Genomic DNA, 56,471 nt, shown 5'->3' on the forward strand with positions numbered 1-56,471 from the left:
CCAGCACCTGCTCCACGTCCAGGATAGACACCAACCGCCCGTCGGGAAGCCGAGTAAGAGCGGTGATAAAGTTTCCCTCCACCGCCACGATGTCCTCTGGCTGCTTCACCTGGTCCCAGTCCACCCGCACAATGCGATCGACCGCCTCCACCAGGAATCCTTGGGTATGGCGGCTGAACTCCGTTACCAGCATGGTCGCGCCCTTTGGTGCTCCTACTCTGGGCGCGACGAAGGCGGCTAGGTCGATCACCGGGATGACGTGGCCTCGCAGGGAGATGACTCCCTCTACGCCCCGCGGGGCGTAAGGAGTGGGGGTGATCTTCGGTGCTTTGCTGACTTCCCTCACCTTGAACACGTTGATGCCGAAGATCTCGCCGCTGCCCAGGGTGAAGAGCAATATCTCCATCCGGTTGTAGCCGGCCGATCGCGCACGGTTTATAACCGCGCCAGCGGACGCGGAATCCTGAGAGTGCTGCATCGAGTTCATCGCCACCCCCTCAAGCGTGTGCCTGGAGCGACCGCCGCTTCAGCAGCCGCACCAGTGCCTGCGCCAGCAGGCGCGGCTCAAACTTGAACACGTAGTCGTCAGCGCCCATCGAGCTACCCAATTGCCGATTAGAGCTACCCGATAGAGATGAATGCATGATCACCGGGATGCCGGCGAAACGTGGATCGCTTTTGATCTTTCGGGTGAGGATGAATCCGTCCATCTCCGGCATCTCGATATCGGTGACCACCGCGTGCAGTGTGTCGGCAAGCCTCTGCCCCGTCGCCTCGGCGGCTTCGGCGAGCCGGTTCAGCTCTTCCCATGCCTTGCGCCCGTTCACCGCGCCAAGTCCTCGCACGCCCATGGTATCCAGCGTGCGTTCGATCTGCCTGCGCGCAACCGAGGAATCGTCGGCGAAAAGCACGGTGCAACCGGACAAATCCACCGGCTCGATACCCTGATACAAGTGTCCCTCGTCGTAGCGGGTGGTTTCGGACAGAATGCGCTCCACGTCCAGCATCATTACCAGCCGTCCGCCGCCGAGCTCGATCACCGCGGTCACCAGCCCTCCGTGACGGGAAATAAGCATTTCCGGCGGCGCCTTCACGGCGCCCCAGTCCAGACGCAGAATGCGATCCACCCCCTCCACCAAGAATCCCTGCACGTGGGCGTTATACTCCGTCACCACCAGGATCCGAGGAGGCATCTCGTGGACGATGCCGGCGAAATGGGCGAGATCGATCACCGGAACGAGCTGTCCCCGCTGGCTCACCATGCCCTCAATCCCCTCGGGCATCTCGGGGGCGCGGGTGATCTGCGGTGCCCGCATCACCTCCCGCACTTTGAACACGTTGATGCCAAAGGTTTCCCGCCGGCCGGTGGCGACGTCCTGCCCCAGCGTGAACAGCAGAATCTCCAGCTGATTGGTACCCGCCAGGCGAGTGCGGGCATCAACGCTTCGCAGCAGCTCCGACACGGCTCCCTCCCCAACGCCTCAGGCCGCAGCGATGCGGAAACGGGAAACCAAGGACTTCAGCGTCGCTGCCAGATTCTCCAGGTGCTGGGCAGCCTCGGAGGTTTCGCGTACCGCGGCGCTGTTCTGCTCCGCCATCTGAGCGATGCTCTCCACGTTGCGCGCGATGTCGTTGCTTGCCGCGGTCTGTTCCTTGACCGAGGTAGTGATGTCGTTCACCCCCTGGCTCGCTCGCTCCACCGCCTGGTTGGCCTCAGCGAGCAACGCCACCACCCGCTCCACGTGTTCCTGGCTGGAGGCGAGAGAGGCCAAACCCTGGGCAATACTCTTCTCCACGTGCGCTGACTGCTCGCCCAAAATCTGGGTGACGCCATCGATCTCGTTTGCCGCCTGTCCGGATTTTTCCGCCAGCTTTCTCACTTCGTCGGCCACCACGGCAAAACCCCTTCCTTGCTCGCCTGCCCTGGCCGCCTCGATGGCAGCGTTGAGCGCCAGAAGATTAGTCTGTTCCGCGATATCTTTCACCTGCTTTGTCATGCCGGTGATGGCCTGGGTGCTGCGCACGAACTGTTCGACAGCCGCGGCAATGGCTTTGACCGCCGCTTCCACGCGACTAACTTCGCCCAGGAGCTGGCTCAGCCCTTCGTTGCTCTTGCGGGTTCGCTCCAGACCGTCACGGGACATCTGGTGCACTTCCTCGGCGCTTTGCGCCACTGCCGAGATGCTCACGGTGATCTGCTCGACCGCCGCGGCGGTGGCGGAAGCGGCCTCACTCTGGTTCTGCGAGCCGCTCGCTACCTGGGACGAGGAGACTGAGAGCTGGGTCGCGGCGCTGGAAACCTGCTCGGAGCTTGCGTGCACCTGTTGCACGATTTCGTGCAGGTTATCCATGAAGCGGTTGAAATCCTGAGCGAGCCGCCCGATCTCGTCCTTGCGCCCCGCAGGCATACGCCTGGTAAGGTCCCCGTGGCCATCGGCGAGCTCGGCCATCACCTGGCTGATGGCGCGCACCGGCCGCACGATACCCATGGGCAAGAAAACCGTCACCAGCACGCAGACCACCAGGCCTGCGATCGCTGTTGCGATGAGCGCATGGCGCGCGGAATGGTAAGCCTCCCGAGCTTGCTGGCGGTGGTTTGCCACTGTAGCTTCAAGCCGGCCTTCCTCGTCGTCCAGCACTTTGCGCATCTCATCGAATTCTGCGGTTCCCTTGTACACCGAAGTAGTCATCGCCGCGAAGCGGTTAGCATAATCAGCCTTGCGTACCATCTCCAGGGTGGCCATGGACGTCTTGTTCCACGCCTCCAGCAACGCTTCGAACTTTTGCTGTGCCTGGTTGGCCTTTTCGTCACCGATCAGTTTGGTGTATTGCTGCACCCGGTCCCGGGCTTGGGCTATGTTGTCGCGGTAATCTTTTTCGAACTTAGCGAAAAATTCGCTGTCGGTTTCCACCGACAGCAAGCTGCGCTCTGCCACCAACGCTTGCTGCAGATCCCGGTCCGCCTGCACTAGCTTATCCAGGGCGACGATATACACCTCGGACAGATCCTTGACCTTGCCGTTGAGCAGCGCAAGCCGTGTGACGCCCACGGCGCTCAAGGCCGCCAGCATAACAATGATCAGCGCTAGTGGTACGAACAATTTCATACGCAGCGGTGCATCGTTGATCCATTTCATCAGCTTCCCCCCTTCTGTCTTGACCGTGCTTGGCCTTCCAATTACATGATCTGTTTATCGGCCGCCGGAGTCGTTTCTTTAGGCCCAGCTTCCGCCCCTCCGCCCTTTTCCGGCAATAGCTGGGCTGCGGCCTCTCCCTGGCCCACTCCGATCGCAGCCCGCTCCTCGAGCAGCGAGATTTCGGTCTTTTTGTTCAGGACAACGATGCTGATGCGCCGATTGGCCGGATTCGACGGGTCAGACTTATCCAGGGGGATCGAATCGGCCACGCCCACCACTCGGAATACCTTGTCATCGCGCATGCCACCGGCGATGAGCTCGCGGCGCGAGGCGTTGGCCCGGTCGGCGGAAAGTTCCCAGTTGCTGTAGCCGCGCTCGCCTAGCGCGTAAGGCTTGTTGTCGGTATGCCCGGAGATACTCACCCGATTGTCTACTTCGTTTAAGACTCGACCGATTTCGTGCAGGATCTCACGGGTGTATGGTTTCAGCCGTGCGCTGCCGAGGTCGAACATGGGGCGGTTGTGCTCGTCCACGATATGTATACGCAGGCCTTCGTCCGTGAGATCGAGACGGATCTGGCTTCGGAATTGTTTGAGCAGCGAGCTCGCCTCGATAGCCCGCTCGATTTTTGCCTTAAGGGCCTTTAACCGCTCCAGCTCGGCGCGCGCCAGCTCGGCCTCGGCGGCCTGGAGGTTGATGATTCGCTTCTCGCTGGGGAGATCTCCTCGCTTGACCTGTCCCACAGAACGGGTGAGATCCTGGCCTCCTCCCTTGATCACGCTGGAGCTGTCGCCGCTGCCGGATCCTCCCATGAGCGCCACTTTTAGCGGCGTTCGGAAGTACTCAGCGATGCCCTCAAGATCGCCTTTGGTCGTGGAGCCGAGCAGCCACATTAGCAAAAAAAACGCCATCATGGCGGTGACGAAATCCGCATATGCGATCTTCCACTGACCGCCGTGATGGCCATGCACCACCCTCTTCGGGCGTTTGATGATGAAGGTCCGCTCCGCTTCTCCCGCCATGGGACCGCCTTTCTCAGCGCGTTTTGACCTGTTTGACGTGCTCTTCCAGCTCGTAGAACGACGGCCGCTCCGTCGAGTAGAGGACCTTGCGCCCGAACTCCACCGCCAGCGCCGGCGCGTACCCGTTCAGGCTGGCGAGCAACGTCACCTTGACGCACTGCAGGAGCTTGCTGGATTCCTGGGCCCGCTGCTCCAACACGCCGGCCAGAGGCCCGACGAAGCCATAAGCGAGCAAGACGCCGAGGAAGGTGCCGACCAGCGCCTTGGCGATCAGCACCCCGAGCTCCGAAGGCGGTAGCCCCACTGAACCCATGGTGTGCACCACGCCCATCACCGCCGCGACGATGCCGAATGCCGGCAAGCCGTCTGCGACCCTCTGCACGGCGCGCGGTGGGATCTCGCCCTCGTGGTGGTGGGTCTCGATCTCGCTGTCCATAAGGCTTTCCAGCTCCACGGCATTCAGATTGCCGCCCACCATCAGCCGCAGGTAGTCAGAGAGAAACTCCAGCACATGCTGATCGGCGAGGATCTTGGGATACTTGGCGAATAGCGCACTCTGCCTCGGGTTGTCGACGTCGTTCTCGATGGACATCAACCCTTCTTTGCGCACTTTGGCCAGCACTTCGTACAACAAGCCCATGAGCTCCATGTACACCGCCTTGTCGTACTTCGCCCCCTTGAGCGCCTCGGGCAGCGCCTTGAGCGTTGCTTTGATCACCTTGCCCGAGTTGCCCACGACAAAGGCACCCAGCGCCGCCCCACCGATGATGAGCAGCTCGATCGGCTGAAACATGGCGCCCAGGTGGCCGCCTGCCAGGGCGTAGCCTCCGAAGACCGATGCCATTACTACGATGTAGCCGAGGATCACCAGCATGGGTTTTTCCAATGGCGGCCGATCGGCCGCGCGCAGGGGTTTGGTTTTAGCGCAATCGCAGCGTAGCAAGAGAAGGCTGATGGCGATCAGGAAAATAGCGACCGGTTACCGGTCTTTTTTTTCCGCCAAACTTTGCTCCCCGCCGGGACAATCAGCCAGGAACGAGCAGGGTCAAAGGTGGTTTAAGGGATTCAGGCCGCCGCAGCCTCGGCTGCGCGACGGGTCTTGCCGGCTCTGGACGGAACAAAACACAGCCCGCACACATAGCGGTCATAGAGCTCGTGGGTATGGACCACGAAATGGCCGCCGCAGCGCTTGCACGGGGTGGTGGTGAGCAAATCCGCAAGCATGAAGCGCACCAGGGTCCAGGCCCGGGTGAGAGATAGCTCCCGGGTAAGCCCGTAGGCTTGTACGTGCTCCAGATACAGACGGTAGGCCGTCATGATGGCCCGAATGCCCTCGAGGTGGGCGTTGTGCACCAGATAACGGTAGATATTGGCGAACAGGGAAGCGTGGACGTTGGGTAGCCAGGCCATGAACCAATCGGTAGAATAGGGCAGCATACCCTTTGGCGGGGAAGTGCCCGTCACTTCCTTGTAAAGCTTGAGCAGCCGCTCGCGGCTTAAGCAGGTTTCCGCCTCCAGAAGCTGCATGCGCGCGCCGAGACGGATCAGCTCCACCGCCAGTTGCACCTCGGCCGCGTCGGATACGATGCTCTTGCCTTTCATCGCTTTTCACTCCAAGCTCAGGCAGTCACCGTCGGCGCCGGTTGGCCGGAAAGCAGGATTGCGGCATGGGAAGCCCCCAGCATGCGGTCCCTGGTGTAGCTGGAAAGCATATCGAGAATCAGGCTGTCGTCGAAGCGGAAACGGCACAGCAACAGGTTAGAGCCTGCCATCTTGCTGATTTGTCCAGGCGTTAGCGCGGCGAGGATATCGGCCATCTCCTCGCCGATGCCCAGACGCAACAAAGCCGCTGCCCGATCTTGCCGGACCATCTGCTGGGCAAGCAGCAAATAAGCAAGGTTGAGCTCGCGAATCTCCTCTATCCATCGATTCTGGTCCATGGTTTGCCTCCCTTCATGTGGTCATTTTCAGCCCGCACGGGCGGACCGACGGCCACACTTTGCGAAAAAACCCGCAATGGGCCAATCGGAAGGCGACGGTATCTCGCGTACGAATCGTGCCGGCACAACGGATAGGAATTTTTCTGACAAACGCAGGACGCGCGCGTCCCACGCTTCGCGCTGGCGGCGCAAGCAAGGCCATGATCACGCGTCGGATCCGACGATTTTCGGCGGCCGCGTCCACCGGGTTTACGGCGAAAGATCGATAATCTTTAGCGCAAGACCCAGGCTTCGCGGGTACAGGCCTGGCGGGCCGCAGCGATCTTGACCCATGCCTCAACTCGAGACCGCTGCCAACCGGCCGTAGCCCCTCTTCCTGGCATCAAGCTCGTCAAGGCCGGGAACGCAGACCCACGAAAGCTGCCCCCACGGTCAGGGGCGAGCCCAAGAAGCGTCGCTTTTCGCACCGTCCGGATCTCGACATTTCCTGTCTCCGTTTTCGTCAGCCACCGTGCCCCTGCATGCTCTCGTCTGTCGTTCCAAGCCCGAACGCAGTCTCCTTCACCCATCGGTTAGGTCGCCCCGTGTCGGCATTAGCAGGTTGTCTCGATCGAAGAGCGCATTCCGACCGAGCATCCGCTGCGGGCGATCAAGCGCCAAGCCGATGCAGCCCTCGCCTCGATGAGCGCGGCCTTTGACGCGATGTAGGCCGAGGGGGGAGGCCCTCGATCGCGCCCGAGCGGCTGCTTGCAGGCAAGCCTGCTGATTGCGCTCTCCTCGGTCCGATCCGAGCGGCTCTTCTGCGGGAGGCTCGACTACAATGGGCTGTTTCGCTGGTTTCCCGACATGGAGCTCGAGACACGAGCCTTCGACCCTTCGGCCTTCTCCTTAAACCGCGCGCGCTTATGAGCACTTCACCGTGGACGGCAAGATGATCGAGGCCTGGGACTCGTGCAAGAACTTCAAAAGAAAGGAGGGCACGCCGCCCCGGGACGGGGACGACGGCAGTGGCATGGTCGACTTCCGCGGCGAGCGACGCAGCAACTCGACCCACGAATCCACGACCGATCCCGAGGCCAAGCTCATGCGGAAGGGCAGCGGCCAGCCGGCGAAACTGGCCGACGGGGCGCACGCGCTCATGGAAAACCGCCACGGGCTGCTTGTGAACATCGCGATTACCGAGGCAACCCTCGCCGAACCCCAAGCGGGAACAGCGCTGGTGGACCGACGGCGCCAGGCCCGAAGCCGCCTGCGCACGCTCGGCGCCGACAAGGGCTATCACACCAAGGCGTTCGTGAAGCGGCTGCGCGGCCGAGGCATTGCCCCGCACGTCGCCCGCATCGTGGGCCGCGCCACCCCGGGCCTCGATGCTCGCACTACCCGGCACAGCGGTTACGCCATCGGTCAGCGCAAACGCATCGAGGAGATCTTCGGCTGGATAAAGCCCATCGGGGGATGGCGAAAGACCCGCTTCATCGGGCAGGCCAAGACCCGGATGGCCGCCTACCTGGTCGGGGCAGCCTACCACCTGCTGAGAATGGCGCGATTGCATACGGCCGCGACGGGATGAGTCCGCCCGAAAAGCCAAAAAGGTAACGGGATTACCATGAAGGAACAAAACAACGCCCCTGCCGGCACCGATCCGGCAGTCCGGGACGCGTCGAGAGACACGCGACTTGATGTTACGGGCATTTATCAACACCCTGTTAGGCTTTACCGATCGAGCAAAGAACGAGTGGCGCGATTTGTGCTTTCTCCGCGTAAGCGGTTTCCTCGAAGCATGTTCACCCGTCTGCCCAGAGGTTAAATCGCAGCGGTGGGCAAGACCCCAGACTTCAATAGGAGGCGGTATGGGTGGTGTCCGAAGGTGGATGACCTTGAGTGGCCTGTGCTTCGCTTTCCTTTTCCCTCATCTGTCCCTGGCTACGGGGCAACCTCCCGTATTCATCGGCCTGGACGCGGAATTCGGCCACAGGACCAGCACCTCCGCCCAGGCCATCCAGCAGGGCATCGAGATCGCCATCGAGGAGATCAACGCGGCGGGCGGCGTCCTCGGCGGCCGGCCATTGAAGCTGCTGGTACGGGACAACCGCTCCATCCCGGCCCGTGCCCGCGCCAATCTCCTGGACCTCCTGAAGGTGCCGGACCTGGTCGCCGTGTTCTGCGGCAAGTTCAGCCCGACGGTCCTGGAGGTGCTACCCTTGATCCACGAACACAAGCTCATCGTGCTAAATCCCTGGGCGGCCGCCGACAAAATCATCGACAACGGCTATGACCCCAACTACGTGTTCCGCCTCTCCCTTCGGGACCGCTGGGCGATCGCCAGCCTCCTCGGGCATGCCGAGAACCGCGGCTTCCGGCGCGTAGGTTTCCTCCTTCCCAACACGAGTTGGGGCAGGAGCAACCAGGGCGCCATCGAGACCTATCTTTCCGAAAGCGCTCGCATTCACAGCGTCGGCATCCATTGGTTCAACTGGGACGAAAAGCCCCTCGCGCCCAAGTACCGGAGTCTGGCACAGGCGGGCGCCGAGGCGATCGTGCTCGTTGCCAACGAAGGCGAAGGCGCCCAGTTGATCAAGGAAGTCGCCCAACTTCCCAAGACGGAGCAGCGCCCCATTCTGGCCCACTGGGGCGTGACCGGCGGCGATCTTGCCGCGCTGGCCGGGGAGGCCCTGCATCGGGTGGACTTTTCCGTCGTTCAGACCTTTTCCTTGGTCGGCAACCGCAGCCCCCGGGCGACGCGCGTCCTCGCTGCCCTGGAGAGCCGCTACGGGCTGCGCAGCCCCGAGAGCGTTCTGTCTCCCGTGGGGCTCGCCCATGCCTACGACCTTACCCACATCCTCGCCCGCGCCATCGATCTTGCCGGATCCACCGACCGCCCAAAGGTGCGGGCGGCGCTGGAGGCGGTGCGCGACTACGACGGCCTCATCAAGCGCTATGCCCAGCCCTTCTCCCCCGTCCGTCACGAAGCGCTCGAACCCAGGGACCTGTTCATCGCCCGGTACCGGGAAGACGGAGCGCTTGCGCCCCTTGAGCAGGACGCGAAATGAGCGTCTGGACATCGCGATCCTGGTTACCTCTTGCTTCCCCGTGGCGATGGCTAAAAAGCTGGCTTACCGCCAGCATCGCCAACCGCATCATGGCGGCAGCCGCGACGCTAGCGCTGGGCGTCATGGCCCTGACCGGCGCCATCTCCTACCTGGTCATCTCGAATCTCATGGCGCAGCGTTTCGAGATGCAGTTGGAAAGCCACGCCCGCATACGTGCTGCCCAGATCGCCTCCGTCCTGGATGCCATCGACCGGGATCTCGCCCGCCTCGCCTCCACCACCCTGGTCACCAACGCGTTGAGCGACTCGGTGGGCCGGGAGCAGTACCTGGCGCCTTTTCTTGCGGATTACCGCGCGCCTCCTGGCACCTCGGTGCGGATCCGCCTGCTGGACTTCCAGGGAGAACCCTTGGTTTTCCTGCCCGACGGCCTGGCGTTTTCCTATCGAGGTGCCCCATGGGTTCCTTCCGTCCTCGCCAAAGGCAAGCCCCACGTGGAGCTGGAGCCCCATGGCTCCAGCGGGCGAAGGCTGCTCATCATCCATCCGGTGATCTACCCGGCGACGGGAACCACGGAAGGTTTCCTGCTGGCCGAGGTGGAGCTCGACGGTATTTTCGTGGCCCACGACGTTCTGGAGCTATTCCCCGTTTCCCATCGGCTCGTGGCCGGCCGCGATCACCTGCTCGCCCAGGCCGGCTCCGTCCCCTCCGGCCAGACACGGACCGAAGCCGTCGCGGCGCTCGAGTTTCCGCCCCGTTACGCTGCTCTCCAACTCAAAGTGGTGGTGTCCGCGCCAGAGGCGGCGGCGGATCTGCCCCTCGATTCCCTGAGCGTAGCCTATCTGGGGGCGTGGCCTTTGATCCTGCTGTGGGTGGTCTGGGGTTCCATCCGCATCTCGCGCCGCCTCACCGCGCCTCTCCTTGCCCTCAGCAACGCCGCCGAACGGGCCACCCTGGAAAACCTCGACGGCTTCGCCGTGCCCGTCGCGGGCCACGACGAGGTGGGCCGGCTGGGTACGGCTCTCGCCCTGATGGTGAACCGGCTGCGGGTCGCCTACAGAAAGATGGAAAAACACCTCGCGGAGCTTCGCCTGGCCGCCAAGGTGTTCGACAGCGGCTCGGAGGGCATTTTCCTTTTGGACGAGGGCTTGCGGATAGTGCGGGCGAACGACGCGCTGGCCCGCATCACCGGCTACGGGACGGCGGAGTGCGTGGGCCGACCGCTGCAGCAGATCATGCACGTGATCAACGACGGGCAAGGGTATCCGCAGGCGGCGGAGGACCTCGGCCCGGCCGGTCGATGGGAAGGCGAGGTGTTCACCCTGCGCAAGGACGGCACGCCCTACATCGGCTGGCTGCGGCTCAGCCTGGTGAGCGGATCCAAGCCCGGCGCCTGCGTGTGCATCGGCGTGGTGACCGACATCACCGAGCGCAAGGAACAGCAAAAACATATCCAGTACCTCGCCACCCATGACCCGCTGACCGAGCTTCCCAACCGGATCCTGCTCCAAGACCGTCTACAGCAGGCGATGACCCGCGCCGCGCGTTTGGGGAATATGCTGGGGGTGGCGTTCCTTGACCTGGACCGCCTCAAGGTCGCCAACGACAACCACGGCCACTCCTTCGGCGACAGGATTCTCCGGGAGGTCGCGGCACGGCTGCGCCTCATCCTGCGCTCGAGCGACACCGTGGCGCGGCTCGGCGGCGACGAATTCGTGGTTCTGGCGCCGGACTTGAAGACCCGCCGGGATGCGGAGGTGGTTTTACAGAAAATTTTCGACGCCTTCGCCTCGCCTTTTTCCATCGCAGGCAAAGAAGTGCGCCTGACATGCAGCATCGGTTTCGCCTGCTACCCGATCCACGGAGAGGATGCCGACACCCTCCTCAGCCGGGCGGACCTGGCCATGTACCAGGCGAAGGAAGCGGGAGGCAATGGGGGCGCTTTCTATACCCCGGAGATGAGCGCGGCCGCGCTGGAGCGCGCCGCCCTGGAGGACGCCTTGCACCGGGCCCTCGACCGCAACGAGCTGGTCCTGCACTTCCAGCCCATCGTGGACCTGCGTTCCGGCCGGATGTCCGGTCTCGAGGCCCTCGTCCGCTGGAACCACCCCGAGCTCGGGCCGCTCTCGCCAGGGCGCTTCATTCCGGTAGCGGAGCAGAACGGTTTCATCGTGCCCCTCGGAGAATGGGTGCTGCGGGCGGCCTGCGCCCAGGCGATCGAGTGGGACCGGGAAGGCCTTCCGCCGGTCCACCTCGCGGTCAACGTCTCGGCGCGCCAGTTTCGGCAGAAAGACTTCGTACAGGCGGTTCACCGCATCCTGGACGAGACCGGGTTCGATCCGCGACGCTTGAAGCTCGAGATTACGGAAAGCCTCATCATGTGCGGCGCGGAGGATTTCATCTCGGTTCTCGGAGCGCTCAAGGATCTTGGCTTGAAGCTGGCCATCGACGATTTCGGCACGGGCTACTCCAGCTTGAGCTACCTCCACCGTTTTCCCATCGACGAGCTCAAGATCGACCGCTTCTTCCTCCAGGGCATCGGCTCCGAAGGCGGAGATACGACCGTCCCCCGGACGATCATTTCCCTGGCCCACAGCTTGGGCCTGGCGGTCACGGCGGAAGGCGTCGAGACGGAAGCCCAGGTGCGCTTCCTCATCGCCCACCGCTGCGACCAGGCCCAGGGCTATTACTTCGCGAAACCAGGCGAGCCTGAGGCGGTTCTTAGCCTGCTGCGGTCCGACTACCGGTGGCCCCTGCCGAACATTTCACGACGTGCGCCGCGCCGGATGGAAAAGGCGCTATACACACCGGCGCTGAAAGAATAGCCGTCCCCAAGAGCTCCAACGGCTCATACAGCTCGGGCAACCCTGTCCGGCGTCGTAGCAGGGCGGGGCGATCGGGCTTCAAGATCATCGCAGCCCGCCGGCCATGCGCCGGCTCTCGGCCGAGCGCCGCAGCCGCCACGTGAAATAAGTGGCCGCGAGTCCCGCCGCCCCCAGGCTGGAGAAGGCCAGCCCCCAGGCCAGCATGCGGGGCTCCCCCGGTTGTTCACCTGCCAGATCCAGGGTCAGCCCGAAGACCCAGGGACTGGCCGCTCCCATGCTGAAGCCGATCACCGAGCGCAGGGAATAGGCCGCGCCGATGGAGTGGTGGGGGACCAGCTCGGTGAGCCCGGTGGAGAACACCGACGAGTCGGCGATGGCTGCCAGGTTGTAGACGATCGCCACCACCGTCAGCAGCCACAGGGGCGCGGTGATGAGCCAGCCGTAGATCAGGGAGCAGGCGGCGCTGGTCCCGGCGAACAGCAAGATCACCGCGGTGCGCCCGTAGCGGTCGGACAGGGTCCCGCCGGACACGGAGCCCGCCACGCTAAGCAGGTGGCACACCCCGGCAATCAGCACGCCGGTGCCCACGTTTCCGGGGCTCACGCCCCCGTTGGCGGCCATCGCGGTCACCAGGAAGGTGGGCAGCCAGGCCCAAAGCCCCAGCAGTTCCCAGGCGTGGAACGAGTAGGCGAGGATGATCAGCCGCGCCGGACGGTTGCGCCACACCTCCATGAGGCCGTTGCCCTGGACCGGAGCCCGGTCGTGGCGGCTCACCCGGTTGGGGGTATCCCGGAGCACCCAGGCGCCGAGGGTGAGCCCGATCACGGTGCCCGCCGCGCTCGCCGCCAGCGCGGCGCGCCACCCGGCCGCCGGCGCTATGAAGCTGCCCAGAAACAGGGACAGGGCGTAGCCCAGCGACGCGGCGGCGAGATAAAACCCCATCGCCCGGCCGCGGCGGTGGGGCTCGAAGCGCTCGCTGATGAGGGTAAGGCCGGGCGTGTAGGAGCCCCCCGAGCACAGGCCGGCCAGCCCGTAGAGGATTAGCGCCGAGAGGAAACCGTCCGCCAGCAGGGCGAACAGCGCCGCGCTCGCCACCGCGCCATAGCTCATGTGGAGAAATGTCCAGCGAGCCCCCTTGCGGTCGCTGATCATCCCGGCGGCGAACAGGGACACCAGGAACCCGGCGTGCCAGGCACTCTGGATCAGGCCCGCCTGGGTCGCCGACATTCCCCACGCTTCCCGCACCAGGGGCAGGATCCCCGAGTAGACGGTGAAGATCAAGGAAAAGCTCATGCGGCTCAAGCACAGGAGCAGGAGCCAGCGGGCGTCGGTCAACCGGGAGTCGATCATCGGCAACAGGGAAGAGGGCGCTGGGACAGCGCCGAAAACGCGAATCTAACGCGAAGGGCTTCCCCGTTCAAACGAGCCTGAACGAGGTGCAGGATTTCGCGGCGCAGGGTGTTCACCACCGCGGCGGCGACAATTCTGCTTTACCCGATAGCCCGAAGCAGGGTTTCTCCGCGCGGGAGGCGCTACGGCCCGGCCGGGATCGTGTTTCAATCCGAACCATGCTCTCGGGCGGCGGCTGGGTCATGAATCAAAGATGGAATCCTCCACGGGCGCTCCTTCTCACCGGTGCTTCGCGTACTGAGTCGCAGCCGCCCGGACACGGCGCCGCAAAGCGGCCGGGGCGCCTTGCGGACCCCGCCCGGCGCTCGAAGGGCGCACGCCATGGAGCGAGGACGGGCGGCCGGCATAGGCAAGACCGCGGTGATTCGGCGCGTGGCCGAAGCCCTCCAGGGACTGAAGCTCGGCGGTTTTTACGCGGAAGAACTACGCGAGGCGGAAAAGCGGGGTTGCCGTTGACCGGTGAATCGCCCGTGCGTCTCAGGCCGCGGTGATGGCGAGCAGCGGCAAGGTGGTGCCGCCGGACTCCGTGGGCGCGCGCCGAACGCCCCCATGCCCGATCAGGCCAGGGGCAGCCCGACCCGGGCCAGAAGCTTCATGGGCCCTAAACGCTTCAAGGGTTCCAGGGCTTCGGGCCTACGCAGAAACAACGAGCCGGCGAAGCCCAGCGCGTTGACCGAAATTCCTTCCCAGCATTCCCGCGAGCGGGGGACGGTCAGCATCCAGTCCCGGGTGAGGAGGAGATTGTACGGCCCGGACTGGCGCGGGCCCTCCTTCCCCGGGACCTCGTGGATGCCCACCGCCGCCAGCAGGCGTCGATAGGCTTCGAGGAGCCGAACGGCCACCTCCGCCGCGTCCCACGCGGTCGGCTCGAGCCGAGCGAGGGCATGCCGAAAAGGAAAGTCCGGCACGGTGAGGATGGGGCCTTCGCCCCGCGCCCCGGCGATCAGGGGCGCCACGGGGACGGGCGGTCCCTCCTCGGCCAAGGGCAAGGGAACCATCTGCAGATGCTTGTGGGCTTCGCTCGCCCCCGCCGCCTCGCCTCCGTTATAGAACCCGAGACCGTCCAGCTCGCCCATGCACCGGGCGAGGGCGTCGAAGTCCGCCTGATCGAGCAGCCGCTCCTGGGGCTGAAAGTCCCGGGTGACGAGGAGCAAATGGTGCTCGATGACGTTGAACTTGTTTAGCACCGCCCGGTGGGTAGGGCTCACCTCTCCCACCAGAAGGTCCGGCTCGGGGGGAAGGAACGGGTTTGCCGGCTTCGCCCCGGCGGCACGCTGCTCTCGTTCCGCGTCCTTGCGCTGAAGCGCGGGAACCACGCGCACCAGGAAGCGCACCCCCGCGTCCTCGACGAAGCGCTTCTCCGTGACGATCGGCTGAAGCGCGCCGCTGCGAAGGGCGTGCTCCGTCTGCCGGACAATCGCCCGGCGCAAGCCTTCTGGAAAGAGGTTTCCCACGCTTGAGATCCTGGACTCCCGGACCGATCCTGCCGGCGAGCTGCCGCCCATCCGCGGGTTTAAGCAGCTCCCCGGCGTCAGGGTAAAGATCTATGCTTGGTCGTTGCGGCCTCGAGGGTCGGCGCCTGGCTTCCTGAAGCCGTTGGCGTCCTGGATTCCGGTACCTGATCCATCGAAGCCCCGGCGCTCAATGCACCGCCGTCGGGGTCTCGCCCGCCCGGAGAGCGCCTTTGTGGAAGACGATGTCCCCATAGTACGCGGTGACGGCGTCGCCGGTGTTGTCCCCGTCCGTCATCACTCCGATCCCCTCGATAGGAGGTGGCTCGGTGCCGAAGGCCCGGCGGTAGTCCTCCGCCACGTTGCGCCGCACCCGCACCCACTGACCGAGCCGGGCAGCGCCGGATTCCACGACGATCACCCAATTGCGCTCCGTATAGGCGCTGGGGAAACCGGTACCGGCGGGCAGCCGGGCGTCCCACACGTAATTCAAGCTCCGGTAAGGCGGGTATTGCCCGTAGGCAAGCTTTGCCGCTTCATAGGCGATGGCCTCTAGCGGTCCCGCTCTCTTCGGGTCGTAGGCGAAGGCGACGTAAAACCGCGCCGGAAAGTCGTCCCCTTCCTTGGTACGGGGATCCGCCCCGTGGATCAGGTTTTCCACCTTCCAGCGCCACTCGACGACGGGATATTCCCGCGGATCAATGCGGACGCGCCGGATCAGTCCAGAGGCCGAGCCCCGCGCGACGGCTTTCAGCACCGGTACTTCTCCGTCCATCACGATGGCGTAGCGGGTATGCCTGGGGATTTTTTCGAAGGTCAAGGGTTCCCATCCGGCCGGCATGGCCTGCCCCGGCTCGGCCCGGGAGAACGCGCCGACCGGCCATACATCGTGGGCCGCGCCCTGCGCCATGGCGCAGGCCCATCCACCCAGCATCGTCACGAACGCGAGTATCCTGGCCGTCACGAATGTCACCTTTGCTCGCCCACGGGAATCTCCTGCACTTGGTCGTCGCGCCGGCCGACACCCCACCCCCGCGCGCGGAAGCGCCGGCGCCGCACGGGTCCTGGCCGCTCCGGGCCGATGCGCCCCCGTGACCGGCCTGCGGGCGGCGCACAGGTTGACGACCCGGTCCGCCCAGCCCATGATCGAGCCCCAGGGCATTTCCGGAAGGCAGACCATGTCCCCGCTCACCGGAGTCTATCCGATCCTCGCCACCCCTTTCCACGACGACGAGCGCCTGGATCTTGATTCGCTCGAGCGCACGATCCGCTTCATGAAGTCAATCGGGGTCGACGGCATCACGGTTCTGGGCGTACTGGGCGAATCGAACCGCCTGACCGATCGGGAGCGAGAGCAGGTCGTCCGGGCGGCGGTGGCCGCGGCGGGGGGAATGCCGGTCATCGTAGGCGCCAGCCATCCCGGAACCCGGGCCACCATCGAGCTGGCGGGGATGGCCGCGAAATCGGGCGCCTCCGCCGTGATGGTGGCGCCCTCCCACGAGCCGGTGCCCAGCGACGAGCGGTTGCTGGAATACTACGAGCGCATCGGCAAAGCCCTCTCCCTTCCGCTGGTCGTGCAGGATCATCCGGCCTCCACCCAGGTACACATGCCCGTTTCCCTTTTGATCCGCATCGTGGAGAACGTTCCCGGCGTGGCCTGCATCAAGGAGGAAGGGCTTCCCACCCCGGCCCGGATCGCCGCCCTGGTGGCGGGCATGACGCGACGGCGAGTGCCCGTTCTCACCGGCCTGGGCGCCCTATACGGGCTCTTCGATCTGGAAGAAGGAGCGGACGGGTTCAACACCGGGTTCGCGTTCCCCGAGGTTCTCCTGGCCATGGTCCGCGCCAAGGGGGAGAACGACTGGGCACGGGTGCGCTCGCTCTACGCCCGGTTCCTGCCCCTCATCGTGTTCGAGCAACAGCCGGGGGTGGCGATCCGCAAGGAGATCCTGCGCCGTCGGGGTCTACTGGCGTCTAACCGGGTGCGCCATCCCGGCGTAGGGCTTACGCCTTCTGCCGAGCGCCAGTTGCAGCGACTGCTCGACTGGCTCCTTCCGGGAGTCGACCTCACCCAGCCCCTGGTGCTCTGACCCTGCACAGCGGCGGGCGCGGCAACAGGCCCCGTCAGCCCGGCTTCTCGTCCAGGCGCAGCCAGACACAGCGGCCGCCGCTCGCCCGGTCGATGGCGGCAAGCTGCGCCTCGTGGGCCGCCAGCTCTTCGGCGCTCGGGCGCAGCACCACCAGCTCGCCGCCCGACCCCTCGCCTCCCTCCTGGCCCGGAACCACCCTCTCCTCGGGAAGATCGATCATGAGACTGTCCTGGCCGCGGGTCATGGCCAAGTAGACTTCCGCCAGTAGCCGAGCGTCGAGCAGGGCCCCATGGAGGCTGCGTTGGGAATTGTCCACCTGGTAGCGCTCGCACAAGGCATCCAGGCTGTTGCGCTTGCCCGGGTGCAGGTCCTTCGCCATGCGCAGGGTGTCGGTGATCTTGGCGCAGAAGCGCTCCAGGGGCGGCCGCCCGATCAAGCCCAGCTCGTGGTTGAGAAACCCCACGTCGAAGGGGGCGTTGTGGATGATGAGCTCGGCGCCCGCGATGAAGTCCAGGAACTCCGGGGCAATGTCCGCGAAACGGGGCTTGTCCCGCAGGAACTCGTCGGTGATGCCGTGGACCGCCAGGGCACCGCTGTCGATCTCCCGCTCCGGATTGAGATAACAGTGGAAGTGGTGGCCGGTGATCCTGCGGTTGCTGATCTCCACCGCCGCCAGCTCGATCACCCGGTGGCCGAGGGCGACTTCCAGGCCGGTGGTTTCCGTATCCAGAACGATCTGGCGCACTGGGTTTCCCGATTCAACGGCAGGAGCGTGGAAGAAACGGAAAGAAAGGTTCTTTTCTCTGCGCCCCTGCGGTCATAGGTTCGTCATCGGACGGATGCAAGCACTGACTGCACGCCCCGATTGGCCAGGCGGTCGGCCGCCTCGTTGCCCGGATCGCCGGCGTGGCCCCGCACCCAGACCCAATCGATCTCGTGCCGCTCGGCGAGCTCCACCAGGCGCCGCCACAGGTCCTCGTTCTTGACCGGCTTCCTGTCGGCCGTCTTCCAGCCGCGCCGTTTCCAGTCGTGAATCCAGCGGGTGATGCCTTGCTGCACGTAAGCGGAGTCGGTATGCAGCCGCACCCGGGAGGGACGTTTCAGCGCCTCCAGCGCCCGGATCACGGCTATGAGCTCCATCCGGTTGTTGGTGGTCATGGGCTCCCCGCCGAAGAGCTCCCGCCGGTGGGTCCCCCAGGCGAGGAGCGCTCCCCAGCCGCCCACGCCTGGATTGCCTTTGCATGCCCCGTCGGTGTAGATCTCCACCACACCGGGTGGCGCGCTCAAGCCGCTTCCTCCCACTCCAGCGCCTCCCGGGCAGCGAGGCGACGGCCGCCGCTCTCCAGCTTATGGGTAAGGGAAGCGAGGCTCGGCTTGGTAGCGGGCCGCGCCGCCCATTCCGGCCGGATGACCCGCATGCCCGGAACCCGCTTGATGGCTTCCAGCAGGTACACGCCGCCCGAGATGGGCCACCACCGGTCCCCCGCCTTTTCCAGGAAACCGAAGCGGGCAAGCCATGGCTCGGTGGTGATGGGAGGCGCATAGCAGACGAAGCGCCCCGCCGAGACCTCGAAGCCCAGCAGCTGCAGCCAGTCCTTGAGCCGGGGCAGGGAAATGAACTCGCCGGTCCACGGAAAAGCCCGCGGCTCCCGGGCGAGCAGTCGGCGCAAGCCCCACAGGCTGCGGGGGTTGAAGCCGGAGACCAGGACGTGCCCTTCCGGCCGCAGGCACCGCTCCACTTCCCGCAGTATCTGATGGGAATTGGCGCTGAATTCCAGGACGTGGGGCATGACGATCAGATCGATGGTGTTACTTTCCAGGGGGATCTGGCACAGCTCGCCTCGCACGTCGGCGTCCGGACCGGGGCTCAGGGTGAAACGCAGGGGAATGCGGCACGCACGCAGGAAGTCGACGCCAGTCAGGCCGAGCTGGACCGCGTTGAAACCGAACACGTCCGCCACCACCTGATCGTAATAGGCCTGTTCCCGTTCCAGGAGGTAGGCGCCCAGGGGCGTTTGAAGCCAGTTTCTTAGATGATCGGTTGACACGGTTCTCGTCCTTCACCACCATTACACCCCTGAGGTAAATGGGTCGTCACCCATTTACCGCCGTGCCCTTCCCCTCTCCCGCTGGGAGAGGGGAAGGGGAGAGGGGCTGAGCGTCTCATTTTTATGACGCTCGAAAGCGGGCAGCCGCACGGCAAGGAGTTGTCGGCGTCCTCGGGCGCGCGCTTTTCCAGCCACACCCACAGTCACCATGGTCGAAGTCGTTCCCGTTCCCGCGTTCAAGGACAATTATATCTGGGTCCTCCACGACGGACAGCATGCGGTGGTGGTCGACCCCGGCGACGCGGCGCCGGTGCGCGATTTCCTCGCTCGCCACAAGCTGGACCTGGCGGCTGTCCTGGTCACCCATCACCACGGCGATCACGTGGGGGGCATCCCGGCGCTGCTGAGGGAGGAGCGGGTTCCAGTATACGGCCCTCGCAGCGAGTCCATCTCCACCGTCACCCGGCCCCTCGTCGAAGGCGACCGGGTCACCTTTCCCGAGCTGGGCCTCACGTTCCAGGTCCTGGAAGTGCCGGGGCACACGGCGGGACACATCGCCTACTACGGCCACGGGTGGCTCTTCTGCGGCGACACCCTGTTCGCCTGCGGCTGCGGGCGCCTCTTCGAAGGCACGCCGGCCCAGATGTACAGCTCCCTGGAGAAGCTGGCCGGCCTCCCGGGGGACACGCGGGTCTACTGCGCCCACGAGTACACCCTCTCCAACATCCGCTTCGCCAAGGCGGCGGAACCGGACAATGCGGCCCTCGTCGAGCGGGAACGGAGGGAAAAAGCCCTGCGGGAGCGGGACGCCCCCACCCTGCCCTCCACCATCGCCCTGGAGCGGGCCACCAATCCTTTCCTCCGCTGCGCTGAGCCGGCGATCCAGGCGGCCGCGGCCCGCCGGCAAGGCCGTCCCCTCCATGACCCGGTGGAAGTCTTCGCCGTGCTGCGGGCCTGGAAGGATCGGTTCTGAGGCCTGCGCCCGTCTGGCGGCTGCCGGGGAAAAGCCCGGCTATCCGCCGTACAGGTGACAGTGCACCGAACGGGTGGCGGAAAGGCGCGTCTCGGCGGGGTAGGCCTGGCGGCAGACGTCCATGGCCTTGGGGCAGCGGGGATGGAAATGGCAGCCCGCGGGAGGATGGACGGGGGAAGGTAGATCCCCCCGAAGCCGGACGACTTCCCGCCGGGAGGTGGGGTCGATGACGGGCACCGCGGAGAGCAGCGCCTGGGTGTACGGGTGCTGCGGCGCCTTGAGCACCTCGTCCACGCTGCCCTGCTCTACGATCCGGCCCAGGTAAACCACCGCCACCCGATGGGCCAGGTGGGCCACCACGCCCATGTTGTGGGTGATGAAGAGATAGGCGAGGCCTAGCCGCTCTTGCAGCTCCCGCAACAGGTTGAGGATCTGGGCCTGCACCGACAGGTCCAGGGCGCTGGTGGGCTCGTCGCACACGATGAGCTGGGGTTCCACGGCGAGGGCCCGGGCGATGGCGATGCGCTGCCGTTGGCCGCCGGAGAACTCGTGGGGATAGCGCAGCCGCGCTTCTGCCGGCAGGCCCACCTGGGCCAGGAGCTCCACGACCCGCTGCGCCCGCTCCGCGTCGGTTGCGCCCACTTTCAAGGCCCGCATGCCTTCCAGCAGGATGTCGGCGACCCGCATGCGCGGGTTGAGGGAGCCGTAGGGGTCCTGGAAAACGATCTGGAGAGCGCGCCGCAAGGGCCGCAGCCGACGCCGGGAAAGCCCCGTAAGGTCGGCGCCCCGGAACAACACCCGGCCGGCGCTGGGCCGGATCAACTGCAAGATTGCCTTGCCGATGGTGGTTTTCCCGGAGCCCGATTCCCCCACCACCGCCAGGGTCCTGCCCTGCTCCAGCTCGAAGGACACCCCGTCCACCGCCTTGACGTGGCCCACCACCCGTTTTAGCACCCCTTTGTGGATGGGGAAATGTACCTTGAGATCGGAGACCTGCAGGAGCGGATTCGCGGCCTGGGGTCCGGGATTCACCCCGGATCCCTCCCATGCTCCGGCGGACACGCTACTGGGTGGTACCCTTTCGCCCGTCTCCGATCCTTGATCCCTGACCCCTGATCCCTGATCCCTGATCCCTGATCCCTGATATAGATGGCAGCTCACCCCTGACCCGTCCCCCGTCTTGATCCAGGCGGGTGTCTCGCGCCGGCACCGGTCCCACGCGTCGTCGCAGCGGTCGGCGAAGCGACAGCCGACGAATTCCCGGTCGAGGGCGGGCACCGTCCCGCGAATAACCGCCAGGGGCTGGCGGCGGCTGCGCTCGCTCGGGATCGAGGCGAAAAGCTTCCTCGAGTACGGGTGCCTGGGATGGCGGAAGAACTCCCTCGCCCGGGCCGTTTCCACGATCTGCCCCGCGTACATGACGGCCACTGTGTGGGCCATCTGGGCGACCACGCCCAGGTCGTGGGTCACCAGCAGGATGGCCATACCAGTTTGCGCCTGCAGCCGCTGGAGCAGCTCCAGCACCTGGGCCTGGATAGTCACGTCCAGCGCCGTGGTGGGCTCGTCGGCGATGAGAAGATCCGGCTCCCCGGCGAGGGCCATGGCGATCATAACCCGCTGCTTCATGCCGCCGGAGAGTTGGAAGGGATACTCCCCCAGCCTACGCTCCGGGTCCGGCATGCCTACCTGGGCCAGCAGCTCGACGGCGCGGCGCCGGGCCGCCTCCCCCCTCAGGGACGTGTGGCGCCTCACCGCTTCGCCCACCTGGCTCCCCACGGTCAGCACCGGGTTCAAGCTCAGGGCGGGCTCCTGGAAGATCATAGCCAGGCGCCGGCCGCGCACGCCCCGCATCTCCATCTCGGGCAAGGCGAACAGATCCAGCCCGTTGAGGAGCACCGAGCCACTGACGATGCGGGCCGCCTCCGGCAGAAGCCGCATGATGCTGACGGCGGTCATGGACTTGCCGCAGCCGGATTCCCCCAGCAGGGCGAAGGTCTCGCCCCGGGCGATCTGGAAATCCACTCCGTCCACCGCCCGCACCGGGGCCCGGTCGGTGTCGATCCAGGTCCGTAGGTTTTCCACCCGCAGCAGCGGATCGCTCACGCCGCTCCCCCCGCCAGGGCGGCGCCTTCTGCGCCCCGCACCCGCAGCCGGGGATCGAACGCGTCGCGCACCGCGTCGGCAAAGAGGTTCGCCGCCAGCACCAGCAGAAACATGAAGACGAAGGCCGAGGCCAGGGACCACCACACCATGGGTTCCCGCGCCATCTCCAGCCGCGCGGCGTTGATCATGGTGCCGAAGCTGATCATGGTGGGATCGACCCCGACCCCGATATAGGACAGCACGGCCTCCGCCAGCACCAGCACGCTGAAATCCAGCACCATGGCGATCAGCACGATGTGCATCACGTTAGGCAGGATGTGCCGGGTGATGACCCGCAGATGGGGCACGCCGAAGGCGTGGGCCGCCTGGATGAATTCCAGCTCCCGCATCTTTAGCGCCTCCCCCCTGAGCAGCCGGCACAGACCGGTCCAGCTGGTGATGCCGAGGATGAGGCACAGGAAGAGAAGGCGCATGTCTTGGCGCTGGGTGATGGTGGGGAACAGCTCCGGGCGGGTTTCGATGTAGACGTGCACCATCAGCACCGCCGCCGCGATCAGCAGCACCCCGGGAATGGAGGACAGGGTGGTGTAGACGTACTGGATCACGTCGTCCACCCAGCCGCGGAAGTAGCCCGCCATGATCCCGAGCAGCAGGGCGAAGGGCAGCATCACCAAGGTGGTGAGGGTGCCGATCACCAGCCCCGTGCGGATGCTCTTCAAGGAGAGGTAGAACACATCCTGCCCCACCTTGTCGGTGCCCAGCACGTGGTAGTGGGTGCACAAGGCAGCGAGGGGGCCCGCCAGCGCCAGGATCACGGCTAGGGAAACGAGGACCGCGTTCCATTGCACCCCCGTCTCGCCCCGCCACAGGGCGCGCCAGCCCCCGGCGAGCCCGGCGCCGCGGCGGCGCGCCACCCGCACCGTGATCAGCCCCGCCGCCGCCAGCCACAGGGCGGCGGCGGCGAGCAAACCCTTCGCCGCCCGCGTCGCGATGTCCGCCGCCCGGTCCCGGGCGGGATCGGCCAGATGGGCACCGCCATACTTCAAGCGGGGAAAATCCCGCACCTGCCGCCCGTCGGGCAGTTCGATGGTTTCCTTGGCGTACAAGTGGGTGGCGAACGGGGCCGAATAGGTCTTTTCCTTGCGGGTGCGCAGGGGCTCGGCGATCCAGTCCAGAAGCGACAGCACCTCCACCGAATAGACCGGCGGCTTGCCCGGTTCTCCTGGAAGCTGGGGCCGGTAGTGCAGGGTGTCCAGCAGCCCCACGGCGGCGTAGAAGGCGAGCACCGTGGCCGCCGCCATGCCGCTGCGGCTCGCCGCCACCCGGCGCCAGGGCTGGCGCAGGTGCTCGTGGCGGCGGGCGAACCAGGCGAAGGCGAGCACCACCGCCAGGAGGGCGAACACCAGGGCGTCGGTGTAGAGAATCTCGGGCTTGAATCCCGTCAACGCCGCCTCCTCATTCGAACCTCACCCGCGGGTCCACCAGGGTGTAGGAGACGTCGGTGAGGATCAAGCCGGCGATGTAGAGCACCGAGCCCAGGAACACCATCGCCCGCACGACGGCGAAGTCCTGGGAATTGATAGCGTCGATGGTGTAGCTGCCGAGGCCCGGGATGCCGAAAAAGGACTCGAAGATGAGGCTTCCCAGAAAAAGCGCCGGGATCACCACCACCACGCCCGTCAGGATCGGGATCATGGCGTTCTTGAGCACGTGCTTGAACAGCACGGTCGTCTCGGAAAGCCCCTTGGCCCGGGCGGTGCGCACGTACTCCTTGCTCATCTCCTCCAGGAAGATGGTGCGGTACCAGCGGCTGCTCGCCCCGACGCCGGCGATGATGCCGATGGCGATGGGAAGGATCAGGAACTTGATGGCCGACAGCCCGCCCTCGTACCCGGAAATGGGAACCAGCTTCCACACCTTGCCCACCAGGTACTGGCCGCCGATGATGTAGAACAGGGTGGAGATGGACATCATCACCACGCACAGCACCACCCCCCAGAAGTCCAGGTAGGTGGCGCGGAAGAACGCCATCAGCAGGGCGAAGCTCACGTAGGTGACTAGCCCGATGGCGAACACCGGGAGCGCGATCGCCAGGCTGGGCCCCATACGGGTGCGGATGTCGTAGCCGATGTCGCGCCCGGCGTCGGAGCGGCCGAACTCGAAGCGGAACAGCTTTACCGACTTCTGGAAGAAGATCGTGTCGGTGAGCTTTGCCGGACCCTGGGCTTGCGCGTTGTAGAGGAGCGGCTTGTCGTAGCCCCGCTCTTCCTTCCACTTCTGGATCGCCTCGGGCGTCACCCGCTTCACCCCGAGGTGGAGGCGCGCCATGTCGTCCGGCGAGTTGACCACGAAGAACAGGGTGAAGGTGATCACGTTGACCCCGATCAGGATCGGGATCGCGTACAGGAGCCGCCGGATGATGTAGGCGATCACGCGCTCGCCCCCTTTTCCCCGGCCGCTGCCGGTTTCCCGGTACCCCGGGCCGTGCTGCGGTTGCGCCGCCGGTACACCGCCACCGCCGGCAGCACGCTCGCCGCCAGCAATCCCGCCATCAGGGCGAGGGGCCAGATCACCGGCTGGTTCCATTCCCGTCGCTTCACCTCCCGCAACAGGGGATCGATCCGCTGGTACTTGAGCCCGTTGTTGGCCATCTGGTTCGGCTTGCGGTTGTAGACCCAGCCGTGGTGCAGGGTGTAGTCCTTGGGATAGAAGAACCACATCCAGGGGGCGTCCCGGCGCACGATCGCCAGCATGCGGTCGATCAGGACCTGGCGCTCCGGCCCGTTGTCCATGTTCTTCATCCGGTCGAACAGGCGATTGAATTCCGGATTGTCGTAGTTGGAATAGTTGGGGCCGTTGCCGCCGGTCTTGACCGCGCCCTCGGCGCCGTTCAACAGGAAGAAAAAGTTCTCCGGATCCGGGTAGTCGGCGTTCCAGCCGTAGAAGAAGACCTGCACGGCGCCGTTTCGCACCTTGTCCTGGAAGCGGTTGTAGTCGGTGGCGCGGATCACGAGCTGGATGTCCAGCTTCTGGAACTGCTTGGCCAGCCAGTCCAGCCGGGGCTTGTCCCCGGGGCCCCGGGCGGTGGTGTCGAAGTGCAGGGTGAGGGGTTGCCCAGTGCGGGCGTCGCGGCCGTTCGGATAACCCGCCTCGGCGAGCAGCCGCTTCGCCTCCTCCAGGGGCTTGCGCCTCGGCCCGCCGTCCCCCCAGTCGTAGACGTAGGGGTTGATCGCCTCCGGCCCTTCCCGGTAGCCGAAGATCCCCGGCGGAATGGGTCCCTGGGCGGGAATGCCGCGGCCGTTAAGGAAGATGGAAATGAATTCCTCCACGTCGAAAGCGATGGAGATGGCCTGCCGGAGCTTGCGGGCGCGCTCGTCCAGCCCGCCCACCACCGAGTCCAGCATGTTGAAGCCCATGTAGAACACGCTGGTGGCGACCGATGTCTGGAGCTGGATGCCCCGGCGGCGCATCTCTTCGGTCAGGGTGATCTCTCCGCCGCTGGTGAATTGCACCGCCTGGTCGAAGATGTCGGAGGCGATGCCCGAGGCGTCGTAGTAGCCCTGCAGGAACTTGTTCCAGTAAGGAATGCTCTCTTTCTCCAGGCTGAAGACCACCTTGTCGATGAAGGGCAAGGGCTTGCCCGCGTCCGCCAGCAGCCCAGCCTCCCGGTCGCCCGGTTCCCCCTCCGAAGGGTAGACCTCGCCCTTGTAATGGGGGTTGCGCACCAGCACCATCTTCCGGTTGGGATCGTTCACCGTGAGCATGTACGGGCCCGTGCCCACCGGATACCAGTCCAGGGTGATGTTCTTCTCCGCCATCCCGGGCTGGGAGTAGAAGAAGTCCGCCTCCCAGGGCACCGGGGCGAAAAAGGGCATCGCCAGCCAATACACGAACTGGGGGTACTTGCCCCGGATGCGGATACGGTAGGTATAACGGTCCACCAGCTCGACGCCGGGAAGGGAATAGCGGCGCAGATCCAGGAAACCGTCCCGCTCCCGGAGCTGCCCGGCGGCCTGCTTGAGCGTCTGGGCGTACTCCCCCATGCCCACGATGTAGTTGCTCATGAGCCCCAGGATGGGGGAATGGAGCCGGGGATGAGCAAGCCGCTTGATCTGGTACACGTAGTCCTCGGCCGTCAGCTCCCGGGTGCCCGTATGCTCGAAGTCGCCCAGGGCGTCGATGCTCTTCAAGTCCGCCGGGGTGAGCCGGAAGTAAAGGGGCTCCCCCTGCCCGTTGCGGGCGAAGGCGGGATGGGGCTGGTACAGGATGCCGGAACGGATGCGGATCTCGTAGACGGTCTCCGCGACCCGGGCGGCGTCCGCGTCCTGGGGCAGCCGCCGGCCCTCGGCATCCAGGTATTGGGGCACGGGCACCGCCTCGGCGGCGAAGGGGATGAGCTCGTAGGGCCGCTTGAAGTAGTGATACTGGAGGGGGGGCTGGTAGATCTGGTTGACAAACACGTACTCGTTCTCCGAGTACGACTGGACCGGATCCAGGTGCTTGGGCCGCTCGGTAAAGGCCGAGTAGAGGATGTTCTTCCCCGATTCGGAGGCGGGGTATGGGTTGTTCCAGGGGGAATCGCCGCAGGCGGCGAGCGCGAACGCCGCCACTACCGCGAGCAGCCGGCCGGGAAATCTCATGGACGGAAGCAGTCTAGCGAAAATCCCCCTGCCCCGCTATGCGCGGGCAGGCGGGAAACCTTTAGCGGTTCCTTAAGTTATAATTTGAACCTGCCGCGTGGCTCCCGTTCCGCGGAAACGACCACGATTCCCGTAAAGGCCCTCCATGGGATTTCTAGCTGGACGACGTATCCTGATCTGCGGCCTGCTCAGCCAGCGCTCCATCGCCTACGGCATCGCCACCGCCATGAAGCGGGAGGGGGCGGAGCTCGCCTTCACTTATCAGAACGAAAAAGTGCGGGAGCGGGTGGAGCCACTCGCCCGGGAGCTGGGCAGCGACCTCCTCTTCCCCTGCGACGTGGCGAGGGACGAGGAGATCGACCGGCTATTCGAGGCCCTGGGCCGCCGCTGGGACGGACTGGACGGAATCGTCCATTCCATCGCCTACGCGCCCCGGGAGGCCCTTTCCGGCGATTACCTGGAAACCCTCACCCGGGAAGCCTTCCGCATCGCCCACGACGTTTCCAGCTATTCCTTCGCCGCCCTGGCCAAAGCAGGGCTGCCCTTGATGGAGGGCCGCCCCGCCGCCCTCCTCACCCTGTCCTACCTGGGGGCGGTGCGGGCCATGCCCAACTACAACGTGATGGGACCGGCCAAGGCGAGCCTGGAGGCCAACGTCCGCTTCATGGCCCTCTCCCTTGGCCCCAGGGGCATCCGCGTCAACGCCATCTCCTCCGGCCCCATCAAGACCCTGGCCGCCGCCGGCATTTCTGGCTTCGGCAAGCTCCTCAACGCCGCCGAGCAATGGGCGCCCCTCAGGCGCAACGTCACCATCGAAGAAGTGGGCAACGCCGCTGCCTTTCTGTGCAGCGACCTGGCGAGCGGCATCACCGGCGAGACCCTCTACGTAGACGCCGGATTCCACGTTACCGCTTTCGGCGAAGTCTAGCCGCTCGGGATCCCTAGCTTCCCGGCTGCCCCTCGCCCCGGACCAGGGCCCGGTTGACCTTGATCTCGGCCCGACTGCGCACGCTCTCCAGGAACGCCTTGTACTCCTCCTGGGCGAGCAACTGGCTGAGCTGCACCGCCCACGCCTGGCGCCGGGAGGCGTCGATCTCGGTCGCTTCGATCACCTTGCTCACCCGGTAGAGCACGAAACCGCCGTCGGGCGCTTCACCGCCCACGTAGGCGGGAAGCCGTTCCGGGGCCACGCGGAACACGTCCCGCAGGGCCGCCAGCGGCAGCCCGCGCGGTTCCTGTCGGCTCACGGTGACGGGCGGGCTCCAGGACAGCTCCACCGCCTCCCCTTTGGCGAGCCGCTCGAGCAGCGCCTGGCCCTGCCGCTTCGCCGCTTCCGCGGCGCGCTCGCGCCTGAGCCGTTCCATGATCTCGTCCTTCACATCGGCGAACGGGCGGTCCGCCGCGGGCTTGTGCTCCACCACCCGCACCGCCACCAGGGTGTTGGGGCGGACCTCGATCGCCTCGGTGTTCCTGCGCTCCTTGATCGCCTGCGCCGAGAACATGGCCTCCAGCAGCCGATCGTTCGCCGGGAAAGGGGCGCCCGTGCCGTCGCGCCCGATCCATCCGCTCACCTGCACCTCAAGCCCCAGGGCCTGCGCCGCAGGCTTCAAGCTTTCGCCCTGTTCGTAGACCAGGTTGCTGAACTGCTCCGCCACTTCGGCCAGGCGCCGGCCCGCCTTCTGGCGCTTGAGCTCCTGTTCGATGGCGCCTCGCACCTCGGCCAGAGGGCGCACCGTGCCCGCCTTGATTTCGTCCAGCTTGATCACGTGATAACCGAACTGGGTCTCCACCGGACCCCGGATCTCCCCGGGCTTCATGCCGAAGACCGCCTCGTCGAAGGATTTCACCATGGTGCCGCGCTGGAACAAGCCCAGCGCCCCGCCCTGGTCCCGGGAGCCCGGGTCGTCGGAATGTTTTTTCGCCAGCTCGGCAAAGCGTTCCGGCGCTTTCTGCGCCTGGGCCAGGAGGTCCTCCGCCTTGCGCCGCGCGGCCGCCCGCTCCTCGGCGCCCGCATCGGCGTCGAGCTTCACCAGGATGTGGCTGGCAGCCCGTTCCTCGGGGGTGCCGAACTCGGCTTTGTGCGCCTCGTAGTAGGCCCCGATCTCCTCCTCGCTCACCTGCACCCCGGCCCCCAGGGTGTCGGGGGACAGCACCACGTATTCCACCTTCACCTGCTCGGGCAGGCGAAACGCTTCCCCATGGGCCTCGTAGTAGCGCTTCGCCTCCGCCTCCTCCACCGACACCTTGGAGAGATACTGCTCGGGAGAGACGGCATACTGGCTCACTTCCCGCTTCTGCTCCGCCAGGCGGGCCAGTCGTTCCACCAAGGGCCGGGTCACGAAACCGGCGCCGGTGAAGGGCTCGGCCAGTTGCCGGAGCATGAGCTCCTGGCGCACCCGCTCCTCGAAGGCGATCGGCGTGAGCCCCCGCTGGCGCAACAGAAATTCGTAGCGTTCCCGGGAGAACCGCCCGTCCTGGTGGAAGGCTTCGATCTCCTGGATCACGCCCGCAAGCTGGGCGTCGGGAACGGCGATGCCCAGCCCGCGGGCGTGGGCGAGCAGCAGCCGCTGCTCCACGAGCTGGTCCAGCACCGCCTGCCGTACCTGGGGGCTCGCGAGCACCGATGCATCCACCTGCCCTCCCAGGGCCTCCCGCAGCCGCGCCTGCTGCTCCCGGAGCGTTTCCTCGAACTCCCGCCGGGTAATGGGATCGCCATCCACCTCCGCCACCGCCCCGGTCTCCCCCGACGTGCGGTAGGACTCCACGCCCCACAGGGCGAACGGGATGATGATGAGGGCCAGAATGATCTGGACGATGCGCTTGCGGTTGCGGACGAAATCGAACATGGGTCAACTCGGCAAACGGTGAACGCTCCACGGTGAGGCCCCACCGGGTCGGGCAGGGTCGGCGGCCTGGCGGCCCGCGACCGGGCGTTCTTCCCCCGTCGCGGAACAAAAAGGGGCAAACTTGCGTTCGCCCCTGAGCATAGGTTGGCGGAGTGGACGGGACTCGAACCCGCGACCCCCGGCGTGACAGGCCGGTATTCTAACCGACTGAACTACCACTCCTGAAAATCGAAACTCCCATCCTGGCTGGTGGGTGCTGAGAGGTTCGAACTCCCGACTTTCGCCTTGTAAGGGCGACGCTCTACCGACTGAGCTAAGCACCCGGTGCGCCTGTCGCAGGATGCCCGCTGGCGCTCTTCCAAATTTTTTAGTTTACCGCATCCTTCAAAGCCTTGCCAGCCCGGAACTTGGGCGAGCGGGTGGCGCGGATCTTGATCTCCGCGCCGGTGCGCGGATTGCGGCCCGTGCGGGCCGGCCGCTTGCTCACGTAGAACGTGCCGAAGCCGACCAGGGTCACCGTGCCGCCCTTCTTCAGGGCTCCGGTCACGGCATCGATCACCGCGTCCAGCGCCCGCCCGGCGGTCGCCTTGGACACGTCGGCGCGTGCCGCGATGGCATCGATGAGTTCCGCCTTGTTCATGTCTGCCCCTCCTTTCCGTCGCTTCGCGTGAGGGAAAACGAACGCCGGGTCGCCCCGGCTTTATAGCAAGCGCTTCCACCCCGGTCAACCGGGACGCAGGCGCCCGCGGGCGCAATGCCGGGAGAGATCGGCCAAAAAAAAACGGCGCGGCGTCATGCGCCGCGCCGTCGCCTTGTGCAACCCGATCAGTGCTTGGTGATGAGGGCGGCCGGCTTTTCTTCCACCTGCGCCGGAAGCTCCCTGACTTCTTCCTGCTCCGGCAGCGGCTCGGGCTTGCGCTCCAGGGCCATGTCCAGGACCTGCTCGATCCAGCGCACCGGATGAATCTCCAACCGGTTCTTGATGTTGTCCGGAATCTCGGCCAGGTCCTTCACGTTCTCCTGGGGAATGAGCACGATTTTGACGCCGGCGCGGTGGGCCGCCAGCAGCTTCTCCTTGAGCCCGCCGATGGGCAGCACCTCGCCCCGTAGGGTGATCTCGCCGGTCATCGCCACGTCCGCCCGCACCGGGATCGCGGTCAGCGCAGACACCATGGCGGTGCAGATGCCGATACCGGCGCTCGGGCCGTCCTTGGGCGTCGCCCCTTCCGGGAGGTGCACGTGCAGGTCGTATTTCTGGTGGAAGTCGTCGTGGATGCCGAGCCGGCGGGCCCGGTTGCGCACGACGGACAGGGCCGCCTGGATCGATTCCTGCATGACCTCGCCCAGCTTGCCGGTGGTGATGGTCTTGCCCTTGCCGGGCAGCATCACCGCCTCGATGGTGAGCAGCTCTCCGCCCACCTCGGTCCACGCCAGGCCGTTGACCTGGCCCACCTGGTTGGTCTTCTCGGCGATGCCGAAGGTGTAGCGCCGGACACCGAGGAACTTGTCCAGGTTGCGGGAGGTGACGGTCACCGCCTCGCTCTTCTTGTTGAGCAGCAGCGCCTTCACCACCTTGCGGCAGATCTTGGAGATCTCCCGCTCCAGGCTGCGCACCCCCGCTTCCCGGGTGTAGTAGCGGATGATGTCACGGATGGCGCTCTCGGAAACGCGCAACTCGTTCTCCTTCAGGCCGTGGCTCTTCATCTGCTTGGGCAACAGGTAGCGCATGGCGATGTTCACCTTCTCGTCCTCGGTGTAACCAGAGAGACGGATCACCTCCATCCGGTCGAGCAGGGCCGGCGGGATGTTGAAGGTGTTCGCCGTGCACACGAACATCACGTCGGAAAGGTCGTACTCCACCTCGACGTAGTGGTCCACGAAGGTGTGGTTCTGCTCAGGATCCAGCACTTCCAGCAGGGCGGAGGCTGGATCCCCGCGGAAATCCATCCCCATCTTGTCCACTTCGTCCAGCAGGAACAGGGGGTTTTTCACCCCCACCTTAGCCATGTTCTGCAGAATCTTGCCGGGCATGGAGCCGATGTAGGTCCGCCGGTGGCCGCGGATTTCCGCTTCGTCCCGCACGCCGCCCAGGGACATGCGCACGAACTTGCGGCCGGTCGCGCGAGCGATGGATTGGCCCAGGGAGGTCTTGCCCACGCCGGGCGGCCCCACCAGGCACAGGATGGGGGCCTTGAGCTTGTCCACCCGCTGCTGCACCGCCAGGTACTCGACGATGCGCTCCTTCACCTTCTCCAGGCCGTAGTGGTCCTTGTCCAGGATTTCCTGAGCGAGCCGCAGGTCGTTGGACACCTTGCTCTTCTTCTTCCAGGGAAGCGACACCAGGGTGTCGATGTAGTTGCGCACCACCGTCGCTTCCGCCGACATGGGCGACATGAGCTTGAGCTTCTTGAGCTCGGCCTCCGCCTTCTGGCGCGCCTCCTTGGGCATGTGGGCGGCCTTGATGCGCTTGGCTATCTCGTCCAGGTCGCCTTCGTCCTCTCCCAGCTCCTTCTGGATCGCCTTGACCTGCTCGTTCAGGTAGTACTCGCGCTGGCTCTTCTCCATCTGCCGCTTCACGCGGCCGCGGATGCGCTTTTCCACCTGCAGGATGTCCAGCTCGGTTTCCAGCAGCGCGAGCAGGTGCTCCAGGCGCTTGTTGAGATCGAAGATCTCCAGCACCTTCTGCTTCTGCTCCAGCTTCAGGGGCAAATGGGCCACGATGGTGTCGGCTAGGCGCCCAGGCTCGTCGATCCCGGCGAGGGAGGTGAGGATCTCGGGCGGGATCTTCTTGTTGAGCTTCACGTACTGGTCGAACTGGCTCATGATGGTGCGCCGCATGGCCTCGGTCTCGGTGTCCGGCCGGGATTCCGGCGCTACCACCTCGGCCCTGGCGCTAAAGTGGGTCTTGTAATCCAGGACCTCCAGCAGCCGCGCCCGGGCCGCCCCCTCCACCAGCACCTTCACCGTGCCGTCTGGAAGCTTGAGCATCTGCAGGATATTGGCCACCGAGCCGATGTGGTACAGATCGTCCGGACCGGGCTCGTCTTTGGCCGCCGATTTCTGCGCCACCAGCAGGATGCTCTTGCCGGCCTCCATCGCCGTATCGAGGGCCTTGATCGACTTCGGGCGCCCGACGAAGAGCGGAATCACCATATGGGGGAAGACCACCACGTCCCGCAACGGGAGGAGCGGCAGGAGGATTTCTTCGCCAGCGCGTTCTGGAGCGTTCAGCATGTCGGTCACCTAGAAGCTAACCAATCCCCTGATTGTGGGGACGCTTGGGAGCAAACTCAAGCACATCGGGCCGCTCGGACGGCCGCCCGGCGCTTTCCGACCCCCTTCTCTATTACAGACCTCGCCAGGGGTCGAGAGTTGCGGGCCCGGGCTATACCGATTTGGCCACCTTGGGCTGGTCCGAGTAGATCAGGATCGGCTGAGCGTCGCCGGTGGCGGCGTTCTCGTCGATCACCACCTTGGCGACGTTTTCCATGGAAGGCAGGTCGTACATGGTGTCGAGGAGGGCCTGCTCCAGGATGGAGCGCAGCCCCCGGGCCCCCGTCTTGCGCGCCAGCGCCTTACGGGCGATCGAGCGCAGGGCGGGCTCCCGCACCTCCAGCTCCACGCCCTCCATGGCGAACATCTTCTGGTACTGCTTCACCAGCGCGTTCTTGGGCTTGGTGAGGATCTCGATGAGCGCCGTCTCGTCCAGCTCCTCCAGGGTCGCCACCACCGGCAGGCGCCCGACGAACTCGGGAATTAGGCCGTACTTGATCAGGTCCTCCGGCTCCACCGTGCGCAGGATCTCGGTGATGTCCTTGCGGTTGTCCCGGCTGCGCACCTCGGCGCCGAAACCGATGCCGCTCTTCTCCGAGCGGTTGCGAATGATCTTATCCAGCCCGTCGAAGGCGCCGCCGCAGATGAACAGGATGTTGGTGGTGTCCACCTGGACGAACTCCTGGTTCGGATGCTTGCGCCCGCCCTGGGGCGGCACCGAGGCGATGGTGCCCTCGATGAGCTTCAACAGCGCCTGCTGCACCCCCTCGCCGGACACGTCGCGGGTGATGGACGGGTTCTCGCTCTTGCGCGAGATCTTGTCGATCTCGTCGATGTAGACGATGCCGCGCTGGGCCTTCTCCACGTCGTAGTCGCACTTCTGCAGCAGCTTCTGGATGATGTTTTCCACGTCCTCGCCCACGTAGCCCGCTTCCGTGAGGGTGGTGGCGTCGGCCATGACGAAGGGCACGTTGAGCAGTCGCGCCAGCGTCTGGGCGAGCAGGGTCTTGCCGGAGCCGGTGGGCCCGATCAGCAGGATGTTGGACTTGGCGAGCTCGATGTCGTCGGAGGGCTTGCCGATGTTCTTGAGGCGCTTGTAATGGTTGTAGACGGCGACCGACAAAATTTTCTTCGCCACGTCCTGGCCGATCACGTACTGGTCCAGAATGTCGCGGATCTCATGGGGCGTGGGCAGATCGGCGCGCGCGCCCTTGGCCTTCTGCTCGCCCTGGGTCTCCTCGCGGATGATGTCGTTGCACAGCTCGATGCATTCGTCGCAGATGAACACGGACGGTCCGGCGATGAGCTTGCGCACCTCGTGCTGGCTCTTTCCGCAGAAGGAGCAATAGAGGAGTTTTTCGCCGCCGATCTTATCCGACATACATCCTTTCCCTTGCCGTCCCGGGGAGTCGGCCCGTCAGGCCGCCTTTTCCTTCAGGATCGCCTCCCGGCTCTCCAGGACCCTGTCCACCAAACCATACTTTACCGCGTCTTCGGCACCCAGGAAATTGTCCCGGTCGGTGTCCCGGGCGACCTTGTCTACGGGTTGGCCGGTATGTCTGGCCAGGATCTCGTTCAGCCGCTGCTTGAGGTACAGGATCTCCCGCGCATGGATCTCCACGTCGGAGGCCTGTCCCTGGAACCCGCCCATCGGCTGATGGATCATGATCCGGGAATTGGGTAGGCAGTAGCGTTTGCCCTTGGCGCCCGCCGCCAGCAGCAGGGCCCCCATGCTGGCCGCCATGCCCACGCATAGGGTGGAGACGTCGGGCTTGATGAACTGCATGGTGTCGTAGATCGCTAGCCCCGCAGACACCGAGCCGCCCGGGGAGTTGATGTAGAAATGAATGTCCTTGTCCGGGTTCTCCGACTCGAGGAACAACAGTTGCGCCACCACCAGGTTGGCGGTCGCGTCGTTCACAGGGCCCACCAGAAACACCACCCGTTCCTTGAGTAGCCGGGAATAGATGTCATAGGCGCGCTCCCCCCGCCCGCTGGTCTCGATGACCATCGGGATGAGCCCGAGGGCTTGCGGTTCCATTACGCGTACGTCCGACATACAGTCACTTCCCCGTCAGTTCGTCGAAGCCGACCGGTTTGTCCACCACCTTCGCCTGGCCCAGCACCCAGCGGACCACATTTTCTTCGAGCGCCAAAGCCTCGGCATCGTTCAATCGCTCCGGTTTGGAATAGTACCACTTCACCACCTCCTCCGGACGCTCGTAGCTCTGGGCGAAATCCTCCACGATGGCCCGCACCTGTTCCGGCCGGGCGTGGAGGCTGTGGGCCTTGACCAGCTCAGCAAGAATCAAGCCCAGTTTCACCCGGCGCTCAGCCTGCTCGGCGAACATTTCCGGAGGCAGGGGCGCGCCCTGCACCCGCACGCCCCGGCCCTCCAGGTCCCGGCGGGCGGCGTCGGCCAGCCGGCGCTGCTCGGCCTCCACCAGGGCTTCGGGAAGCTCCAGGCTGGCGACGGCGAGAAGCGCCTCCATCACCCGCTCCTTGAGTCGCGTCTGGAGGCGCCGCTTTACTTCCCGCTCCACGTTGGCCCGGATTTCCGAGCGCATCTTTTCCAGATCCCCGTCCGCGATACCCAAGGCCTTGGCGAAGTCGGCATCCACCGGGGGCAGCCGGGGTTCCTCCACGGCGTGCACGGTCACTTCGAAAGTGACTGTTTTTCCGGCGACTTCCTTCCCGTGATAGTCCTCCGGAAAACCCACCTCGAAGCGCTTGGTCTCCCCCGCCTTCACGGAGAGGAGATTGTCCTCGAACGCCGGCAGGAGCCGCCCCTCGCCCAGGATCACCGTGACGCCCTGGCCTTGACCGCCCTCGAAGGGCTGCCCGTCCAGGGTTCCCTGGAAGTCGAGGGTGAGCCGGTCGCCCCGGGCCGCTCCCCGTTCCACCGGGGTAAAAGTCGTCCGCTGCTTGCGCAGGACTTGAAGGGTCTGGTCCACGTCGGCCTCGGTGACTTCGTGGACCGGCCGCTCGAGGGTGACGCCGCTCAGGTCCCCGAGCTGCACTTCCGGATAGACTTCGAATATAGCGCTGTACTGGAAATCGGCGCCGCTTCCAGGGGAGGGCTTGGGTTCGAAGTGGGGGAAGCCCGCCACCCTGAGGTTACGGCTGCGCACCGCCTCGGCAAAGCTCTTCTGCACGGCGTCCCCCAGCACTTCCTGGCGGACCTGGGGCCCATAGGTCTGGGCGATCACCTTGAGCGGGACCTTTCCCGGGCGAAAGCCGTGCATCCTGGCTGTGCGGGCGATGCGCTTGAGCCGGCTTTCCACCTCGGCTTCGATCTGCGACTGGGGAAGCGTCACGTCCAGACGGCGCTTCAGCGCCCCCAGGTTCTCCAGATGAATCTGCATGCTTACATCCACCTCTTATCGGGGTTCACAGTGAGGCGGTGGGACAAAAGCCTGCCCGCCGCGTCCCATCCAAACCGGGTCGGAAGAGCAAAAAAAGTCTGGCCACCAGAACAGCCGGGAGATCGCGTATGATCATTCCTCCTGGTGCGAAAGGAGAGACTCGAACTCTCACGCCTTGCGGCGCCAGATCCTAAATCTGGTGCGTCTACCGGTTCCGCCACTTTCGCAACCAAGCAATTGTAATATAATTACGAGTTTACTGTCAGTCAGCCCGGCCTCCGGGTGCAGTCGCCCGGAGCGCTGAGCAATCGACCCGGGCGAGCCGCGCCCGCCCTATTCCCAGAACTTGCCCTCCATCCAACGAAGAAACGTCCCGCCCGATGACACCGGACGAGTACTGCGCCCAGAAAACCGCTCGGCGGGGTTCGGCACTCTACTACAGCCTGCGTTTCCTGGCCCAGGAAAAGCGCCGGGCGGCGACCGCCATCTACGCCTTCGTACGGGAAACCCAGGACGCGGCGCGGGATTGCTCGGACCCTGGCGTCGCCCGGGCACGCCTCGCCTGGTGGCGCACGGAGACCGCCCAAGCGTTTGAAGGCAAGCCCCAGCACCCCGTGGCCCAGGCCTTAGCGCGGGTGGTGGCCGATTACGCCCTGCCCCAGGAGCAGTTCCAGGAGATCATCGACGGCGTGGAGACGGAGCTGGCCGCCAGAGGCTTCCCCGACTTCAAGGCGCTCCAGCTCCACTGCCACCGCCTAGGCAGCACCCCCGCCGTCCTGGCGGCGGAAGTTTACGGTTACCAGGACCGGCGCACCCTCAAGTTCGCCCACGACCTGGGCCTGGCCCTGCAGCTCACCACCCTTGTGCTGGACGTGGGGGCGGAGGCGCGCCGGGGCCGCCTCACCCTCCCCGAGGACGAGCTGGCGGCCCACGGCATCGGCCCCCGGGAGCTCGTCTCCCGTCCCGCCGGGACCCGCGTGGGCGAATTCCTGGGCCGCCAGATCGAGCGCTGCGATCGGCTCTATGCCCAGGCCCTGGAAGAGCTTCCCCCGGCCGACCGCTGCTCCCAGCGGCCGGCCCTGGCCCTGGCGGCCATCGCCCGCGCTCTGTTGGACGAGATCCGCGGGGATCCCGCCCAAGTGCTCTCGGCCCGGGTCGATCTCACACCGCTGAAGAAACTCTGGATCGCCTGGAGGACCTGGAACTTCGGCTGACTCTCCCTGGACCTTTTTTCCTTGGCCTCTGCCATGAACTATCAGCCCGCCTCCGACCTGCTCGAGAACCGGGTGATCCTGGTCACCGGCGCCGCCCACGGCCTCGGGCGGGCGGCCGCCCTGGCCTTCGCTGCCCACGGCGCCACGGTCATCCTCCACGGCCGCAGGGAAGCGCCCTTGAATGCGGTCTACGACGAGATCGAGGGGGCCGGCTACCCGAAACCCGCCCTTTTCTCCCTGGACCTCATGAGCGCGGGGGAGACCGAGTTCCGGGCCATGGCCCAGGCCATCGGCGACCAGCTCGGCCGCCTGGACGGGATCCTGCACAACGCCGCGGAACGCTACCGGCCCGCGCCCCTGGAGCTGCAGTCCCTGGACCACTGGCTCGGGCACCTGCGGGTCAACCTGGCGGCGGCCGCCGCCATCACCCGGGTCTGCGCCCCCCTGCTCAAAGCCGCCCCGGACGCTTCGGTGGTCATGACCTCCGAGACCCACGGCCACCGCCCGAAGGCCTACTGGGGGGCCTTCGCCGTGTCCAAGGCCGGGGTGGAAGCCCTGGTGAAAATCCAGGCGCAGGAATGGGAGCTCCATCCCCAGCTCAGGATCAACGCGGTGATCCCCGGTCCGGTGCGCTCGCCCCAGCGGCTGGCCACCCATCCGGGGGAAGACCGCCGGCGGCTTCCCGGCCCTGCGGACCTGATGCCCTGGTACCTCTACCTCATGGGCCCCGACAGCCGGGGGATCACGGGAAGGGTCTTCGACTGCAGCCGGCCCGGGACGGACGGCGAGGGTTGAGCGGCAAGAACGAACGATCGCCGATCCCCCCGCGCCTCAAGCCTCCAGCAGGCGGCGAATATGGGGCGGGATGGGCATGGATTTCCTCACCCGCTGGTCCGCCCAGACGATCTTCGCCTCCCCGGTGGCGCACAGTTCCTCTTCCCCCTCCCGGCGCAGCTCGTAATAGGACATCAGGCTGGAGCGGCCCAGCTCGCCCGCGTACATGCGCACCTCCACCGTGCCCGGGAAGTCGAGCTGCTTGAGGAAGGCGCAGCTCGCGGTGACGATAACGGGCCCCTGCTCCGGCGCCACCAGGTCCAGGCCGAGCTCCTGCATCCATCCCACCCTCGCCTGCTCCATGAAGCGGAAATACACGGTATTGTTCACGTGCCCGTACGCATCCATGTCGCCCCAGCGGATCGGGATGCGCTCGATGTAGATCAGCCTGCGTTTCTTTTCCATGACGTGCCGCCGGTCAGAGGAAACCCGGGAGGGGTGAATTATAATGGGGCCGTCGAGGCCGGACTCGAAAATTTCTCCCCATGCCCGAGCGCGAGTCCCTATCCTATGACGTGGTGATCGTCGGTGCTGGTCCAGCGGGGCTCGCCGCGGCCATACGCCTCAGGCAACTGGCCCAGGCCCACGGCCACGAGGTCTCGGTGTGCGTGCTGGAAAAGGGCTCGGAGGTGGGGGCGCACATTCTCTCCGGCGCGGTGATGGACCCCCGGGCCCTGACCGAGCTGATCCCCGACTGGAAGGACAAGGGGGCGCCCCTCACCGTGCCGGTCAGCGAGGATCGGTTCCTTTTTCTCACGGAAAAAGGGTCTCTGCGGGTTCCTGATTCCCTTTTGCCCGCTTGCTTCAAGAACCAGGGCAACTACGTCGTGAGCCTGGGCAACGTGTGCCGCTGGCTCGCCAGGGAGGCGGAATCCCTGGGGGTCGAGATCTTCACCGGTTTCCCCGCGGCCGAAGTGCTCTACAACGACGAGGGCTGGGTCAAGGGCGTGGCCACCGGCGACATGGGCGTGGACAGGGAAGGCCGTCCCACGCCCCGCTACCAGCCGGGCATCGAGCTCCACGCCAAGTACACCTTCTTCGCCGAAGGCTGCCGCGGCCACCTGGGCAGGCAGCTCGAGGAGCGTTTCGGGTTGCGGGCCGGACGGGCCCCCCAGGTTTACGGCCTCGGCGTCAAGGAGCTATGGGAGGTGCAGCCCGAGCGACACCAGCCGGGTCTCGTGCTGCACACCGCCGGCTGGCCCTTGGATCCGGACACCTACGGCGGCTCCTGGATGTACCACGACGCCGATCGGCTCGTGTCCCTGGGGCTGGTAGTGGGCCTGTCCTACGCCAACCCCTACCTCTCCCCCTTCGAGGAAATGCAGCGCTGGAAGACCCATCCGGCAATCCGCGGTTTCCTGGAGGGGGGCAAGCGCGTCGCCTACGGCGCCCGAGCCCTCGCCGCCGGCGGACTCCAGTCCCTGCCCAAGCTCACCTTTCCGGGCGGCGCCCTGATCGGCGACGACGCGGGCTTTCTCGTCGCCTCCCGCATCAAGGGCAGCCACGCGGCCATCAAGTCGGGGATGCTGGCAGCGGAAGCGGCCTTCGAGGCCTTGAAGGCCGACCGGGCCGGGGTGGAGCTCACCGCCTACACCGAGGCCTTCCGCTCGAGCTGGCTGTACGAGGAGCTGTACCGCGCCCGCAACTTCAAGCCCTGGATGTCCAAAGGCCTCTACCTCGGCTCCCTCATGTTCGGGATCGACCAGCTTCTCTTCCGGGGGAAGGCGCCGTGGACCCTCCACCATCGCCGCGCCGACCACGAAACCCTGAAAAAGAAGACCGAGGCCGCGCCCATCGCCTATCCGAAGCCCGACGGGGTGCTCACCTTCGACCGGCTCTCGTCGGTGTACCTCTCCAACACCAACCACGAGGAAAACCAGCCCTGCCACCTGAAGCTGCGGGATCCGGAAGTACCGCTCAAGGTAAATCTCGCCCTCTACGACGGGCCCGAGAGCCGCTACTGCCCGGCCGGGGTCTACGAGTTCGTCCAGGCCGCAGGCAACTGGCGCCTGCAGATCAACGCCCAAAACTGCGTGCACTGCAAGACCTGCGACATCAAGGATCCCACCCAGAACATCGTCTGGGTGACGCCCGAAGGGGGCGGTGGGCCCAACTACCCCAATATGTGAGTCAAGCGGCCTTCCTGCGATTCGCCTCGAGCCGCTCGTCGATCAGGGCGACGAGGCGGTCGAGGGCCTCCCAGCGCATGCCCTTTTGGCGCGCGATCGCCTGAACCAGCCGGTCCACCCGTTCGATGTCTGTCGCCCCGGCGGCCACGGCCCGTGCCGCGGCCGAGGGGCTCTCGAGGGACAACGCCGCGCTGGCGTATTTCTCGAACGGCACCAGGTCTTTCTCGTCCGCGCCGAGGGACAGGCAAAGCTCCACCACCCATTCGTACACCGTCCGCGAGGCCGCCGGGTCGCCGTGCACGGCGTCCCGGATGGAACGCACTCCCTCCTCCGTCACGCAGCGGTAGTTGCCGGCGATCAGCATGGCCCACTTGGCGAGGGGCACGAACAGGGAGTCGTGGACCCTGAGCTTGACCGGCAGCTCGATGCTCTCCCCGTCCCCGTCGAACCGGGCCGCCTCGACGTCCGCCTCGAGCCCCCGCAGCAGGGCGGTGTGGGCCCCGGACTCGAAACGCGCCGCCTTAAAATTCGTCGGCAGCGTCACTTGCAGCACGTTGACCGGCTCCCCCGGGGGTCGAAACGCCTGGGGATCCGGGCTGCACAGGGTCATCAGAGGGGGATCGAAACCGTCCCAGACCGTGGCATCGGTGTAGCAGCTCCTGCACGCGTTCACATCGATACCCGGGAGGCGGGCGAGGTACGGCAGGGGCGGCATGTTCATGAGGGACAGGCACGGCACCCGGGACCGGGCGATCGCTTCCATGAGCTCCCGCACGCCGGGGGCCCGGTACTGGGGCTCCTGCATGGCCAGGACGATCAAGTCGTAGCCGGCCGGTTGGAATGCCCCGGGGCCGCCGGCGTAGACCCGGCCCGGCAGTTTTTTCGAGTTGATCTCCACCCGCCCCTCGCGTCCCCTGACCGGCAGGCGCACGACGGCGCCCGCCCGGTTGATCAGCTCCGCCTCCTCAGGCCGGCACACCAGGTCCACGTCGTGCCCCGCCAGGGCGAGCTTGGCGCCGAGGAGCGATCCATAGGATGCACCCAGGATGAGGATTCTGCGGGTTGCGCCCATGGGTGTCATATCCCCCTGATTGGAAATAGCAATCACTCTCGTTTCCTGCGCCGAGGAACCTCTGCAGGGCTCAAACGGCGGGAGGATCTCCGGCCGCCCGGTGCCGTTCAAAGATCGCCGAAAGGATTTTCGATGGTGCGCGGATCGCCCTGCAGCCGGCTCGGAAAGGTGCGCGGATGGCGCTCTTCCCGCCAGCAGCCGCACGCCCGGTACTCCCCGGAGGCGTCGCCGAAGGACGCCTCCTCTTCGACCGGCCGGGGGAGCCGGTCTTCGATGCTCTTCAACACTGCGCTCATCTCGGGTCTCCTCGTCCGCACTCGTGGCGCGGGCTTCCGCCGCTCTTTTCACGATATGAAAGAGCGACGCAACATATGATAGCGCAAGAAGTATAAGCTTGCCTTACCGTTTTTATCATTTTTTCTTATTCATTGAGCGGGCTCCATCAAAGACGGATTAAAGAGGCTTATTCGGCCATCAGCGGCCGACCCTTGACGCTGGACCAGCCTCGTCCAAATATGAGTAAAGGCGGAGTGGTCGTCCATGAAACCGCGCCGGCCCCGCCCCGACTAACCAACAAGCAGCCACCGACAGGAAAGGAGAAAATAGATGGCCCGGGAATACCTGCCCCTGCCTTCGCGCCACTTGAAGGCGAAAGCCACTTTCGCTCGGCCCACCCAGTATTTGCCTCCCCGCGTGACCCTGGACGACCCGGCGGTGGACGTGATGACCGACCTGAAACAGGTGGTGGCCGTCACCATCGACCCAGAGGCGAGCATCGAGAACGCGAACCGGGTCATGATCCGGCGGGGGGTGCGGCTACTCCTGGTGGTGGACGTGAACAACTACCTGCTGGGTATCATCACCGCCACCGACATCCTGGGCGAGAAGCCGATGCAATTCATCCAGTCCCATGGCGGCACCCGGGACGAAATCCGGGTGCGGGACATCATGACCCCCCATGATCAACTGGAAGTACTCAACATGGAAGACGTGCGGGTCGCCAAAGTGGGGCACATCGTGGCCACCTTGCGGCACGTGGGCCGCCAGCACGCGGCGGTAGCGGAAGTGGACGAGCACGGAAACGACGTGCTGCGAGGCTTGTTCTCCACCACCCAAATCGCCCGGCAACTGGGAGAGCCCATCCATACCACCGAAATCGCCCGCAGCTTCGCCGAGGTGGAGGCGGCCCTGGCCTAGCTGGCGGAGAACGCCAGGATTGGCTTTTTCGGCGAAGGGCGCTACCGGCGCCCTTCGCCGAGTCGCCGGTCGGTACCAAGGGGAACGCTGAACGAGCGGGGATATGCTTTCGGCTTCCCTAAGTCCTCACCAGCCCATGCTGGATCGCGTAGCGCACCAGCTCGGCGTTGCTCTTGAGCTCCATCTTTTCCAGAAGCCGCGCCCGGTAGGTGGCTACGGTCTTGACGCTCAGATGAAGCTCCTGGGCGATCTGGGCCCGGGACTTGCCTCCGGCGATGCGGCAGAGCACTTCCAACTCCCGGTCGGAAAGCTTCTCATGGGGTAACCGGGCTCCGTTCACTCCGCTGGCCAGGGCCAGCTTTTCGGCCACGACCTCGCTGAGGTACTTGCGGCCGCGGGCGACCTTGCGGATCGCGTCCAGCAGGCGGGTAGACTCGCACGCCTTGGTCAGGTAGCCGGCCGCTCCCGCTTTGATGATGCTAAGTGCAAACGAGTCTTCGGGGTAAGCGCTCAAGACCAGCACCGGCAACTTCGGTTTCTCGGCCCTGATCGCCTTTAGTACCTCAAGCCCGCTTTGATCTTCCAGCGGCAAGCCCAGGAGCGCCACGTCCCATTCCCGGTCCCGGGCCAGCCGCAGCGCCAGCCCGGCGTTGCCCGCCTCTCCGGTCACTTCCACGTCGGGCGCATCCGACAGGATGCGCTTGAGCCCTTCCCGCATCAGCGCCTGGCTTTCCACCAGCAGGAGGCGCACCTTCCCCTTTCCATCGGCTAAGCCGGCGCGATCTCCGGCGGGCCGTCCCATGCCTTCCTCGCCCTTCACGCGCTTCTTCGCGCCCCACGGCGAAATGTGCCGAAGAGTTTTACATTTATTTAGACATCCCCATGCCGCCGTCGTTCTGGCCTGTGCCCGGTGCGGCCCTTCCCCGGCGGAGCGTGTCCTCGGGTCCGTAATTCCACTATGGTAAAATTCGCGCCTTTTCAGGACACGCTATGAGCTCCCCGCGCCCCGTTCGCAACATCGCCATCATCGCCCACGTGGACCACGGCAAGACCACCCTGGTAGACAAGCTGCTCCACCAGGCGGGCGTCTTCGCCGCCCACCAGCAGGTGCAGGAGCGGGTGATGGACATGAACGAGCTGGAGCGGGAGCGGGGCATCACCATCCTCGCCAAGAACACCGCAGTGGATTACCAGGGCGTGCACATCAACATCGTGGATACGCCCGGCCACCGGGACTTCGGCGGCGAAGTGGAACGGGTGCTCTCCATGGTGGACGGGGTGCTGCTCCTGGTGGACGCGGTGGAGGGTCCCATGCCCCAGACCCGTTTCGTCACCCGCAAGGCCCTGGCCCTAGGCCTCAAGCCCATCGTGGTGGTGAACAAGGTGGACCGGGACGGGGCCCGGCCCGACTGGGTGGTCAACCGGACCTTCGAGCTGTTCGACAAGCTGGGGGCCAGCGAGGACCAGCTCGACTTTCCCGTGGTGTACGCCTCCGCCCTCCAGGGCTGGGCCAACGCCCGTTGCGTCGAGCCCCGTCCGGATCTGCGCGACCTGTTCGAGGCCATCCTGCGCCACGTGCCACCGCCCGCGGGAGACCCGGATGGAGCCCTCCAGTTGCGCATCTGCGCCCTCGACCACTCCTCCTATGTGGGCCGCATCGGCGTGGGCCGCATCGCCCGCGGGCGGCTTCGGCCGGGACAGGAGGTGGCGGTGCTGCGCCCGGAGGAAGCACCCCTCAAGGCCCGGGTTGGCCAGGTCTTCGGCTTCCGGGGGCTGGAACGCGTTCCCCTGCAAGAGGCGGCGGCTGGCGACATCGTACAGGTGACGGGCATCGAGACGGTGGCCATCGGCGCCACCCTGGCCGATCCCGAACGCCCCGAGGCGCTGCCGGCCCTGGCGGTGGACGAACCCACCCTCACCATGAGCTTCCACGTGAACACCTCGCCCCTCGCCGGCCGGGAGGGCAGGTTCGTCACCTCGCGTCAACTGCGCGAGCGGCTCGTCCGGGAGCTCCGCACCAACGTGGCGCTGCGGGTGGAGGACACCGAGGATGCGAACGTTTTTCTGGTCTCGGGCCGCGGGGAGCTGCACCTGACGATCCTTCTCGAGAACATGCGCCGGGAAGGCTACGAGCTAGCGGTGGGCCGCCCCCGGGTCATCACCAAAGTGATCGACGGCGGGGTGTTTGAGCCTTACGAAGCCCTCACCCTGGACCTGGAGGAAGCCCACCAGGGCCCGGTCATGGAGGCCCTGGGGCTGCGCCGCGGGGAGCTCCTGGACATGATCCCCGATGGGGCCGACCGCGTGCGCCTCGAGTACCGGGTTCCCGCCCGCGGCCTGATCGGCTTCCAGAACGAGTTCCTCAACTTGACCCGGGGCGGCGGCCTCATGAGCCACGTGTTCGACGGCTACGGCCCCATGAAGGCCGACCTCCCGGGTCGCCGCAACGGCGTGCTGGTGTCCCAGGAAAACGGCGCGGCGGTGGCCTACGCCCTCTTCAACCTGCAAGAGCGGGGACGGCTGTTCGTGAAGCCCGGCGACCCGGTGTACGAGGGCATGGTGATCGGCATCCACAGCCGGGACAACGACCTGGTGGTGAACCCCATCAAGGAAAAGAAGCTCACCAATATCCGCGCCGCCGGCAAGGACGAAAACGTCATCCTCACCCCGCCCGTGCAGCTCACTTTGGAGTACGCGGTGGAATTCATCGAGGACGACGAGCTGGTGGAGATCACGCCCAAGTCGATCCGCATCCGCAAGCGCTTCCTCAAGGAACACGAGCGCCGGCGCACGCGGAGGGCGGAGCAGGTTCCAGCGGCGTAGCCGCTGCCCGCTTCGCCCCGGGGCGAGGTCCGGGCATAATCGGGGCAACACCCCGTCGAGAACAACAATGGATGCCCCGAGTCCCCAGGCGACCATCCGCGCCGCCTCCAGCGCCGAGGTGTTCCGGGCTTTTCTCAAGCTGGGCCTCACCTCCTTCGGCGGTCCCATCGCCCATCTGGGCTATTTCCGCGACGAGTTCGTGGTGCGGCGGCGCTGGATCGACGAGCGCGGCTACGCCGACCTGGTGGCCCTGTGCCAGTTCCTCCCCGGGCCTGCCAGCAGCCAGGTGGGGCTCGGCATCGGCCTCACCAAAGCCGGGGTCGCCGGCGCGCTGGCAGCCTGGACGGGTTTCACCCTGCCCTCGGCCCTCGTCATGCTGGCCTTCGCCTACGGCGTGGAGAGCTACCGGGAGGCTTTGGGAAGCGGCTGGCTCCACGGCCTAAAGGTGGTGGCGGTGGCCGTGGTGGCCCAGGCGGTCTGGGGCATGGCCCGGGCCCTCTGTCCCGACCGGGAACGCTTCACCCTGGCCGCTGCCGCCACCTTGGTGGTGCTGGCGGTCCCCACGGCCCTGGGGCAGATCGGCGCCATCCTGGGCGGAGGGCTCGCTGGTTGGCTGCTGCTCAAGCCCCCGGAGACCCGGGGGCACGTGGAAATGCCCGTGCCGGTGAGCCGGGGCTTCGCGGCAGTGAACCTGGTCGCCTTCTTCCTGCTGCTCGGAGGGCTGCCGCTGCTGGCGGCGGCCACCGGGACGCCGGCGCTCGCCATCTTCGACGGCTTCTACCGCACCGGGTCCCTGGTTTTCGGCGGCGGGCACGTGATGCTGCCCCTGCTGCAGTCGGAGGTGGTGCCGCCGGGCTGGGTCACCACGGACGAGTTCCTGGCGGGCTACGGGGCCGCGCAAGCGATCCCCGGTCCCCTCTTCACTTTCGCCGCTTACTTGGGCGCCTTGATGGACCCCCTGGGCGGCGGGTGGCCCGGGGGGATTCTGTGCTTGCTCGCCATCTTTCTGCCTTCGTTTCTGTTGGTCTTCGGCGTCATGCCCTTCTGGGACCGGCTGCGCCGCATGCAAGGGATCCAGTCGGCCTTGATGGGCGTCAACGCGGCGGTGGTGGGGTTGCTCCTCGCCGCCCTTTATCACCCGGTCTGGACCAGCGCGATCCGCTCCCCCGGCGACTTCGGCCTGGGGCTCGTGGCTTTCGGCCTGCTCATGTTCTGGAAGCTGCCGCCCTGGCTGGTGGTGCTGCTCACCGCCATCGGCGGCGGCGCGATCGCGGCTATGGGCGGCTGAGGCCCATCGACACCCGCGCCGCCCGGAGGGGCGGCCCCAGGCCGAGACAACAAGGATGGCGGCTAACCGCCCAGCATCGCCCGCTTCAACTCCGAATCGGCGGGCCTGTCCCCCAGCCATACCTGGAGCAGCGCCGGGTAGAGGTCGTCGCCGGCCACCGTGCCCCGCACCTGGCCGTCGGCGCTCACCCGGGTGCCCTGCCCGGGCAGGTCGTCCAGCAGGATCACCGTCCCGGTCTTGATTTCCTTCTCCGCCGTGAGGAGCTCGACCAGCGCCTGGATCCGGGGCTCGAGCGCCTCGAGCTCCGCCGCGCTGTGGTTGTTCTGCAGGCCTTCCTTGAGGGCGGAGGCGAGCGCCGCCGAATCCAGGTCCCGCAGCATGTGCATCCACACCCGCTTCGGCCCCGGCCCGGAGATCGCCGCCCGGGCGTCCGCCGTCCTGGCCGGGAGATAGAGCGCGGCCACGTACACCTTGAAAAACAGCCGGGTGCGCACGCCGGCGCCGTTGAGCACCAGCTCCACTTCCCCCACCCTCGCCGTCTCCTCCACCTTCACGCCGGCCACTTCGGCGCCCTGGGCCCAGGTGGCCATCACGAGAAGCGCGGCGAGCGTGCCGCCGAGCCATCGGGTCATCGGATTCCACCTCATTGGTTTCCGCCGTGCCTCTGCCGCCCCCGGATTGAAGGAGCGGTTACAGGGCCTCGAACACGCCGGCGGCCCCCATGCCGGTGCCGATGCACATGGTCACCATGCCGTACTTCTTTTTGCGGCGCTTGAGGCCACACATCAGGGTCGCGGTGCGGATCGCCCCCGTCGCTCCCAGGGGGTGCCCCAGGGCGATGGCGCCGCCCAGGGGATTCACCTTGTCCGGATCGAGGCCCAGGTCGCGGATCACGGCCAGCGCCTGGGCGGCGAAGGCCTCGTTCAGCTCGATCCAGTCCAGGTCCTCCTGCCGGAGGCCCAGGCGCGCGAGCACCTTGGGGATCGCCTTCACCGGGCCGATACCCATGATCTCGGGGGGCACGCCGGCCACCGCGTAGCCCAGGAAGCGGCCCATGGGCGTCAAATTGAACCGCTTGCAGGCCGCGCCGCTCGCGAGCAACACCGCCGCCGCCCCGTCCGAGGTCTGGGAGCTGTTGCCTGCGGTGATGGTGCCCCGGGCGGCGAAGACGGGCTTCAACCTGGAGAGGGCTTCCAGGGACGTCTCCCGCCGGGGCCCCTCGTCCAGGGAGACTTCCCGGGTGTCCCGGTGGACCTCCCGGTCTTCGAGCCCCGGGCGCTTTTCCACCACCGTATAGGGGGCGATCTCGTCCCGGAACTCGCCCCCGTCGATGGCGGCGACGGCTTTCTGGTGACTGCCCAGGGCGAAGGTGTCCTGGTCTTCCCGGCTCACCTGCCAGCGGCTCGCCACTTTCTCCGCTGTGATCCCCATGCCGTAGGCGATGGCCACGTGCTCGTTCCCGGCGAAGATGTCCGGGTTATAGGACGGCTTGTTGCCCCCCATGGGCACCATGCTCATGCTCTCGGTGCCGCCGGCGATCATCACCTGGGCTTCGCCCAGGCGGATGCGGTCCGCCGCCAGGGCCACCGCTTGCAGCCCGGAAGCGCAGAAGCGGTTGATGGTCATGCCCGGCACCGAGTCGGGCAGCCCCGCCAGCAGAAGGGCGATGCGGGCCACGTTCAATCCCTGCTCCCCCTCCGGCATGGCGCAGCCCACGATCACGTCCTCCACTGTCGCCGGGTCCAGGCCCGGGGCCCGCTGGAGCACCGCCTTGAGCACGTGGGCCAGCATGGCATCCGGGCGCACGGTCTTCATCATCCCCCGCGGCGCGCGCCCGACCGGCGTGCGGGCCACCGCCACGATGTACGCGTCTTCGACTTGCCTGGTCATGATGAACCTCCGAATCAATTCCTCAGGGGTTTGCCGGTCTTGAGCATGTGCTCGATGCGGGCCTGGGTCTTCTCCGTGGCCAGCAGTTCCATGAACGCTTCCCGCTCCAGGTCCAGGAACCACTGTTCGTCCACCGTGCTGCCTGGGCTTAACTCTCCGCCGCACAGCACGTGGGCCACTTTGCTCCCCACCAGGAAATCGTGCTCGGAAATGAACCCCCCCTCCAAGAGGTTCACCATGTGGGCCTTAAAGGTGGCGATGGCGGACTCCCCGGCCACGGGGATTTCCTTGGGCCGCAGCGGCGGCCGATAGCCCGCCTCGGCCAGGGCCCGCAACTCATGCTTGGCCGCGTGCAGGAGCTCGAAGCGGTTCATCACCACCGGGTCGCAGGGGCTCAGGTAACCCAGATCCCGGGCGTGCTCGGCGCTCTTGCCCACCTGGCCGGTGGCGATGGTCTCGAAGGCCCGCTTGAGGAACGGGAACAGGTCGCCCCCCTTGGCTTCCCGGGCCGCCCGCAGGGCGAACTCCTTGCACCCTCCGCCTGCGGGCAAGAGCCCCACGCCCACTTCCACCAGGCCGATGTAGCTCTCCAGGGAAGCGACCGCCCGGTCGCAGTGCATGACGAACTCGCAGCCCCCGCCCAGGGCCAGGCCGTCCACCGCCGCCACCGTGGGCACCAAGGAGTACTTGAGCGCCTGGGTGGTCTCCTGGAATTGCTTCACCACCTTCTCGATTCGCGCCAGCACAGGGGCCTGGAGCTTGTCGGCCACATTGAGCTTGCGCGCTGCCTTCATGAGAAGACTCGCCGCTTCCCGCTTGAAGCGCTTCACCATCTTGTCCAGCGCGGACGGCGGCTCGCCTTTGTTCTTCATGCTGTCCGACACCTTGGCCAGGTTCGCGCCCACCGAGAAAGGCGGCTCGGTCTGCCAGAGTATGAGGCCCATGAAGCGGCGCTCAGCCTCGTCGATGGCCCGCAGGGTCCCCTCCAGCACGTCGTCGCCGATGGCGTGCATCTTGGTCTTGAACGAGAGGATGGCGATGTCATCCCCCGTGTGCCAGCAGCGCACCGCGTCGGTCTCGAAGATGGTCTCCCCGTAGCGCACCTCCTCGCCGATCACCCGGTCCGGGAACGGCTGGCGCTTGTACACGGGAAGCGTCGAGCGCCCCCGGTAGGCGTTGGCGCCGGGCGAATAGGAGCCCTGGGCCGCGTGCACGCCGGTGCGGTTCGGGTCGGTCGCCCAGCCGGGAAGGGGCACGCCGGCCATGGTCTTGCCGGCAGCGATGTCCTCGCCGATCCACTTCGCCACCTGGGCCCAGCCGGCCGCCTGCCAGATCTCGAAGGGACCCCGGTCCCAGCCGAAGCCCCAGCGGATCGCCAGGTCCACGTCCCGGGCGCTATCGGCGATCTCCGCCAGGTGCACCGCGCAGTAGTGCCAGGCGTCCCGGTAGATGGACCAGATGAACTGGGCCTGGGGGTGGCTGCTCGCGCGCAGCCGGGCAAATTTCTCCGCCATGTCCTTGCCCTTCAGGATCGCCACCACCTCCTGGTCGGCCTCGGCATCGGCCGGCACGTAGTCATTCTTCTTCAGGTCCAGGACCTGGATGTCGCTGCCCACCTTCCGGTAAATTCCCCGCCTGGTCTTCTGCCCGAGCGCGCCCTGGTCGATCAGCCCTTGGAGCCACCCGGGGATCTGGTAGTACCGGTGCCATGGATCGGTGGGGAGTGCCTCCCGCATGGTCTGCACCACGTGGGCGAAGGTATCCAGCCCGACCACGTCCGCCGTGCGGAAGGTGGCGCTCTTGGGCCGCCCGATGAGGGGTCCGGTGAGCTTGTCCACCAGGTCGAAGCGCAGGCCCAGCCGCTCGGCGTGGTGGAGGGTGGCGAGGAGCGAAAACACCCCCACCCGGTTGGCGATAAAGTTGGGCGTGTCCTTGGCCCGGATCACCCCCTTGCCCAGGGTGGTGACCAGGAAGCCCTCGAGGGCGTCCAGGATCGCCGCGGCCGTCGCCTGGGCGGGGATCAGCTCCACCAGGTGCATGTAGCGCGGCGGGTTGAAGAAGTGCACGCCGCAGAAGCGGGGCCGCCGGTCTTCGGGCAGTACCTCCGCCAGCCTGTTGATGGAAAGTCCCGAAGTGTTGGTGGCGAGAATCGCCTGTTCGGAGAGATGGGGCGCCACCTTGCGGTAGAGGTCCGCTTTCCAGTCCATGCGCTCGGAGATCGCCTCGATCACGAGGTCGCACTCTCGCAGAAGCGCTAGGTGCTGGTCGTAGTTGGCGGGCAAGATGTGAGCGGCGTAGCCGGGGAGCGCCAGGGGGCTCGGGTCCAGCTTTTTCAGCCCTTCGATCGCCTTGAGGACGTGGGCGTTGGGATCGCCTTCCTTGGCGGCGAGCTCGAACAGGATGGGCTCGACCCGGGCGTTGGCCAGATGGGCGGCGATCTGGGCGCCCATCACGCCAGCGCCCAGCACCGCCACCCGGCGGATCCGGAGGTTTTCAGCGGTTGTCATGATCAGAAGGTATGGGAGAGCTGCACCCCGATGATGTCCACCTTGTTGTCATATTCGCCGCGCACCGTGGTGGTGAAAGCCGGCGCGCCCGGGATCGGCTCCGTTTTATTGATGGAGGAATCGCGCACGAACAAGTGCGCGTAACCCACGTCGATGGCCGTGCCCGGGGCGAACCGGTACTGGGCGCCGATGGCCACCCAGTAGCGGCTTTCGTCCGGAATGCGCACCGTGCGGAACGCGTCGGGCACCGGCGTCTCGTCGTAGGCCACGCCGGCGCGGAGTTTCCACGCCTGGCTGTGCCGGTAGTTCACCCCCAGGGCGAAGCGCCAGGAGTCGTCCCAGTTCTCGGGGGTGGAGCTTAAAAGGGCGCCCGTGTCGCGGTTCACGATGTCGAGCCGATCGAACTTGCTCCAGTTGGTCCAGGCGACGTCCCCCAGCAGCTCCCACCGGGGATTGAGCTGGTGCACGAAGCTCAAGGTGACGATGTCGGGCAGGGTGACTTCCGCCTTAGCCGGCGTGGTTCCCGCGGGGGACGTAAGGTTGCCCTTCACCTTGTGCTCGATCTGGGACTGATACGCGAGCCCCAGTCGGGTCGACGGCGTCAACTGGTGCAGGATTCCCAGAGAAAAGCCGAAGCCCCAGTCGTCCCCCTCCACCTTGGCCTGCTGGGCGCCGGTGGGATCCAGGGGATTGACCGCCGTCGTCAGTTCCGCGTCGGCCCGCTGGGCCCGCAGGCCCAGGCCCACCGAGGTGGTGGTATTGATCCGGTAGGACACGGTGGGGGTGATGGCGATGGTTGTCAGCTCGGACTTGATGCCCTGAAAGCGCCCGATCCAGTCCGGGTCGTATTCCGTCTTCAAGCCGAAGGGAGCGTTGATGCCGAGGCCGACGGTCCAGTCCGGATTGAGCCCATGGGCGTAGTACAGGGCCGGCAGGAGCGCCCAGTCCCCGGCGTCGCCCCCGTTGTTGGTGCCCAGGATGGTGGGCACGGGAAAGGTGGTGGACGAGCCCTGGTTGTTGAACTTGGCGGAAGGCCGGATCGCGTTGACCGACACGGCCAGGTCGCGGCCCTTGAGGGCGCTCATTCCCGCGGGGTTGAAGTAGACGGTGCTGGCGTCCTCGGCCGCCGCCGCCGTGCCGGCGTAGGCGTTGCCCAGGCCACTGGCGTTCTGCTCCAGGAGCTGGAACCCGGCGGCCGTGGCGCCCCCCGCGAATCCCGTCAGGAGCCCCGCCACTCCCAGCCCTGCCCATAGCGGTGTCGTGTTTTTCTCCATTGCTTCATTCTCCTCTCTGGGTGCAAGTCGATGTTCGATTGCGGCCTGCTGCACCGGGACAGGCCCGCGATCCCTGAAACACCCATACCGAAGGCCCGCTCGGACCCTCCCTCACGCCGCCTCTGGCGGCACCACCCGGGGGCGGCGCTTCTCGTCCACCGCCACGTAGGTGAGGGTGGCTTCCGTGACCTTGACGCACTCTTCCTCCGCCGGGTTGCGCTGGGCGTAGACCTGCACGTCCACGGTGATGGAGGTCCTCCCCACCCGGACCACTTCCGCGTACAGGCTCACCAGGTCTCCGACGAACACGGGCTGCTTGAACACGAAGGAGTTCACCGCCACCGTGGCCACCCGGCCCCGGGCGCGGCGCATGGCCGGGATGCTGCCCGCGATGTCCACCTGGGACATGATCCAGCCGCCGAAGATGTCGCCCAGGTAGTTGGCGTCCGAAGGCATGGGCACCACTCGCAGCACCGGCTCCCGCCCCTGGGGTAGCCGCTGGGTTTCCTTCTGCTCCGCCGTCATGGTCAGTGGCCTTTGTATAGAGCAGCGACGACGTCCCCGTGACGCTCCAGCACTTTGGCGCGCCGCACCTTCATGGTGGGGGTCAGCATGCCGTTCTCCACGGTCCACGGCTCGAGGAGCACGGCGGCTCGCCGGACCTGGGCGTAGCCCGGAAAGTCTTTCACCTGCCGGGCGATGCGCTGGAGGATCACCGCCTCGAGCTTCTCGCTGCGCAGATCCGCCTGGGAATGGGGATTGAGCCCAAGCTCCCTCGCCAGCGCTTGCCAGCGGTCGGGGTTCAGCACCGCCAGCACGGAAAGGTACGGCCGGCCCTCGCCCAGCACCATCACCTGTTCGAACAGGGGATCGCGCAGGATGGCCGTCTCCATGTCCACCGGCGGCACCTTCTCCCCCGTGGAGAGCACGATGATGTCCTTGAGCCGGCCCGTGATGTACACACGGGTCGCCTCGTCCAGGCGGGCGGTGTCGCCCGTGTTGAGCCAGCCGTCCTCGCTCAGCACCGCCCGGGTGGCCTCCTTGTTGTTCCAGTAGCCCAGCATGACATTGGGCCCGCGCACCAGGAGGGCTTCCTTGTCCCCCAACCTGACCTCGACTCCCGGCAGCGGTAGGCCCACGCTCTCAGGCACGTTGTCGTCCAGCCGGTTGGCGGTGACCACGGGGCTCGCTTCGGTGAGCCCGTAGCCCTGGAGCACCGGCAGCCCGAGGCCGATGAAGACCCGGGAGATCTCGGGCGAGAGGGCGGCGCCGCCGCAGATGGCCGCCCGCACCCGTCCTCCCAGCCGCTCCAGCACCTTGTCCGCCACCAGGCGCTTGAGCACCGGCCAAAGGAAGTTCATGGGATGCAGAGCCCCCCGTCCCTGGGCGTGCTCGAACCGGGCGTAGCCCACCTCCACCGCCAGCTCGAACAGCTTGCGCCGGGGGGCGGGCGACTCGGCGAGCTTCTGGCGGAGGGCCGAATAGACCCGCTCGAAGATGCGCGGCACCGTGATGAGCAGGGTGGGCCGCACCTGCTGGAGATCCTCCCCAAGCGACTGCACCGAGCGGGCGTAGGCTACCGGCGTTCCGGACATGATGGCGAGGTAATAGCCCACGGTGCGCTCGAAGGTGTGGGACAGGGGCAGGAAGGAGAGCATCAGGTCCTGGGTGGTCACCTCCATGGTCTTGAGGCAGGCCGCGGCGTTGCTGAGAATGTTGCGGTGGGAAAGCATTACCCCTTTGGGCCGCCCGGTGGTGCCGGAGGTGTAGACGATGGTGGCGAGGGCATCGGGATCCACCGGCAGGCTGCGGGCCGCCCCGGCCCGATCGGGCAGCCAGTCGTCCACGGCCATGAGCCGCGAATCGTCCCCGGCGCCCCCCAGGGGCTTCAAGCTCAGCAACCGCACCAAGCCCTCGAGCTGGTCCTTCACCTCCGCCAGCGCCTGCCATTGCTCCATGCCCTCGAAGAGCAGGAGCTTGGCCCCCGAGTCCCGCACCACGTAGGCCACGTTGTCCGGGCGGTCGGAGGTGTAGAGGGGCACCACCACCAGCCCGAGCCCCAACGCCGCCTGGTCGAACTTCACCCAGGCGGTGCCGTTGGGCAGCATGATGGCGACCCGGTCGCCGGGCTTGAGCCCGTCCCGCCCCATGGCCGCCTGCCAGCGGGCGACCTCCGCCTCCATCTGGTTCCAGGTGTAACCCTGCCAGGCGCCCGCGGCGGGATCGTATTCCCGGTAGGCGACGGCTTGCCCCGAGCGGGCCACGCGGGCGCGGAACAGCGCGGAGAGGGTCGTCGCCTCCTCCAGGGGAATGATGTCCACGTTGGCGAATGCGGGCCTGTCCATGGATCCCTCCTCAGTCGACGAACAGATCCGGAAACAAGGATTGTCCGGGGTTCACGGCGTAGCCCTGGAAGTCCTCGACACCCTCGGCCCGCAGCACGTCCTCGTCGAGGAAGAAGTTGCCTGTCACCCGCCGGCTGTCCTGGGTGACGATGGCGTAGGCGGCGTCGGCCACGATGGCCGGCGTGCGGCTGCGGGCGAGGAGCTGTGGCGGGAAATTGAACTCGATCGCCGCCGTGGCGATGATGGTCTTCGGCCACAGGGAATTCACGGCGATCCCGTCGGGGGCGAGCTCCGCCGCCATGCCCAGGGTACACAGGCTCATCCCGTACTTGGAGATGGTGTAAGCCAGGTGGTCCTTGAACCAGCGGGGGTCCAGGTTGAGGGGCGGCGACAGGGTGAGGATGTGGGGGTTCACCGAGCGTTTGAGATAAGGCACGCAAGTTTGCGACGCGGCGAAGGTAGCGCGCAGGTTGACCGCCATCATGAGATCGAAGCGCTTCATGGGCGTCTCCAGCATCCCGGTGAGGGAGATGGCGCTGGCGTTGTTCACCAGCACGTCGATGCCGCCGAAGCGCTCGGCCGCCCGTTCCACGGCCTGCCGCAGCGCCGCGTCGTCGCGCACGTCGAGCTGCAAGGCGAGGGCCCGGCCGCCCTCGCGCTCCACTTCCTCCGCTACGCTATAAATGGTCCCCTTGAGCTTCGGATGGGGCTCGGCGGTCTTGCCGGTGACCACCACCTGCGCCCCGTCCCGGGCGAAGCGCAGGGCGATCTCCCGGCCGATGCCGCGGCTTGCGCCGGTGATGAAGACCGTCTTGCCTTTCAGTGTACGCATGTTTTCCCTCTACCGCAGAAACACAGCCGCACACAGAGAAAAGAAGAAAGAATTATTTCTTCCTTTGTGCCTCTGCGGTTCATGCTTTGATTCACTCGCCCACAAACCGCGGCGCGCGCTTTTCCACGAACGCGGCCACGCCCTCCGCCATGTCGGCGGTGGCGGCGCAGCGGGCGAACGCCCGGTTTTCCTCCTCCATCCGCCGGGCCAGGGCGCCGTCCTGCAGCCCATACACCAGGGCCTTGGTCTCCCCGTAGGCGAAGGTCGGGCCTTCGGCGAGACGGGCGGCGATCTCCCGGGTCTTCGCCTGCAGCGTGGCCGCGGGCACCACCCAGTTCACCAGGCCCAGCGCCTTGGCCGTCGCGGCGTCGAAGGCCTCCGACAGGAACATGAGCTCCAGGGCCTTTTTCTCCCCCACGAGCCGGGGCAAGCAGTAGGTGGCTCCCCCGTCGGGGCACGCGCCGATGCGGCTGTAGGCCAGGGTGAAGCGGGCGTCGTCCGCAGCGATGGCGAGATCGGCCGCCGCCACGAGGCTTACCCCGGCCCCGGCCACGGCGCCGTGGACGCTGGCCAGCACGGGCTTGCCCATGCGCCGCAGGGCCAGCACGGCGGCGTTGAGGTCCGGGCCCACCGCCAGGATCAGGGCCGGAAGCTCCTGGATGCGCCGGTGGAACAGCTTCACGTCGCCCCCCGCCAGGAACGCCGGCCCCTCTCCCCGGATCACCACAGCCCGCACCGACGCGTCCGCTTCCACCTGCTCTGCCGCGAAACGCAACTGAGCCATCATTTCTCCGTCCAGGGCATTCAGCGCCTGCGGGCGATGGAGCACGATGGCGGCCACCGCCCCGTCCCGCTCGAGACGCACGCTTTCCCTCACGCCGTCTTCCTCGCTCCAA

Annotated in this window: 48 protein-coding genes, 3 tRNA genes and 1 pseudogene (2 of these 52 only partly in view); 13 read left to right on the forward strand and 39 right to left on the reverse strand. The window is 66.3% G+C overall.

The genetic code is table 11. The annotated features are described in order from the left end of the window. The 7 genes from ACUVYZ_RS09345 to flhD all read right to left on the reverse strand — a co-directional run. Window positions 1-478, reverse strand: the 5' portion of a protein-coding gene (locus tag ACUVYZ_RS09345) for a chemotaxis protein (RefSeq protein WP_439934122.1). 458 nt of this gene lie to the left of the window's left edge; only the first 478 of its 936 coding nucleotides appear in the window; its start codon is at window positions 476-478; its stop codon lies off the left edge, out of view. Window positions 479-497: 19 nt separating this feature from the next. Further along, window positions 498-1,463, reverse strand: coding sequence for a chemotaxis protein (locus ACUVYZ_RS09350; RefSeq protein WP_439934016.1), 966 nt, complete (start codon window positions 1,461-1,463; stop codon window positions 498-500). Window positions 1,464-1,481: 18 nt separating this feature from the next. Next, window positions 1,482-3,137, reverse strand: coding sequence for a methyl-accepting chemotaxis protein (locus tag ACUVYZ_RS09355; RefSeq protein ID WP_439934017.1), 1,656 nt, complete (start codon window positions 3,135-3,137; stop codon window positions 1,482-1,484). Window positions 3,138-3,178: 41 nt separating this feature from the next. Next, a complete protein-coding gene (motB, locus tag ACUVYZ_RS09360) occupies window positions 3,179-4,159 on the reverse strand; it encodes a flagellar motor protein MotB (protein ID WP_439934018.1) in 981 nt (326 codons plus the stop codon). Window positions 4,160-4,172: 13 nt separating this feature from the next. Beyond that, window positions 4,173-5,033: a flagellar motor stator protein MotA gene (motA, locus tag ACUVYZ_RS09365; protein ID WP_439934019.1), complete on the reverse strand. Its 861-nt coding sequence runs from the start codon at window positions 5,031-5,033 to the stop codon at window positions 4,173-4,175. Window positions 5,034-5,224: 191 nt separating this feature from the next. Continuing rightward, window positions 5,225-5,761, reverse strand: coding sequence for a flagellar transcriptional regulator FlhC (flhC, locus tag ACUVYZ_RS09370; protein WP_439934020.1), 537 nt, complete (start codon window positions 5,759-5,761; stop codon window positions 5,225-5,227). Window positions 5,762-5,778: 17 nt separating this feature from the next. Further along, entirely contained in the window at window positions 5,779-6,099 is a 321-nt protein-coding gene (flhD, locus tag ACUVYZ_RS09375; RefSeq protein ID WP_439934021.1) for a flagellar transcriptional regulator FlhD, read from the reverse strand. Between the two features lie 609 nt (window positions 6,100-6,708). On the opposite strand from flhD, the pseudogene ACUVYZ_RS09380 reads away from it, so the two are divergent. The 3 genes and pseudogenes from ACUVYZ_RS09380 (at window position 6,709) to ACUVYZ_RS09390 (ending at window position 11,971) form a co-directional block, all read left to right on the forward strand. After that, window positions 6,709-7,669: pseudogene (locus tag ACUVYZ_RS09380) on the forward strand (transposase). A gap of 301 nt (window positions 7,670-7,970) precedes the next feature. Further along, window positions 7,971-9,149, forward strand: coding sequence for an ABC transporter substrate-binding protein (locus ACUVYZ_RS09385; RefSeq protein ID WP_439934022.1), 1,179 nt, complete (start codon window positions 7,971-7,973; stop codon window positions 9,147-9,149). An 89-nt stretch (window positions 9,150-9,238) separates the two neighbouring features. Then, a complete protein-coding gene (locus ACUVYZ_RS09390; protein WP_439934023.1) occupies window positions 9,239-11,971 on the forward strand; it encodes a putative bifunctional diguanylate cyclase/phosphodiesterase in 2,733 nt (910 codons plus the stop codon). An 84-nt stretch (window positions 11,972-12,055) separates the two neighbouring features. Here the strand turns inward: ACUVYZ_RS09390 and ACUVYZ_RS09395 are convergent, their stop codons facing one another. After that, a complete protein-coding gene (locus ACUVYZ_RS09395; protein ID WP_439934024.1) occupies window positions 12,056-13,321 on the reverse strand; it encodes an MFS transporter in 1,266 nt (421 codons plus the stop codon). Window positions 13,322-13,702: 381 nt separating this feature from the next. On the opposite strand from ACUVYZ_RS09395, the gene ACUVYZ_RS09400 reads away from it, so the two are divergent. Beyond that, window positions 13,703-13,837, forward strand: a complete 135-nt coding sequence (locus ACUVYZ_RS09400; RefSeq protein ID WP_439934025.1) for a nucleoside-triphosphatase — start codon at window positions 13,703-13,705, stop codon at window positions 13,835-13,837. 101 nt (window positions 13,838-13,938) lie between these two features. Here ACUVYZ_RS09400 and ACUVYZ_RS09405 read toward each other — a convergent pair whose 3' ends face one another. After that, complete coding sequence (locus ACUVYZ_RS09405; RefSeq protein WP_439934026.1) at window positions 13,939-14,835, reverse strand: ATP adenylyltransferase family protein; 897 nt, start codon at window positions 14,833-14,835, stop codon at window positions 13,939-13,941. Between the two features lie 187 nt (window positions 14,836-15,022). Further along, window positions 15,023-15,796, reverse strand: a complete 774-nt coding sequence (locus ACUVYZ_RS09410) for a DUF3047 domain-containing protein (RefSeq protein ID WP_439934027.1) — start codon at window positions 15,794-15,796, stop codon at window positions 15,023-15,025. 154 nt (window positions 15,797-15,950) lie between these two features. Between ACUVYZ_RS09410 and ACUVYZ_RS09415 the strand changes: the two genes are divergently transcribed. Continuing rightward, the gene (locus tag ACUVYZ_RS09415) at window positions 15,951-16,922 is read left to right on the forward strand and encodes a dihydrodipicolinate synthase family protein (RefSeq protein WP_439934028.1); all 972 of its coding nucleotides are present in this window, start codon (window positions 15,951-15,953) and stop codon (window positions 16,920-16,922) included. A gap of 34 nt (window positions 16,923-16,956) precedes the next feature. Here the strand turns inward: ACUVYZ_RS09415 and dnaQ are convergent, their stop codons facing one another. The 3 genes from dnaQ to ACUVYZ_RS09430 form a co-directional block, all read right to left on the reverse strand. After that, window positions 16,957-17,667 (reverse strand): DNA polymerase III subunit epsilon, encoded by a 711-nt coding sequence (gene dnaQ, locus ACUVYZ_RS09420; protein ID WP_439934029.1) that lies wholly within the window; start codon window positions 17,665-17,667, stop codon window positions 16,957-16,959. 83 nt (window positions 17,668-17,750) lie between these two features. Then, on the reverse strand, window positions 17,751-18,209 hold the full coding sequence (gene rnhA / locus ACUVYZ_RS09425; RefSeq protein WP_439934030.1) for a ribonuclease HI: 459 nt from the start codon (window positions 18,207-18,209) through the stop codon (window positions 17,751-17,753). After that, the gene (locus ACUVYZ_RS09430; RefSeq protein ID WP_439934031.1) at window positions 18,206-18,970 is read right to left on the reverse strand and encodes a class I SAM-dependent methyltransferase; all 765 of its coding nucleotides are present in this window, start codon (window positions 18,968-18,970) and stop codon (window positions 18,206-18,208) included. The genes rnhA and ACUVYZ_RS09430 overlap by 4 nt, the downstream gene beginning before the upstream one ends. A 208-nt stretch (window positions 18,971-19,178) precedes the next feature. On the opposite strand from ACUVYZ_RS09430, the gene gloB reads away from it, so the two are divergent. Further along, entirely contained in the window at window positions 19,179-19,943 is a 765-nt protein-coding gene (gene gloB, locus ACUVYZ_RS09435; RefSeq protein ID WP_439934032.1) for a hydroxyacylglutathione hydrolase, read from the forward strand. Window positions 19,944-19,982: 39 nt separating this feature from the next. On the opposite strand, the gene ACUVYZ_RS09440 is transcribed toward gloB, so the two are convergent. Genes ACUVYZ_RS09440 through ACUVYZ_RS09455 form a run of 4 tightly spaced genes read right to left on the reverse strand, consistent with a single transcriptional unit; the run spans window position 19,983 to window position 26,686 of the window. Next, complete coding sequence (locus tag ACUVYZ_RS09440; protein WP_439934033.1) at window positions 19,983-22,046, reverse strand: ABC transporter ATP-binding protein; 2,064 nt, start codon at window positions 22,044-22,046, stop codon at window positions 19,983-19,985. Continuing rightward, the gene (locus ACUVYZ_RS09445) at window positions 22,043-23,491 is read right to left on the reverse strand and encodes an ABC transporter permease (RefSeq protein ID WP_439934034.1); all 1,449 of its coding nucleotides are present in this window, start codon (window positions 23,489-23,491) and stop codon (window positions 22,043-22,045) included. The genes ACUVYZ_RS09440 and ACUVYZ_RS09445 overlap by 4 nt, the downstream gene beginning before the upstream one ends. 10 nt (window positions 23,492-23,501) lie before the next feature. Next, window positions 23,502-24,479, reverse strand: a complete 978-nt coding sequence (locus ACUVYZ_RS09450; RefSeq protein ID WP_439934035.1) for an ABC transporter permease — start codon at window positions 24,477-24,479, stop codon at window positions 23,502-23,504. Continuing rightward, window positions 24,476-26,686, reverse strand: coding sequence for an ABC transporter substrate-binding protein (locus tag ACUVYZ_RS09455; protein ID WP_439934036.1), 2,211 nt, complete (start codon window positions 26,684-26,686; stop codon window positions 24,476-24,478). Before ACUVYZ_RS09455 ends, ACUVYZ_RS09450 begins: the two co-directional genes overlap by 4 nt. Window positions 26,687-26,831: 145 nt before the next feature. On the opposite strand from ACUVYZ_RS09455, the gene ACUVYZ_RS09460 reads away from it, so the two are divergent. Then, window positions 26,832-27,614, forward strand: a complete 783-nt coding sequence (locus ACUVYZ_RS09460) for an enoyl-ACP reductase FabI (RefSeq protein WP_439934037.1) — start codon at window positions 26,832-26,834, stop codon at window positions 27,612-27,614. Between the two features lie 13 nt (window positions 27,615-27,627). Here ACUVYZ_RS09460 and ACUVYZ_RS09465 read toward each other — a convergent pair whose 3' ends face one another. The 9 genes from ACUVYZ_RS09465 to ACUVYZ_RS09505 form a co-directional block, all read right to left on the reverse strand. Beyond that, complete coding sequence (locus ACUVYZ_RS09465) at window positions 27,628-29,532, reverse strand: SurA N-terminal domain-containing protein (RefSeq protein ID WP_439934038.1); 1,905 nt, start codon at window positions 29,530-29,532, stop codon at window positions 27,628-27,630. A 145-nt stretch (window positions 29,533-29,677) separates the two neighbouring features. Further along, window positions 29,678-29,754: transfer RNA gene (locus ACUVYZ_RS09470), tRNA-Asp, on the reverse strand. A 25-nt stretch (window positions 29,755-29,779) separates the two neighbouring features. Further along, window positions 29,780-29,855, reverse strand: a tRNA-Val gene (locus tag ACUVYZ_RS09475). A 44-nt stretch (window positions 29,856-29,899) separates the two neighbouring features. Then, window positions 29,900-30,172 (reverse strand): HU family DNA-binding protein, encoded by a 273-nt coding sequence (locus ACUVYZ_RS09480; protein WP_439934039.1) that lies wholly within the window; start codon window positions 30,170-30,172, stop codon window positions 29,900-29,902. Window positions 30,173-30,357: 185 nt separating this feature from the next. Next, window positions 30,358-32,766, reverse strand: a complete 2,409-nt coding sequence (gene lon / locus ACUVYZ_RS09485; RefSeq protein ID WP_439934040.1) for an endopeptidase La — start codon at window positions 32,764-32,766, stop codon at window positions 30,358-30,360. 151 nt (window positions 32,767-32,917) lie between these two features. Further along, on the reverse strand, window positions 32,918-34,186 hold the full coding sequence (gene clpX, locus ACUVYZ_RS09490) for an ATP-dependent Clp protease ATP-binding subunit ClpX (RefSeq protein ID WP_439934041.1): 1,269 nt from the start codon (window positions 34,184-34,186) through the stop codon (window positions 32,918-32,920). Between the two features lie 36 nt (window positions 34,187-34,222). After that, window positions 34,223-34,864 (reverse strand): ATP-dependent Clp endopeptidase proteolytic subunit ClpP, encoded by a 642-nt coding sequence (clpP, locus tag ACUVYZ_RS09495; RefSeq protein WP_439934042.1) that lies wholly within the window; start codon window positions 34,862-34,864, stop codon window positions 34,223-34,225. A 4-nt stretch (window positions 34,865-34,868) separates the two neighbouring features. Next, a complete protein-coding gene (gene tig, locus ACUVYZ_RS09500) occupies window positions 34,869-36,170 on the reverse strand; it encodes a trigger factor (protein ID WP_439934043.1) in 1,302 nt (433 codons plus the stop codon). Between the two features lie 142 nt (window positions 36,171-36,312). Then, window positions 36,313-36,397: transfer RNA gene (locus ACUVYZ_RS09505), tRNA-Leu, on the reverse strand. 153 nt (window positions 36,398-36,550) lie between these two features. Between ACUVYZ_RS09505 and hpnD the strand changes: the two genes are divergently transcribed. Next, window positions 36,551-37,384, forward strand: coding sequence for a presqualene diphosphate synthase HpnD (gene hpnD, locus ACUVYZ_RS09510; protein WP_439934044.1), 834 nt, complete (start codon window positions 36,551-36,553; stop codon window positions 37,382-37,384). Window positions 37,385-37,417: 33 nt separating this feature from the next. Continuing rightward, window positions 37,418-38,179 (forward strand): SDR family NAD(P)-dependent oxidoreductase, encoded by a 762-nt coding sequence (locus ACUVYZ_RS09515; RefSeq protein WP_439934045.1) that lies wholly within the window; start codon window positions 37,418-37,420, stop codon window positions 38,177-38,179. A gap of 36 nt (window positions 38,180-38,215) precedes the next feature. Here the strand turns inward: ACUVYZ_RS09515 and ACUVYZ_RS09520 are convergent, their stop codons facing one another. Beyond that, on the reverse strand, window positions 38,216-38,623 hold the full coding sequence (locus tag ACUVYZ_RS09520) for an acyl-CoA thioesterase (RefSeq protein ID WP_439934046.1): 408 nt from the start codon (window positions 38,621-38,623) through the stop codon (window positions 38,216-38,218). Window positions 38,624-38,703: 80 nt separating this feature from the next. Here ACUVYZ_RS09520 and ACUVYZ_RS09525 point away from each other — a divergent pair, with 80 nt between their 5' ends. Continuing rightward, entirely contained in the window at window positions 38,704-40,347 is a 1,644-nt protein-coding gene (locus ACUVYZ_RS09525; RefSeq protein WP_439934047.1) for an electron transfer flavoprotein-ubiquinone oxidoreductase, read from the forward strand. A gap of 1 nt (window position 40,348) precedes the next feature. On the opposite strand, the gene ACUVYZ_RS09530 is transcribed toward ACUVYZ_RS09525, so the two are convergent. Both ACUVYZ_RS09530 and ACUVYZ_RS09535 read right to left on the reverse strand, forming a co-directional pair. Next, a complete protein-coding gene (locus ACUVYZ_RS09530; protein ID WP_439934048.1) occupies window positions 40,349-41,419 on the reverse strand; it encodes a ketopantoate reductase family protein in 1,071 nt (356 codons plus the stop codon). A gap of 107 nt (window positions 41,420-41,526) precedes the next feature. Next, entirely contained in the window at window positions 41,527-41,715 is a 189-nt protein-coding gene (locus ACUVYZ_RS09535) for a hypothetical protein (protein WP_439934049.1), read from the reverse strand. 310 nt (window positions 41,716-42,025) lie between these two features. Between ACUVYZ_RS09535 and ACUVYZ_RS09540 the strand changes: the two genes are divergently transcribed. Further along, window positions 42,026-42,616, forward strand: coding sequence for a CBS domain-containing protein (locus tag ACUVYZ_RS09540; RefSeq protein WP_439934050.1), 591 nt, complete (start codon window positions 42,026-42,028; stop codon window positions 42,614-42,616). 118 nt (window positions 42,617-42,734) lie between these two features. On the opposite strand, the gene ACUVYZ_RS09545 is transcribed toward ACUVYZ_RS09540, so the two are convergent. Then, window positions 42,735-43,367, reverse strand: a complete 633-nt coding sequence (locus ACUVYZ_RS09545; protein ID WP_439934051.1) for a response regulator — start codon at window positions 43,365-43,367, stop codon at window positions 42,735-42,737. A 239-nt stretch (window positions 43,368-43,606) separates the two neighbouring features. Here ACUVYZ_RS09545 and typA point away from each other — a divergent pair, with 239 nt between their 5' ends. Continuing rightward, a complete protein-coding gene (gene typA / locus ACUVYZ_RS09550) occupies window positions 43,607-45,439 on the forward strand; it encodes a translational GTPase TypA (protein WP_439934052.1) in 1,833 nt (610 codons plus the stop codon). 67 nt (window positions 45,440-45,506) lie between these two features. Then, window positions 45,507-46,727, forward strand: a complete 1,221-nt coding sequence (gene chrA, locus ACUVYZ_RS09555; protein ID WP_439934053.1) for a chromate efflux transporter — start codon at window positions 45,507-45,509, stop codon at window positions 46,725-46,727. 62 nt (window positions 46,728-46,789) lie between these two features. Here the strand turns inward: chrA and ACUVYZ_RS09560 are convergent, their stop codons facing one another. The 9 genes from ACUVYZ_RS09560 to ACUVYZ_RS09600 all read right to left on the reverse strand — a co-directional run. Continuing rightward, window positions 46,790-47,359: a chalcone isomerase family protein gene (locus ACUVYZ_RS09560; RefSeq protein WP_439934054.1), complete on the reverse strand. Its 570-nt coding sequence runs from the start codon at window positions 47,357-47,359 to the stop codon at window positions 46,790-46,792. Between the two features lie 58 nt (window positions 47,360-47,417). Continuing rightward, entirely contained in the window at window positions 47,418-48,617 is a 1,200-nt protein-coding gene (locus tag ACUVYZ_RS09565) for an acetyl-CoA C-acyltransferase (protein WP_439934055.1), read from the reverse strand. 14 nt (window positions 48,618-48,631) lie between these two features. After that, window positions 48,632-51,124 carry a 3-hydroxyacyl-CoA dehydrogenase/enoyl-CoA hydratase family protein gene (locus tag ACUVYZ_RS09570; RefSeq protein ID WP_439934056.1) on the reverse strand — a complete coding sequence of 831 codons (2,493 nt, stop codon included), beginning with the start codon at window positions 51,122-51,124 and terminating at the stop codon, window positions 48,632-48,634. Between the two features lie 2 nt (window positions 51,125-51,126). Further along, complete coding sequence (locus tag ACUVYZ_RS09575) at window positions 51,127-52,398, reverse strand: OmpP1/FadL family transporter (RefSeq protein ID WP_439934057.1); 1,272 nt, start codon at window positions 52,396-52,398, stop codon at window positions 51,127-51,129. 111 nt (window positions 52,399-52,509) lie between these two features. After that, window positions 52,510-52,923, reverse strand: a complete 414-nt coding sequence (locus ACUVYZ_RS09580) for an acyl-CoA thioesterase (RefSeq protein WP_439934058.1) — start codon at window positions 52,921-52,923, stop codon at window positions 52,510-52,512. Between the two features lie 2 nt (window positions 52,924-52,925). Beyond that, entirely contained in the window at window positions 52,926-54,743 is a 1,818-nt protein-coding gene (locus ACUVYZ_RS09585) for an AMP-dependent synthetase/ligase (protein ID WP_439934059.1), read from the reverse strand. A gap of 10 nt (window positions 54,744-54,753) precedes the next feature. Next, window positions 54,754-55,575 carry an SDR family oxidoreductase gene (locus tag ACUVYZ_RS09590; protein WP_439934060.1) on the reverse strand — a complete coding sequence of 274 codons (822 nt, stop codon included), beginning with the start codon at window positions 55,573-55,575 and terminating at the stop codon, window positions 54,754-54,756. A 91-nt stretch (window positions 55,576-55,666) separates the two neighbouring features. Then, on the reverse strand, window positions 55,667-56,452 hold the full coding sequence (locus ACUVYZ_RS09595; RefSeq protein ID WP_439934061.1) for an enoyl-CoA hydratase/isomerase family protein: 786 nt from the start codon (window positions 56,450-56,452) through the stop codon (window positions 55,667-55,669). After that, on the reverse strand, window positions 56,449-56,471 hold the 3' end of the coding sequence (locus tag ACUVYZ_RS09600; protein WP_439934062.1) for an acyl-CoA dehydrogenase. The gene runs 2,449 nt beyond the window's last position; 23 of the gene's 2,472 nt are visible here — the last part of the coding sequence; the start codon falls outside the window, past its right edge; its stop codon occupies window positions 56,449-56,451. The genes ACUVYZ_RS09595 and ACUVYZ_RS09600 overlap by 4 nt, the downstream gene beginning before the upstream one ends.

The sequence above is a fragment of the Pelomicrobium sp. P1 genome (assembly GCF_052805615.1).

What these genes read in the sequence shown, in the direction of transcription:
- ACUVYZ_RS09355 (WP_439934017.1), bottom strand. Translation starts at nt 3,137, where the DNA reads ATGAAATGGATCAACGATGCACCGCTGCGTATGAAATTGTTCGTACCA.
- motB (WP_439934018.1), bottom strand. Translation starts at nt 4,159, where the DNA reads ATGGCGGGAGAAGCGGAGCGGACCTTCATCATCAAACGCCCGAAGAGG.
- motA (WP_439934019.1), bottom strand. Translation starts at nt 5,033, where the DNA reads ATGCTGGTGATCCTCGGCTACATCGTAGTAATGGCATCGGTCTTCGGA.
- flhC (WP_439934020.1), bottom strand. Translation starts at nt 5,761, where the DNA reads ATGAAAGGCAAGAGCATCGTATCCGACGCGGCCGAGGTGCAACTGGCG.
- flhD (WP_439934021.1), bottom strand. Translation starts at nt 6,099, where the DNA reads ATGGACCAGAATCGATGGATAGAGGAGATTCGCGAGCTCAACCTTGCT.
- ACUVYZ_RS09385 (WP_439934022.1), top strand. Translation starts at nt 7,971, where the DNA reads ATGACCTTGAGTGGCCTGTGCTTCGCTTTCCTTTTCCCTCATCTGTCC.
- ACUVYZ_RS09390 (WP_439934023.1), top strand. Translation starts at nt 9,239, where the DNA reads ATGGCGGCAGCCGCGACGCTAGCGCTGGGCGTCATGGCCCTGACCGGC.
- ACUVYZ_RS09395 (WP_439934024.1), bottom strand. Translation starts at nt 13,321, where the DNA reads ATGATCGACTCCCGGTTGACCGACGCCCGCTGGCTCCTGCTCCTGTGC.
- ACUVYZ_RS09400 (WP_439934025.1), top strand. Translation starts at nt 13,703, where the DNA reads ATGGAGCGAGGACGGGCGGCCGGCATAGGCAAGACCGCGGTGATTCGG.
- gloB (WP_439934032.1), top strand. Translation starts at nt 19,179, where the DNA reads ATGGTCGAAGTCGTTCCCGTTCCCGCGTTCAAGGACAATTATATCTGG.
- ACUVYZ_RS09455 (WP_439934036.1), bottom strand. Translation starts at nt 26,686, where the DNA reads ATGAGATTTCCCGGCCGGCTGCTCGCGGTAGTGGCGGCGTTCGCGCTC.
- ACUVYZ_RS09460 (WP_439934037.1), top strand. Translation starts at nt 26,832, where the DNA reads ATGGGATTTCTAGCTGGACGACGTATCCTGATCTGCGGCCTGCTCAGC.
- ACUVYZ_RS09465 (WP_439934038.1), bottom strand. Translation starts at nt 29,532, where the DNA reads ATGTTCGATTTCGTCCGCAACCGCAAGCGCATCGTCCAGATCATTCTG.
- ACUVYZ_RS09480 (WP_439934039.1), bottom strand. Translation starts at nt 30,172, where the DNA reads ATGAACAAGGCGGAACTCATCGATGCCATCGCGGCACGCGCCGACGTG.
- lon (WP_439934040.1), bottom strand. Translation starts at nt 32,766, where the DNA reads ATGCTGAACGCTCCAGAACGCGCTGGCGAAGAAATCCTCCTGCCGCTC.
- clpX (WP_439934041.1), bottom strand. Translation starts at nt 34,186, where the DNA reads ATGTCGGATAAGATCGGCGGCGAAAAACTCCTCTATTGCTCCTTCTGC.
- clpP (WP_439934042.1), bottom strand. Translation starts at nt 34,864, where the DNA reads ATGTCGGACGTACGCGTAATGGAACCGCAAGCCCTCGGGCTCATCCCG.
- tig (WP_439934043.1), bottom strand. Translation starts at nt 36,170, where the DNA reads ATGCAGATTCATCTGGAGAACCTGGGGGCGCTGAAGCGCCGTCTGGAC.
- hpnD (WP_439934044.1), top strand. Translation starts at nt 36,551, where the DNA reads ATGACACCGGACGAGTACTGCGCCCAGAAAACCGCTCGGCGGGGTTCG.
- ACUVYZ_RS09515 (WP_439934045.1), top strand. Translation starts at nt 37,418, where the DNA reads ATGAACTATCAGCCCGCCTCCGACCTGCTCGAGAACCGGGTGATCCTG.
- ACUVYZ_RS09520 (WP_439934046.1), bottom strand. Translation starts at nt 38,623, where the DNA reads ATGGAAAAGAAACGCAGGCTGATCTACATCGAGCGCATCCCGATCCGC.
- ACUVYZ_RS09525 (WP_439934047.1), top strand. Translation starts at nt 38,704, where the DNA reads ATGCCCGAGCGCGAGTCCCTATCCTATGACGTGGTGATCGTCGGTGCT.
- ACUVYZ_RS09530 (WP_439934048.1), bottom strand. Translation starts at nt 41,419, where the DNA reads ATGGGCGCAACCCGCAGAATCCTCATCCTGGGTGCATCCTATGGATCG.
- ACUVYZ_RS09535 (WP_439934049.1), bottom strand. Translation starts at nt 41,715, where the DNA reads ATGAGCGCAGTGTTGAAGAGCATCGAAGACCGGCTCCCCCGGCCGGTC.
- ACUVYZ_RS09540 (WP_439934050.1), top strand. Translation starts at nt 42,026, where the DNA reads ATGGCCCGGGAATACCTGCCCCTGCCTTCGCGCCACTTGAAGGCGAAA.
- typA (WP_439934052.1), top strand. Translation starts at nt 43,607, where the DNA reads ATGAGCTCCCCGCGCCCCGTTCGCAACATCGCCATCATCGCCCACGTG.
- chrA (WP_439934053.1), top strand. Translation starts at nt 45,507, where the DNA reads ATGGATGCCCCGAGTCCCCAGGCGACCATCCGCGCCGCCTCCAGCGCC.
- ACUVYZ_RS09560 (WP_439934054.1), bottom strand. Translation starts at nt 47,359, where the DNA reads ATGACCCGATGGCTCGGCGGCACGCTCGCCGCGCTTCTCGTGATGGCC.
- ACUVYZ_RS09565 (WP_439934055.1), bottom strand. Translation starts at nt 48,617, where the DNA reads ATGACCAGGCAAGTCGAAGACGCGTACATCGTGGCGGTGGCCCGCACG.
- ACUVYZ_RS09570 (WP_439934056.1), bottom strand. Translation starts at nt 51,124, where the DNA reads ATGACAACCGCTGAAAACCTCCGGATCCGCCGGGTGGCGGTGCTGGGC.
- ACUVYZ_RS09575 (WP_439934057.1), bottom strand. Translation starts at nt 52,398, where the DNA reads ATGGAGAAAAACACGACACCGCTATGGGCAGGGCTGGGAGTGGCGGGG.
- ACUVYZ_RS09580 (WP_439934058.1), bottom strand. Translation starts at nt 52,923, where the DNA reads ATGACGGCGGAGCAGAAGGAAACCCAGCGGCTACCCCAGGGGCGGGAG.
- ACUVYZ_RS09585 (WP_439934059.1), bottom strand. Translation starts at nt 54,743, where the DNA reads ATGGACAGGCCCGCATTCGCCAACGTGGACATCATTCCCCTGGAGGAG.
- ACUVYZ_RS09590 (WP_439934060.1), bottom strand. Translation starts at nt 55,575, where the DNA reads ATGCGTACACTGAAAGGCAAGACGGTCTTCATCACCGGCGCAAGCCGC.